The sequence below is a fragment of the Pseudomonas sp. W2I6 genome, assembly GCF_030815935.1.
Lineage (GTDB): Bacteria > Pseudomonadota > Gammaproteobacteria > Pseudomonadales > Pseudomonadaceae > Aquipseudomonas.
The window spans coordinates 5608573-5663883 of record NZ_JAUSXJ010000001.1 but is presented as its reverse complement, the minus strand read 5'-3'; the positions used below and the strand labels follow the sequence as shown (position 1 = coordinate 5663883).

At 56.1% G+C, this 55311-nt stretch carries 61 protein-coding genes, 6 tRNA genes and 3 rRNA genes (2 of these 70 cut by a window edge); 60 read left to right on the top strand and 10 right to left on the bottom strand.

Translation table 11 applies throughout. The annotated features are described in order from the left end of the window. A protein-coding gene (gene estP, locus QF039_RS26250; RefSeq protein ID WP_307521422.1) for an esterase EstP crosses the window boundary here: on the bottom strand, positions 1–1312 show its 5' portion. It extends 611 nt beyond the left edge of the window; the window shows 1312 of its 1923 coding nt (coding positions 1–1312); it begins with the start codon at positions 1310–1312; its stop codon lies beyond the left edge, outside the window. A 412-nt stretch (positions 1313–1724) separates the two neighbouring features. Here estP and QF039_RS26245 point away from each other — a divergent pair, with 412 nt between their 5' ends. From QF039_RS26245 to QF039_RS26230, 4 genes are read left to right on the top strand one after another with little or no spacing between them, the layout of a single operon-like run. Beyond that, a complete protein-coding gene (locus QF039_RS26245; protein ID WP_003210957.1) occupies positions 1725–2318 on the top strand; it encodes an aminodeoxychorismate/anthranilate synthase component II in 594 nt (197 codons plus the stop codon). Positions 2319–2327: 9 nt separating this feature from the next. Next, a complete protein-coding gene (gene trpD, locus QF039_RS26240; RefSeq protein ID WP_003210955.1) occupies positions 2328–3377 on the top strand; it encodes an anthranilate phosphoribosyltransferase in 1050 nt (349 codons plus the stop codon). Continuing rightward, positions 3374–4210 (top strand): indole-3-glycerol phosphate synthase TrpC, encoded by an 837-nt coding sequence (gene trpC / locus QF039_RS26235; RefSeq protein ID WP_102606385.1) that lies wholly within the window; start codon positions 3374–3376, stop codon positions 4208–4210. Before trpD ends, trpC begins: the two co-directional genes overlap by 4 nt. A gap of 2 nt (positions 4211–4212) precedes the next feature. After that, positions 4213–4908, top strand: a complete 696-nt coding sequence (locus QF039_RS26230; protein ID WP_307523034.1) for a lipoate--protein ligase family protein — start codon at positions 4213–4215, stop codon at positions 4906–4908. On the opposite strand, the gene crp is transcribed toward QF039_RS26230, so the two are convergent. Continuing rightward, positions 4905–5549 carry a cAMP-activated global transcriptional regulator CRP gene (crp, locus tag QF039_RS26225; RefSeq protein WP_003210949.1) on the bottom strand — a complete coding sequence of 215 codons (645 nt, stop codon included), beginning with the start codon at positions 5547–5549 and terminating at the stop codon, positions 4905–4907. The genes QF039_RS26230 and crp overlap by 4 nt on opposite strands. A gap of 250 nt (positions 5550–5799) precedes the next feature. Here crp and QF039_RS26220 point away from each other — a divergent pair, with 250 nt between their 5' ends. Then, entirely contained in the window at positions 5800–6222 is a 423-nt protein-coding gene (locus tag QF039_RS26220; RefSeq protein ID WP_003210947.1) for an OsmC family protein, read from the top strand. Between the two features lie 64 nt (positions 6223–6286). On the opposite strand, the gene coq7 is transcribed toward QF039_RS26220, so the two are convergent. The 6 genes from coq7 to hemJ form a co-directional block, all read right to left on the bottom strand. Continuing rightward, positions 6287–6934: a 2-polyprenyl-3-methyl-6-methoxy-1,4-benzoquinone monooxygenase gene (gene coq7, locus QF039_RS26215; protein ID WP_307521418.1), complete on the bottom strand. Its 648-nt coding sequence runs from the start codon at positions 6932–6934 to the stop codon at positions 6287–6289. A 178-nt stretch (positions 6935–7112) separates the two neighbouring features. After that, a complete protein-coding gene (locus tag QF039_RS26210) occupies positions 7113–7451 on the bottom strand; it encodes a histidine triad nucleotide-binding protein (RefSeq protein WP_003210943.1) in 339 nt (112 codons plus the stop codon). Between the two features lie 46 nt (positions 7452–7497). After that, entirely contained in the window at positions 7498–8286 is a 789-nt protein-coding gene (locus QF039_RS26205; protein ID WP_003210941.1) for an SDR family oxidoreductase, read from the bottom strand. Between the two features lie 62 nt (positions 8287–8348). Continuing rightward, positions 8349–9314 (bottom strand): DUF805 domain-containing protein, encoded by a 966-nt coding sequence (locus QF039_RS26200; RefSeq protein WP_003210940.1) that lies wholly within the window; start codon positions 9312–9314, stop codon positions 8349–8351. A gap of 63 nt (positions 9315–9377) precedes the next feature. Continuing rightward, positions 9378–10346, bottom strand: a complete 969-nt coding sequence (locus QF039_RS26195; protein ID WP_177046540.1) for a nitronate monooxygenase family protein — start codon at positions 10344–10346, stop codon at positions 9378–9380. A gap of 24 nt (positions 10347–10370) precedes the next feature. Next, on the bottom strand, positions 10371–10799 hold the full coding sequence (hemJ, locus tag QF039_RS26190) for a protoporphyrinogen oxidase HemJ (protein WP_003210937.1): 429 nt from the start codon (positions 10797–10799) through the stop codon (positions 10371–10373). 136 nt (positions 10800–10935) lie between these two features. Between hemJ and argC the strand changes: the two genes are divergently transcribed. After that, a complete protein-coding gene (gene argC, locus QF039_RS26185; RefSeq protein ID WP_003210935.1) occupies positions 10936–11970 on the top strand; it encodes an N-acetyl-gamma-glutamyl-phosphate reductase in 1035 nt (344 codons plus the stop codon). A 162-nt stretch (positions 11971–12132) separates the two neighbouring features. Beyond that, positions 12133–12483 (top strand): iron-sulfur cluster insertion protein ErpA, encoded by a 351-nt coding sequence (erpA, locus tag QF039_RS26180; protein ID WP_003176443.1) that lies wholly within the window; start codon positions 12133–12135, stop codon positions 12481–12483. Between the two features lie 66 nt (positions 12484–12549). Here the strand turns inward: erpA and QF039_RS26175 are convergent, their stop codons facing one another. Further along, on the bottom strand, positions 12550–13641 hold the full coding sequence (locus QF039_RS26175) for an anhydro-N-acetylmuramic acid kinase (RefSeq protein WP_003210933.1): 1092 nt from the start codon (positions 13639–13641) through the stop codon (positions 12550–12552). A 3-nt stretch (positions 13642–13644) separates the two neighbouring features. Then, positions 13645–15060: a peptidoglycan DD-metalloendopeptidase family protein gene (locus tag QF039_RS26170; protein WP_003210931.1), complete on the bottom strand. Its 1416-nt coding sequence runs from the start codon at positions 15058–15060 to the stop codon at positions 13645–13647. A gap of 211 nt (positions 15061–15271) precedes the next feature. Between QF039_RS26170 and tyrS the strand changes: the two genes are divergently transcribed. The 53 genes from tyrS to rplQ form a co-directional block, all read left to right on the top strand. After that, positions 15272–16471: a tyrosine--tRNA ligase gene (gene tyrS, locus QF039_RS26165; RefSeq protein ID WP_003210928.1), complete on the top strand. Its 1200-nt coding sequence runs from the start codon at positions 15272–15274 to the stop codon at positions 16469–16471. A 552-nt stretch (positions 16472–17023) separates the two neighbouring features. Continuing rightward, a 16S ribosomal RNA gene (locus tag QF039_RS26160) occupies positions 17024–18560 on the top strand. An 83-nt stretch (positions 18561–18643) separates the two neighbouring features. After that, positions 18644–18720, top strand: a tRNA-Ile gene (locus QF039_RS26155). 30 nt (positions 18721–18750) lie between these two features. Continuing rightward, a tRNA-Ala gene (locus QF039_RS26150) sits at positions 18751–18826 on the top strand. Positions 18827–19058: 232 nt separating this feature from the next. After that, positions 19059–21952 (top strand): 23S ribosomal RNA (locus QF039_RS26145). Positions 21953–22105: 153 nt separating this feature from the next. Next, positions 22106–22221 (top strand): 5S ribosomal RNA (rrf, locus tag QF039_RS26140). The 16S, 23S and 5S rRNA genes sit together here with 2 tRNA genes alongside, the layout of an rRNA operon. 168 nt (positions 22222–22389) lie before the next feature. Then, complete coding sequence (gene birA, locus QF039_RS26135; protein WP_177055545.1) at positions 22390–23349, top strand: bifunctional biotin--[acetyl-CoA-carboxylase] ligase/biotin operon repressor BirA; 960 nt, start codon at positions 22390–22392, stop codon at positions 23347–23349. After that, positions 23339–24088: a pantothenate kinase gene (locus QF039_RS26130; RefSeq protein ID WP_087692333.1), complete on the top strand. Its 750-nt coding sequence runs from the start codon at positions 23339–23341 to the stop codon at positions 24086–24088. Before birA ends, QF039_RS26130 begins: the two co-directional genes overlap by 11 nt. Positions 24089–24095: 7 nt before the next feature. Then, positions 24096–24542 (top strand): hypothetical protein, encoded by a 447-nt coding sequence (locus QF039_RS26125; protein WP_177068939.1) that lies wholly within the window; start codon positions 24096–24098, stop codon positions 24540–24542. A gap of 143 nt (positions 24543–24685) precedes the next feature. Further along, a tRNA-Tyr gene (locus QF039_RS26120) sits at positions 24686–24770 on the top strand. A 23-nt stretch (positions 24771–24793) separates the two neighbouring features. Further along, positions 24794–24867, top strand: a tRNA-Gly gene (locus QF039_RS26115). 26 nt (positions 24868–24893) lie between these two features. Further along, positions 24894–24969 (top strand) — tRNA-Thr (locus QF039_RS26110). A gap of 163 nt (positions 24970–25132) precedes the next feature. After that, a tRNA-Trp gene (locus QF039_RS26105) sits at positions 25133–25208 on the top strand. Between the two features lie 45 nt (positions 25209–25253). Next, positions 25254–25622, top strand: a complete 369-nt coding sequence (secE, locus tag QF039_RS26100; protein WP_003210099.1) for a preprotein translocase subunit SecE — start codon at positions 25254–25256, stop codon at positions 25620–25622. 9 nt (positions 25623–25631) lie between these two features. Then, positions 25632–26165: a transcription termination/antitermination protein NusG gene (gene nusG / locus QF039_RS26095; RefSeq protein WP_003176436.1), complete on the top strand. Its 534-nt coding sequence runs from the start codon at positions 25632–25634 to the stop codon at positions 26163–26165. Between the two features lie 117 nt (positions 26166–26282). Continuing rightward, positions 26283–26714: a 50S ribosomal protein L11 gene (rplK, locus tag QF039_RS26090; RefSeq protein WP_003210097.1), complete on the top strand. Its 432-nt coding sequence runs from the start codon at positions 26283–26285 to the stop codon at positions 26712–26714. Then, a complete protein-coding gene (gene rplA, locus QF039_RS26085; protein ID WP_003176434.1) occupies positions 26714–27409 on the top strand; it encodes a 50S ribosomal protein L1 in 696 nt (231 codons plus the stop codon). The genes rplK and rplA overlap by 1 nt, the downstream gene beginning before the upstream one ends. Before the next feature lie 198 nt (positions 27410–27607). Next, positions 27608–28108 carry a 50S ribosomal protein L10 gene (rplJ, locus tag QF039_RS26080; RefSeq protein ID WP_003210095.1) on the top strand — a complete coding sequence of 167 codons (501 nt, stop codon included), beginning with the start codon at positions 27608–27610 and terminating at the stop codon, positions 28106–28108. 78 nt (positions 28109–28186) lie between these two features. Next, positions 28187–28552 (top strand): 50S ribosomal protein L7/L12, encoded by a 366-nt coding sequence (gene rplL, locus QF039_RS26075; RefSeq protein WP_003210093.1) that lies wholly within the window; start codon positions 28187–28189, stop codon positions 28550–28552. Between the two features lie 220 nt (positions 28553–28772). Then, positions 28773–32846 carry a DNA-directed RNA polymerase subunit beta gene (rpoB, locus tag QF039_RS26070; RefSeq protein WP_008436421.1) on the top strand — a complete coding sequence of 1358 codons (4074 nt, stop codon included), beginning with the start codon at positions 28773–28775 and terminating at the stop codon, positions 32844–32846. A 64-nt stretch (positions 32847–32910) separates the two neighbouring features. After that, positions 32911–37110, top strand: coding sequence for a DNA-directed RNA polymerase subunit beta' (gene rpoC, locus QF039_RS26065; RefSeq protein WP_003210090.1), 4200 nt, complete (start codon positions 32911–32913; stop codon positions 37108–37110). A 216-nt stretch (positions 37111–37326) separates the two neighbouring features. Next, positions 37327–37698 (top strand): 30S ribosomal protein S12, encoded by a 372-nt coding sequence (rpsL, locus tag QF039_RS26060; protein ID WP_002555494.1) that lies wholly within the window; start codon positions 37327–37329, stop codon positions 37696–37698. 118 nt (positions 37699–37816) lie between these two features. Next, positions 37817–38287 carry a 30S ribosomal protein S7 gene (rpsG, locus tag QF039_RS26055; RefSeq protein WP_002555493.1) on the top strand — a complete coding sequence of 157 codons (471 nt, stop codon included), beginning with the start codon at positions 37817–37819 and terminating at the stop codon, positions 38285–38287. A gap of 30 nt (positions 38288–38317) precedes the next feature. Further along, positions 38318–40423 carry an elongation factor G gene (gene fusA / locus QF039_RS26050; protein ID WP_003210087.1) on the top strand — a complete coding sequence of 702 codons (2106 nt, stop codon included), beginning with the start codon at positions 38318–38320 and terminating at the stop codon, positions 40421–40423. Between the two features lie 30 nt (positions 40424–40453). After that, a complete protein-coding gene (gene tuf, locus QF039_RS26045; protein WP_003210085.1) occupies positions 40454–41647 on the top strand; it encodes an elongation factor Tu in 1194 nt (397 codons plus the stop codon). A gap of 141 nt (positions 41648–41788) precedes the next feature. Continuing rightward, entirely contained in the window at positions 41789–42100 is a 312-nt protein-coding gene (gene rpsJ / locus QF039_RS26040) for a 30S ribosomal protein S10 (RefSeq protein ID WP_003210084.1), read from the top strand. Between the two features lie 81 nt (positions 42101–42181). Next, positions 42182–42817, top strand: a complete 636-nt coding sequence (gene rplC, locus QF039_RS26035; protein WP_003194649.1) for a 50S ribosomal protein L3 — start codon at positions 42182–42184, stop codon at positions 42815–42817. 12 nt (positions 42818–42829) lie between these two features. Continuing rightward, a complete protein-coding gene (gene rplD, locus QF039_RS26030) occupies positions 42830–43432 on the top strand; it encodes a 50S ribosomal protein L4 (protein WP_003210082.1) in 603 nt (200 codons plus the stop codon). Further along, the gene (gene rplW / locus QF039_RS26025; RefSeq protein WP_307521407.1) at positions 43429–43728 is read left to right on the top strand and encodes a 50S ribosomal protein L23; all 300 of its coding nucleotides are present in this window, start codon (positions 43429–43431) and stop codon (positions 43726–43728) included. The genes rplD and rplW overlap by 4 nt, the downstream gene beginning before the upstream one ends. Positions 43729–43742: 14 nt before the next feature. Continuing rightward, positions 43743–44567, top strand: a complete 825-nt coding sequence (gene rplB / locus QF039_RS26020; RefSeq protein WP_003210080.1) for a 50S ribosomal protein L2 — start codon at positions 43743–43745, stop codon at positions 44565–44567. Between the two features lie 16 nt (positions 44568–44583). Then, positions 44584–44859: a 30S ribosomal protein S19 gene (gene rpsS, locus QF039_RS26015; protein WP_002555486.1), complete on the top strand. Its 276-nt coding sequence runs from the start codon at positions 44584–44586 to the stop codon at positions 44857–44859. Between the two features lie 13 nt (positions 44860–44872). Beyond that, positions 44873–45205 carry a 50S ribosomal protein L22 gene (gene rplV, locus QF039_RS26010; RefSeq protein ID WP_003210077.1) on the top strand — a complete coding sequence of 111 codons (333 nt, stop codon included), beginning with the start codon at positions 44873–44875 and terminating at the stop codon, positions 45203–45205. A 13-nt stretch (positions 45206–45218) separates the two neighbouring features. Further along, entirely contained in the window at positions 45219–45905 is a 687-nt protein-coding gene (gene rpsC, locus QF039_RS26005) for a 30S ribosomal protein S3 (protein WP_003176422.1), read from the top strand. A gap of 12 nt (positions 45906–45917) precedes the next feature. Continuing rightward, positions 45918–46331: a 50S ribosomal protein L16 gene (rplP, locus tag QF039_RS26000; protein WP_003210075.1), complete on the top strand. Its 414-nt coding sequence runs from the start codon at positions 45918–45920 to the stop codon at positions 46329–46331. Next, positions 46331–46522: a 50S ribosomal protein L29 gene (gene rpmC, locus QF039_RS25995; protein WP_002555481.1), complete on the top strand. Its 192-nt coding sequence runs from the start codon at positions 46331–46333 to the stop codon at positions 46520–46522. Before rplP ends, rpmC begins: the two co-directional genes overlap by 1 nt. Positions 46523–46524: 2 nt before the next feature. Next, positions 46525–46791 carry a 30S ribosomal protein S17 gene (rpsQ, locus tag QF039_RS25990; RefSeq protein WP_003176419.1) on the top strand — a complete coding sequence of 89 codons (267 nt, stop codon included), beginning with the start codon at positions 46525–46527 and terminating at the stop codon, positions 46789–46791. Positions 46792–46814: 23 nt separating this feature from the next. Then, on the top strand, positions 46815–47183 hold the full coding sequence (gene rplN / locus QF039_RS25985; RefSeq protein WP_002555479.1) for a 50S ribosomal protein L14: 369 nt from the start codon (positions 46815–46817) through the stop codon (positions 47181–47183). Positions 47184–47194: 11 nt separating this feature from the next. After that, a complete protein-coding gene (gene rplX, locus QF039_RS25980) occupies positions 47195–47509 on the top strand; it encodes a 50S ribosomal protein L24 (RefSeq protein WP_007896770.1) in 315 nt (104 codons plus the stop codon). Positions 47510–47529: 20 nt separating this feature from the next. Next, positions 47530–48069, top strand: coding sequence for a 50S ribosomal protein L5 (gene rplE / locus QF039_RS25975; RefSeq protein ID WP_003210069.1), 540 nt, complete (start codon positions 47530–47532; stop codon positions 48067–48069). 13 nt (positions 48070–48082) lie between these two features. Next, positions 48083–48388 carry a 30S ribosomal protein S14 gene (gene rpsN, locus QF039_RS25970; protein ID WP_003176414.1) on the top strand — a complete coding sequence of 102 codons (306 nt, stop codon included), beginning with the start codon at positions 48083–48085 and terminating at the stop codon, positions 48386–48388. A 208-nt stretch (positions 48389–48596) separates the two neighbouring features. Continuing rightward, on the top strand, positions 48597–48989 hold the full coding sequence (gene rpsH, locus QF039_RS25965; RefSeq protein WP_003186040.1) for a 30S ribosomal protein S8: 393 nt from the start codon (positions 48597–48599) through the stop codon (positions 48987–48989). 12 nt (positions 48990–49001) lie between these two features. Then, positions 49002–49535, top strand: a complete 534-nt coding sequence (gene rplF, locus QF039_RS25960; RefSeq protein WP_003176412.1) for a 50S ribosomal protein L6 — start codon at positions 49002–49004, stop codon at positions 49533–49535. Positions 49536–49545: 10 nt separating this feature from the next. Continuing rightward, positions 49546–49896: a 50S ribosomal protein L18 gene (gene rplR / locus QF039_RS25955; protein WP_003186037.1), complete on the top strand. Its 351-nt coding sequence runs from the start codon at positions 49546–49548 to the stop codon at positions 49894–49896. A 3-nt stretch (positions 49897–49899) separates the two neighbouring features. Beyond that, a complete protein-coding gene (gene rpsE, locus QF039_RS25950; RefSeq protein ID WP_003186035.1) occupies positions 49900–50400 on the top strand; it encodes a 30S ribosomal protein S5 in 501 nt (166 codons plus the stop codon). Between the two features lie 2 nt (positions 50401–50402). Then, a complete protein-coding gene (gene rpmD, locus QF039_RS25945) occupies positions 50403–50579 on the top strand; it encodes a 50S ribosomal protein L30 (protein WP_003186033.1) in 177 nt (58 codons plus the stop codon). A 4-nt stretch (positions 50580–50583) separates the two neighbouring features. After that, positions 50584–51021: a 50S ribosomal protein L15 gene (rplO, locus tag QF039_RS25940; RefSeq protein WP_003210066.1), complete on the top strand. Its 438-nt coding sequence runs from the start codon at positions 50584–50586 to the stop codon at positions 51019–51021. Further along, on the top strand, positions 51022–52350 hold the full coding sequence (gene secY / locus QF039_RS25935) for a preprotein translocase subunit SecY (RefSeq protein ID WP_003210064.1): 1329 nt from the start codon (positions 51022–51024) through the stop codon (positions 52348–52350). Between the two features lie 27 nt (positions 52351–52377). Beyond that, positions 52378–52494: a 50S ribosomal protein L36 gene (rpmJ, locus tag QF039_RS25930; protein ID WP_002555468.1), complete on the top strand. Its 117-nt coding sequence runs from the start codon at positions 52378–52380 to the stop codon at positions 52492–52494. A gap of 129 nt (positions 52495–52623) precedes the next feature. Continuing rightward, on the top strand, positions 52624–52980 hold the full coding sequence (gene rpsM, locus QF039_RS25925; RefSeq protein ID WP_003210063.1) for a 30S ribosomal protein S13: 357 nt from the start codon (positions 52624–52626) through the stop codon (positions 52978–52980). A gap of 30 nt (positions 52981–53010) precedes the next feature. Next, positions 53011–53400: a 30S ribosomal protein S11 gene (gene rpsK, locus QF039_RS25920; protein ID WP_002555466.1), complete on the top strand. Its 390-nt coding sequence runs from the start codon at positions 53011–53013 to the stop codon at positions 53398–53400. Between the two features lie 18 nt (positions 53401–53418). Next, on the top strand, positions 53419–54039 hold the full coding sequence (gene rpsD / locus QF039_RS25915) for a 30S ribosomal protein S4 (RefSeq protein WP_003210056.1): 621 nt from the start codon (positions 53419–53421) through the stop codon (positions 54037–54039). Positions 54040–54061: 22 nt separating this feature from the next. Further along, positions 54062–55063 (top strand): DNA-directed RNA polymerase subunit alpha, encoded by a 1002-nt coding sequence (locus tag QF039_RS25910; RefSeq protein ID WP_003176403.1) that lies wholly within the window; start codon positions 54062–54064, stop codon positions 55061–55063. 41 nt (positions 55064–55104) lie between these two features. Next, a protein-coding gene (gene rplQ / locus QF039_RS25905; protein WP_003210053.1) for a 50S ribosomal protein L17 crosses the window boundary here: on the top strand, positions 55105–55311 show its 5' portion. The gene runs 180 nt beyond the window's last position; the window shows 207 of its 387 coding nt (coding positions 1–207); its start codon is at positions 55105–55107; its stop codon lies beyond the right edge, outside the window.

Sequence of the window (55311 nt, the reverse complement as noted above, 5' to 3'; positions counted from 1 at the left end):
CGGTGCCCAGGTAGCTGTTGAGCTTGTAGTCCGAATCGCTGGCGCCGGCCTCAAGACTCTGGCGATAGAAGCCTGCTGCCACACCCACCCGCCACTCGTCATTGAGCCTGTAGCTGCCACCGATGTTCAGGTTATAGCCGCTGCCGTCACCGCTGGCCGAGCTGTTCTGATCATCGAAGTCCAGGTGCTGGCCGCCAGCGTCGACGATCGCCCGCCATTGGCCCACGGCCTGCCAGCTACCAGAGTCGGCTTGCCATTGGTTGCGCAATGAATCCTGATGGGCGCGCAAGGTGCCTTGGGCCATTTCCGGAAGCAGGGTGATTTCCCAGGGCGCTGCCAGCAGTGAATACGCGTAGTCGGCGATCAGTACCTGGCCGGCCTCGGTCGGGTGCACGGTGTCGTTGTAAATCAGCTTGGTCGGGTCCGGATTGGTGCCGCCGACGCCATACACCGGATTCCTGCAGGTGGTGCCGCTGAAGCAGGTCTGATTGAGGTTCTGGTCGGTGGCAAAACCAAAACGCCCGGGATCGGCAAAGGTTTCCTTGAGCAGCAACGGAATGTTCAGCGGGATGATCTGCGCATCGATTTGCGACAGGCGCTGTACCAGGGTCTGGTTGAACGCGCCGGCCAGGGCGCTGACGGCCCCTTGGAGCGGGGTGCCATTGACGGCAGGTGTCAGGCCCAGGTCCGGCAGCATCCATACCATTACATAACGGGCGCCAGCCTGTTGCAGCGCCTGGGCGCTGTCGGCCAGGCGCCCGGCTGCGGCCGAGGCCTGGTCGGGGCTGAGGACCAGGCCGTCGAGGAAGTCATTGCCGCCGCCGGAGAGAAAGTACAACGCGTTGGGGTCGGCTCGGCCCCCCGTTGATGCCAGGTATCCGGGACGTGTACGCAATACCTGCCCGGTGTCGCTGTCGGTGACGGTGGAATTACCGGTGATGGCATCGTAGATCTGTTGGGTGGTGTAGCCGCCGACGGCCCAGTTATTGCCGTCTGGCTGGCCCAGCGCGGCGCGCTCCGGCGAGGTCGAGGCATTCAGGTCGCCCGGGGCAACCCCCAGCTTGCCGCCCAATAACGTCGAGGAGATCAGCGATGTGCTTTCGCCGCTGCCGTCGAAGTATTGCGGGCCGGTGCGGTTGGTGAAGCGATAGGTTGAGCCCGGTGCGCCAGGGTCGGCAAATGTACCGGCGTCGGCCAGGCTGTCACCGAAAACGACCATCGTCGAATAAGGCGAGGGCGCGGCGAAGGCTTGCGAGCATGCCAGCGCCAAGAGGCAGCCGACGATGGGGGTGAAATAGGGCATCTTGGTCATGAGTCCGTCCATGATTTTGTTTTTTTGTCAGCACTGTGACTGTAGCGCCCTTGGAAGGGTTCTGAAAAGTTTGACGCCAATTATCAGTCGGGCAGTTTCCCCCGTATTTGCGGCTCGATATTGCACCGTTGGCGAGGCTACGTTACTGTGCCTGAACGTATGAATGAGACCCTCCCCGTGTTGATCATCAGCAAACTCTTGATGCGAGTAGTCAAGGCACACGCCCGTTGGCGTTGGCGCGCCTAACTTTTCTCTACCGGCCCCGCCGGACCTGTACCGATTTGCCTTCTTCACCCTCTGTTAAACGCCCCTTGCCGGCCAACCCCGGCAACCGGAAAGTGCGTCTGGCAGCGGGTCACTCCCTTGGAAGGCCGTCATTAGAAGTCAGTGAATTCAAGAGGTTTTAACCCACATGTTGCTGATGATTGATAACTACGACTCCTTTACCTACAACGTTGTGCAGTACCTGGGCGAACTCGGCGCCGAGGTCAAGGTGGTGCGCAACGACGAATTGACCGTGGCCCAGATCGCCGCGTTGAACCCTGAACGCATCGTCGTCTCCCCAGGCCCGTGTACGCCGACCGAAGCGGGCATCTCCCTCGAAGCCATCCAATACTTTGCCGGCAAGCTGCCGATCCTGGGCGTGTGCCTGGGCCATCAGTCCATCGGCCAGGCCTTCGGTGGCGACGTCGTCCGCGCCCGCCAGGTAATGCACGGCAAGACCAGCCCGGTATTTCACAAGGACCAGGGCGTATTCCAGGGTTTGAACCTGCCGGTAACGGTAACCCGCTACCACTCGCTGGTGGTCAAGCGTGAAACCCTGCCCGAGTGCCTTGAGCTGACGGCCTGGACCCAGCTGGAAGATGGCTCGGTCGACGAGATCATGGGCCTGCGTCACAAGACACTGAACGTCGAAGGGGTGCAATTTCACCCGGAATCGATTTTGACCGAGCAGGGCTTCGAGCTGTTCGCTAACTTTCTCAAGCAGAGCGGCGGCACGCGCTAAGGACTTTTCATGGATATCAAGACTGCCCTGAGCCGTATCGTCGGCCATCTGGACCTGAGCACCGCTGAAATGAGCGATGTGATGCGCGAGATCATGACCGGTCAATGCACCGACGCGCAGATCGGCGCGTTCATGATGGCCATGCGCATGAAGAGCGAGAGCATCGACGAAATCGTCGGCGCTGTGTCGGTCATGCGTGAGCTGGCCGACAAGGTTGAACTCAAGACCCTCGACGGCGTGGTCGACGTGGTCGGCACCGGCGGCGACGGTGCGAACATTTTCAACGTGTCGACGGCTTCTTCCTTTGTGGTGGCCGCTGCCGGCTGCACCGTGGCCAAGCACGGTAACCGCGCGGTGTCGGGTAAAAGCGGCAGCGCCGATTTGCTGGAAGCAGCAGGCATCTACCTGAACCTGACCCCGGTACAAGTGGCGCGCTGCATCGATCATGTCGGTATCGGCTTCATGTTTGCCCAGTCCCATCACGGCGCGATGAAACACGCCGCCGGCCCGCGCAAGGACTTGGGCTTGCGTACCCTGTTCAACATGCTCGGCCCGCTTACGAATCCGGCCGGTGTGAAGCATCAGGTAGTGGGCGTGTTCAGCCAGGCGCTGTGCCGGCCATTGGCTGAAGTCCTGCAGCGCCTGGGCAGCAAGCACGTGCTGGTGGTGCACTCCAAGGATGGCCTCGACGAGTTCAGCCTGGCGGCACCGACCTTCGTGGCGGAGCTGAAGAACGACCAGGTCACCGAGTATTGGGTCGAGCCAGAAGACCTCGGCATGAAAAGCCAGAGCCTGCACGGCCTGGCGGTAGAAAGCCCGGCAGCCTCCCTTGAACTGATTCGCGATGCCCTGGGACGCCGCAAGACCGAAAACGGCCAGAAAGCCGCAGAAATGATTGTGCTCAACGCCGGTGCGGCGCTGTACGCCGCGGATCACGCCTACAGTCTTAAAGAGGGTGTTGCCCTCGCTCATGATGCATTGCATACCGGGCTGGCGCGCGAAAAGCTCGAAGAACTGGGTGCGTTTACTGCGGTGTTCAAAGTGGAGAATGAAGGATGAGTGTTCCGACCGTTCTGGAAAAAATCCTGGCCCGCAAGGCAGAAGAAGTCGCCGAGCGCCGTGCCCGGGTCAGCCTGGCTGAGCTGGAAGGCCTGGCGAAAACCGCTGATGCACCGCGTGGGTTCGCCAATGCGCTGATCAAGCAGGCCAAGGAAAAACAGCCGGCCGTTATCGCTGAAATCAAGAAGGCTTCGCCGAGCAAGGGCGTGATTCGCGAGATCTTCATCCCTGAAGACATCGCCAAAAGCTACGAGAAGGGCGGCGCGACGTGCCTCTCGGTGTTGACCGATATCGACTATTTCCAGGGTTCCGACCTGTACCTGCAGCAAGCGCGTGCGGCGTGTTCGCTGCCGGTGATCCGCAAGGATTTCATGGTCGACCCGTACCAGATCGTCGAAGCCCGTGCCTTGGGCGCCGATTGCGTGCTGTTGATCGTCTCCGCACTGGATGACGTGAAAATGGCTGAACTGGCGGCCGTGGCCAAGAGCGTCGGCCTCGACGTGCTGGTGGAAGTGCACGACGGTGATGAACTGGAACGCGCGTTGAAAACCCTCGACACACCGTTGGTGGGCGTCAACAACCGCAACCTGCACACCTTCGAAGTCAGCCTGGAAAACACCCTCGACCTGTTGCCGCGCATCCCGCGCGACCGGTTGGTGATCACCGAAAGCGGCATCGTCAATCGCGCCGATGTGGAACTGATGGAAATCAGCGGCGTGTACTCGTTCCTCGTCGGCGAAACCTTCATGCGTGCCGAGAACCCGGGGGCTGAATTGCAGCGCCTGTTCTTCCCGGAGCGTGGCGTTGCCGTCAGTGGCTCGACCCTGGATTGATGATGACCCAGCCGGTGGCGATGACGGTCGAGGCAGGCCTTAAGGCCGAGCAGGATTTGCTCGCCGCGGTCTGTGCCGGCGAGCAACCGTTCGGCCTGCTGTTCTGGCAGCCCAGCGATCAAGCGTTGGTGATGCCTCGTCGTTTGAGCCGCCTTCCGGCATTCGAGACCGCCAGCCAGGTGTCGGCAGACGCCGGTTGGCCGGTGCTGCTGCGGGAAACGGGCGGTGAGCCGGTTCCGCAATCGGCAGCCACGGTCAATATCGCGTTGGTCTACGCGCCACCACGCAGTGAAGGTGACCAGGGCCGTATCGAAACCGGCTACCAGCGTCTGTGCCAGCCGATTTGCGACCTGCTGATCGAGTTGGGTGGCAACGCGTCGGTGGGCGAGATCGACGGTGCGTTTTGCGACGGTCGCTACAACGTCAACCTTGATGGTCGCAAAATGGTCGGTACCGCCCAGCGCTGGCGCCAGAGTGGCGGGCGCCCGGTGGGGTTGGTGCATGGTGCGTTGCTGCTGGATGACGATCGCGTCGAATTGATCGCCGCGGTCAATCGCTTCAATGAAGCATGCGGCCTGGAACAACGGGTGCGCGCCGAAAGCCACATCGCCCTGCACGAAGCCTTTGCGGCGCCAGATGCGATTGTCCGGCTTGATACGTTGTACCGTCAGATGCTTGCGAGTTTCCTGCCGGTTTAACGCGTACCGAAGACCACCATGGTCTTGCCTTTGACATGCACCAGGTTGCGTTCCTCCAGGTCCTTGAGCACACGGCCAACCATTTCCCTTGAGCAACCGACGATCCGCCCGATTTCCTGGCGGGTGATCTTGATCTGCATCCCGTCGGGATGGGTCATGGCGTCCGGTTGCTTGCACAACTCCAGCAGGCAGCGGGCAACCCGGCCGGTGACGTCGAAGAACGCCAGGTCGCCGACTTTGCGCGTGGTGTCTCTCAGGCGCTGTGCGATCTGGCCGCTCAGGGCGTACAGAATGTCGGGATCCTGCTGGGCCAGTTCGCGAAATTTCGTATAGCTGATCTCGGCGACTTCGCATTCGACCTTGGCCCGCACCCAGGCACTGCGTTGCTGTTCCTTGCCGGCTTGTTCGAAAAGCCCGAGTTCACCGAAGAAATCACCGGTATTGAGGTAGGCGATGATCATTTCGCGACCATCGTCATCCTCGATCAGGATGGTGACCGAGCCTTTGATAATGAAGAACAGGGATTCCGAGCGCTCGCCCGCGCAGATGATGTTGTGCTTGGCTGGATGACGCCGGCGCTGACAATGCATCAGCAGTTTGTCGAGGTTCTTGATTTTGGGTGTGGGAGTAATAGCAACCATGGTTGTATCCCGAAAAGACTGCACGGTGTTGGTGAGCTTGTTTTTTTATCCAGCGCGATCAACGGCTAAGCTACATCATCCAATGGATGGCAATGCGCCATTGATTTGGCGCCAGCTTAACAGACACATTCTGACTTCATTAGGGAATTTACCCAGCAAACCCTGCTGTTGATCGCTTTCATGGGAAACGCTGCCGGCCCAAAGTGCTGTGCTAAGCTGGCGACCCTTTTTTAGCAGTGGAGTCTGGGCGATGAAGGCACGCATCCAATGGGCGGGCGAAGCCATGTTCCTCGGTGAGTCGGGCAGTGGCCACGTGGTGGTCATGGACGGCCCGCCGGAAGCCGGTGGCCGCAACCTGGGCGTACGCCCGATGGAAATGCTCCTGCTCGGTGTAGGCGGTTGCAGCAATTTCGATGTGGTGAGCATCCTGAAGAAGTCCCGCCAGGCGGTGGAAAGCTGCGAAGCATTCCTGGAAGCCGAGCGTGCCACCGAAGACCCGAAGGTGTTTACCAGGATCCACATGCACTTTGTCGTCAAGGGCCGGGCGTTGAAAGAAGCCCAGGTCAAGCGGGCCATCGAGTTGTCGGCGGAGAAGTACTGCTCGGCCTCGATCATGCTGGGCGCTGCGGGCGTTGCCATCACTCATGATTACGAGATCATTGAGTTGGGCTGATTCTTCAATCGGCAGGCAAAAAGAAAGGGCGCTTGATAGCGCCCTTTTTTGTTTTCTGCTGAAACTAGATGCGGTACGTGCTTTTGGTCATGACCTTGGCCAGCACGCTCATGCCAAATTTCACCGGTGCCGGGAACCGGAAGCCGCCCGCGTCCAGCGCGCTTTCGGCGTGATGTTCTTCATCAATGCGCATCTGCTCAAGAATCGCCCGGGACTTTTCGTCTTCAGCCGGCAGTTGCTCGAGGTGTTCATTGAGGTGTTTGCACACCTGATGCTCGGTGGCGGCCACAAAACCCAGGCTGACTTTGTCGCTGATCAGCCCGGCCACCGCACCAATGCCAAACGATAAGCCGTAGAACAGCGGGTTCAGCACGCTCGGATGGCTGTTCAACTGGCGAATGCGTTGTTCGCACCAGGCCAGGTGATCGATTTCTTCTTCGGCGGCATGTTCCATCGCAGCGCGCACTTGCGGCAGCTTGGCGGTCAGGGCCTGGCCCTGGTACAGCGCCTGGGCACAGACCTCACCGGTATGGTTGATACGCATCAGGCCGGCGACGTGGCGGGTGTCGGTCTCGCTCATCTGCGCTTCGGGCCGCACGATGGCGGGCGACGGGCGGTGCGGTTGGCCGCTGAATGGCAGCAGCGTGCGCATGGCCGTATCGGCTTGCAGCAACAGACGATCAATCGGCGAGTAGTGACGTTGGGTAGTCATGCTGACCTCCGGGAAGAATCTCGGCGGCCAGTTTACCGCAAGAGAGGGGGAAGCGTTTGCGCTGGGTCAAATTGCTTGTGTGGCGAGGGAGCTTGCTCGCGCTGGAGTACGCAGCGCTCTCGTTTTTGGGGCTGCTACGCAGCCCAGCGGGAGCAAGCTCCCTCGCCACAGGTAGTGCTCAGCCCGGCGGCCAGTTCATCTGGCGTTGACCCAGAACATGCATGTGGATGTGATAAACGGTCTGTCCGCCATCTTCGTTGCAGTTCATCACCACACGGAAGCCCTTCTCACAGCCTTGCTCAACCGCCAGGCGCTGGGCGGTGAACAGGATATGCCCGGCTAGCGCCTTGTCTTCCTCGGTGAGGTCGTTGAGGGTGCGGATCGGCTTTTTCGGAATCACCAGGAAATGCACGGGTGCCATTGGCGCGATGTCGTGGAAGGCCAGGACCTGGTCATCCTCGTAGATGATCTTCGCGGGTATTTCTCTGTTGATGATCTTGGTGAACAGAGTATCCACAGCTGTTTCTCCATTATGAAAGTGCAGGGTGAGTGTACTCAGGCGATCAGCGCGGGCAATAGGCCTTGTTGATCGCGCCGGCAATCTTGCGGGTCAGCCAGCGCGGGCTCAGGCGCGGGCTGAACGCCAGCCAGCGATTACGCCGGCCGGGAATGATGATGGCTTTGTTCCTGGCCAGCGCACGCACGGTGTAGAGCGCGACTTCTTCCGGGCTCATCAACTGTTGGCTGCGATCCAGCTTCGCGGTGTCCATTTGGGCGGTGCCGAAGAATGCGGTGCGGGTCGGGCCGGGGCAAAGAACGGAAACCTTGATGCCGCAGGTCTTCAGTTCCTCGCGCAAGCCTTCGGAAAAGTGCAGCACGTAGGCCTTGCTGGCGTAGTAAGTGCTCATCCACGGGCCGGGTTGGAACGCGGCAACCGACGCGACGTTGAGAATCTGCCCGCCGCCGTGCAGGGCCATGGCGTTGCCGAGGGCATGGCACATGCGGGTCAGGGCGAGGATGTTGACCTCCATCAGGTCCTGCTCGGTCATCCAGTCCTGCGCCAGGAACGGGCCGCTGGTACCGATGCCGGCGCAGTTGACCAGCAGGTCGATCTGCCGCTCGCCTTCTTCCAGTTCCAGCAGGAACCCGGAGAGCCGCAGGGGCTCGCCCAGGTCACAGGCGCGGAACAGCACCTCGACGCCGAAGCGCTGAGTCAATTCGATTGCAATGCTTTCCAACTGATCACGCTGGCGGGCCACCAGAATCAAGCTGCGGCCGCGACGGGCCAGTGCTTCGGCCAAGGCCAGGCCGATGCCGCTGGAGGCACCGGTGATCAGAGCGTAACGGGTCATGCGTTTCTCCATCGCAACGCTACCGGGCCTGTGACAGAGGCGTCACAGGCGTCGGGCGTTTTTCACTGTTGCGTAGAGTCTACAGGTTCGGCTGTGTCGTCAGCACTTTGCACATCGACTTCATCGACGGTGGTGGCCTGGTCGCTGTCGTCATCGGAGTTGATGGAGCTGCTTTCGTAGCTGCCACCTACATCGCTTTCCAGTTGATCCAGGTAGCCGCTCATGCCCACCAACACCGCGCCGGCAAATACCAGCGGAATGAATGCGAGCCACAATGCGGAGAGGATTTTCACCGCAGTGGAGTTACGCGGTGGTGGCGCGCCGTACTGGTTTGCGCCCGTGTTACCGGGGAGGACCATCAGCAGGATCGGGAAGATGCTGCCAACGAAGGGCACCAGGTGCAGGAACCACAGCCAGCCGGACCAGCCCAGGTCATGCAGGCGCTGCACGGTGATCTGTACGCTGACCCACACAGCGGCCACGAGTATGGCAATCCCCACCAGGAAGCCAATGACCATGGCAATCGTCGGAGAGACCGCAGCGATACCAAGTCCGACGGTGAAGAACACGCTGGAGACGAGGAGGATCACCACGCTCAGCACCAGCGTCCACGCCAGGAAGCGCAGGCGTCCGATCCGGCCGTTGACGGTGAATACCTTAAGGGTGGAAAACTCCGGCAGGTTCTCGCCAACCGCGGCTCGGGGCGGGGCGTAAGGCGATGCGGCGGGACGGGTGTAGTCAGTCGCGCTGCCGGAGTCCGTTTCATGGGTTTCGGCAAGGCTGAAGGCGACCGGCTGCTCTTCTTCTATCCGCGCATCCACCCCGGCGTTTTTCAGCGCTTGCAGATAGGTCTCGGCATCGGCGCGGGAAAGGTCGCGTTTCAGCGCGACCGGGCGGCCGGTGAAAAGCTTTTCGATCGCGTCGACATCACTTTTGAACAACTCGGCGAGGTTCAGCTTGGCGGTGGTGCTTTCGACACCCGGGAGCAATGCGCCATCAAACACAATCTTGAAACGGTTGTCGCTCATGCGGGCATCCTTGTCACTTGAATAGGGGAGGCCTGCCTTGATCAGCAGGCTTTGGATCGCGGATCAGCGTGGCCAGCGTTCAGGCAATTGTGCCGCATGCTCGAGCGCCTTGCGGTATTCGGCATCCAGGCGGGCCACGAGTTCATCGACGCTGGGCAAATCATCAATCTCTCCGACGCCCTGGCCGGCGGACCACACGGTCTTCCAGGCTTTGGCTTCGTCGTTGAGTGGCTTGAGCTTGGAGCCAAAATTGACTTCACCCTTGCCTTGCAGCGCGGCGAGGTCGAAACCGGCGTTTTCCAGGCTCTGGCGCATGAAGCTTGCGGGAACACCGGAGACGGCTGGAGTGTGCACGATGTCGGCGGCGCGCGATGTGAGCAGCATCTCTTTATAGGCATCCGGGGCATGGCTTTCGGTGGTGCCGATAAAACGCGTGCCGAAATAGGCCAGGTCGGCGCCGAGCAGTTGCGCGGCGAGGATTTCGTGGCCGTGGTTCAGGCAACCGGCGAGCAGCAGGGTTTTGTCGAAGAACTGACGGATTTCTGCGATCAGCGAGAACGGGCTCCAGGTGCCGGCATGGCCACCGGCGCCCGCCGCAACGGCGATCAGGCCATCGACGCCGGCTTCAGCGGCTTTTTCGGCGTGGCGCCGGGTGGTGACATCGTGGAATACCAGGCCGCCGTAGCTATGCACCGCGTCTACCAATTCTTTCACCGCGCCCAGGCTGGTGATGACGATCGGCACCTTGTGCTCGACGCAGATCGCCAGGTCAGCTTCCACCCGCGGGTTACTGTTGTGCACTATCAGGTTGACCGCATAAGGCGCCGGGTTCTCCAGCAGCGCCAGGCCCGCTTCGATTTCTTCCAGCCACGCCTTGAAGCCGCTGCTTTCCCGCTGGTTGAGGGCAGGGAAGCTGCCGACGATCCCGTTGCGGCAGCAGGCCAACACCAGTTGCGGGTTGGAGATCAGAAACATCGGCGCAGCCACGACGGGCAGGCGCAGATTTTGTTCGAGCGAAGCGGGCAGCGACATTGGAAGTACCCCGAGTAATAGAGATTAGAACGGTTTGACCACGACCAAAATTACGATAGCCAGCAATATCAGAACTGGCACTTCATTGAACCAGCGATAAAAGACATGGCTGCGGGTGTTTTCGCCACGGGCGAAACGTTTTACCTGCGCGCCGCACATATGGTGGTAGCCGATGAGCAGTACTACCAGGGTCAACTTGGCGTGGATCCACCCGCCGGATTGAAAGATGGCCGGGTTGAGGTAGATCAGCCATCCGCCGAACACCAGGCTGGCGATCATCGCCGGGCCCATGATGCCGCGGTACAGCTTGCGCTCCATCACGCTGAAGCGTTCCTTGCTGATGGTGTCCTCGCTTTGGGCGTGGTAGACGAACAGGCGCGGAAGGTAGAACAGCGCGGCAAACCAGCAGACGATGCTGACGATATGAAAGGCTTTGACCCATAGATAAAGCATTTTTAGTTATTCCCAGGTTCACGGTAGCTGAAGATAGTAGTGGCTCTTGCGTCTACACGTCATGTTGAAGGTTGTCGCAGGACGATACGAACCCTATTATCGACGGCTTTCCAGTGGGTTCGTTGAGGGCAGGTTTATGGTCAAGGTCGGTATCGTCGGCGGCACGGGTTACACCGGTGTCGAATTGCTGCGTCTGTTGGCTCAGCATCCGCAAGCTGAGGTGGTGGTGATCACTTCCCGATCCGAGGCCGGCCTGGCCGTGGCCGATATGTACCCGAACCTGCGAGGCCACTATGACGGCCTGGCGTTCAGCGTTCCGGATATCAAGACCCTGGGCGCGTGTGATGTGGTGTTCTTTGCCACGCCTCACGGTGTGGCCCATGCCCTGGCGGGCGAGTTGCTGGCCGCCGGTACCAAGGTGATCGACTTGTCGGCAGACTTCCGCCTGCAGGACGCCGATGAGTGGGCCAAGTGGTACGGCCAGCCTCACGGTGCACCGCAGTTGCTGGAAGAGGCGGTGTACGGCCTGCCGGAAGTCAATCGTGAGCAGATCAAGCAAGCACGCCTGATCGCTGTGCCGGGTTGCTATCCGACGGCTACGCAGTTGGGTTTCCTGCCATTGCTGGAAGCCGGGCTGGCGGATGCATCGCGGCTGATTGCTGACTGCAAGTCGGGCGTCAGTGGTGCTGGTCGTGGGGCCGCTGTAGGTTCGCTTTACTCCGAGACGTCGGAAAGCATGAAAGCCTATGCAGTCAAAGGCCATCGTCACTTGCCGGAAATTCGCCAGGGGCTGCGTCGTGCTGCGGGCAAGGATGTCGGCCTGACGTTTGTTCCGCACCTGACACCGATGATCCGCGGGATCCACTCCACACTGTATGCGACAGTCGTTGATCGCTCGGTAGACCTGCAGGCGCTGTTTGAAAAGCGCTACGCCAATGAGCCGTTCGTCGATGTGATGCCGGCGGGCAGCCACCCGGAGACCCGCAGCGTGCGCGGTGCCAACGTTTGCCGTATCGCAGTGCATCGTCCACAGGATGGTGACCTGGTGGTGGTATTGTCGGTCATCGACAACCTGGTCAAGGGCGCTTCGGGCCAGGCTGTGCAGAACATGAACATCCTGTTTGGCCTGGATGAGAAGCTGGGCCTGTCCCACGCGGGCATGCTGCCGTAAATTTTCTGCTGTTGCGCAAAGGCCCGTTGATCGGGCCTTTCGTGTTTTTAATGGCCGCTGCGCAGATTGATATACCGTAACAATAGTTGACCGCTTTTCTAGGAGAAGCGGATAATGCCCGCCATCACGCATATGGCGGCGCTACGCCGGGAGATTATCAGCATGAGCGTTGAATCCTTCACCCCCACGGCTTTGCAATTCACCCACGGTGCTGCGCACAAGGTGAAGAGCCTGGTCGATGAAGAGGGTAATGATCGCTTGAAGCTGCGCGTATTTGTTACGGGCGGCGGTTGTTCAGGGTTTCAGTACGGTTTTACCTTCGATGAAGACGTGGCCGATGACGACACCATCGTTGAGCGCGAGGGCGTCAGCCTGGTTGTCGATCCGATGAGCTTCCAGTACCTGGCAGGAGCCGAGGTGGACTATCAGGAAGGTCTGGAAGGTTCGCGCTTCGTGATCAAGAACCCGAATGCCACCACCACTTGTGGTTGCGGGTCTTCGTTCTCGATCTGATCGACAGCGGATATAAAAACGCCGCTTGGCCTTGATAGGGCCAAGCGGCGTTTTGCTGTGTGGGATTCAGGCGGGGTAGATCGCGCCGAGTACACGAAGGCCGCGGGCGCCGGTGACGCTGGGGCGGTTGGCGGCGATGCCTTCCAGGCAGCAATGGGCCAGCCAGGCGAACGCCATGGCTTCGACCCAGTCAGGGTCTACGCCGCAGGTGGCGGTGCTGCTGACCTGGGTCGCCGGCAGCAGGGCGCTCAGGCGGCTCATCAAGGTTGCGTTGTGGGCGCCGCCGCCGCAGACCAGCAGGGTTTCGGTCTGTGGTTGGGCGGTTTGCAGGGATTCGACGATGGTCAGGGCAGTCAGCTCGAGCAATGTGGCTTGCACGTCCTGGGCTGCGAATGGCGGCAATCGTCCCAGGTGATGCTCAAGCCATCCCAGGTTGAAGACTTCGCGACCGGTGCTTTTTGGCCCTTTGGTCACAAAGAACGGATCGCTGAGCAATGCCTTGAGTAGCTGGGGTTCAACCTTCCCGCTGGCAGCCCACTGGCCATCGCGGTCGAAGTTCTCGCCGCGTTGCTGGTGAATCCAGGCATCCAGCAGGACATTCCCCGGGCCGCAGTCGAAGCCCGCGACCGGTTTGCCGGTCTCGATCAGGCTGAGGTTGCTGAAGCCGCCCACATTCAGTACGGCGCGGTTGCCCGTACGCTCGCCAAACAGTGCCTCATGAAATGCAGGCACCAGCGGGGCGCCTTGGCCTCCGGCGGCGACATCGCGGCTACGGAAATCACTGACGACGGTGATTTCCGTCAATTCGGTGAGCAGCGCCGGGTTGCCGATCTGCACGGTAAAACCCCGTGCAGGTTCGTGACGAATGGTTTGGCCGTGGCTGCCAATCGCTCGAATGTCCTGGGGCTTGAGGTTCTGCTGATCGAGTAGGGCGTGAATACCTTGGGCGGCAAGCGTCACCCAGTTCTGCTGCGCGAGCGCCGAACGGGCAATCTCGTCCGGGCCGCTGGCGCACAGGCCAAGCAGCTCGGAACGCAGGGATTCAGGCATGGGGATGTAGTGGGTGGCGATCAGCTTGATCGCCGGGCCTTGCTCGATCAGCGCAATGTCCAGGCCATCAAGGCTGGTCCCGGACATCACACCTATATAGAGCGACATGGCTTAGCGCTTCGCCGAAGCCAGGAGAGTAGAGCGCTCCTGGTCCATGCGGGCCATCAATGGCTGGCTCTGCTGCAGGAAGCGGGCGCGCTCGGCCTTGGCGATCGGGTCGGCCATTGGCAGCTTCTGGCCCAGTGGGTCGACGTGCACGCCGTTGACCTGGAACTCGTAGTGCAAGTGCGGGCCGGTGGACAGCCCCGTAGTGCCGATGTAACCGATCACCTGGCCCTGCTTGACGTTGCCGCCGGTCTGGATGCCCTTGGCGAAACCTTGCATATGGCCATACAGCGTACGGTAGGTGGCCCCGTGCTGGATGATCACGGTGTTGCCGTAGCCGCCACGGCGACCGGCCAGCAAGACCTTGCCGTCACCGGCAGCCTTGATCGGCGTGCCACGCGGGGCGGCGTAGTCGACGCCTTTGTGAGCGCGAATTTTGTTCAGAATTGGATGCTTGCGACCCATCGAGAAACGCGAGCTAATACGGGCGAAGTCAACCGGGGTACGGATGAACGCCTTGCGCATGCTGTTGCCGTCGGCGGTGTAGTAGCTGCTGTTGCCTTGTTTGTTGGTGTAGCGCACGGCGGTGTAGGTCTTGCCACGGTTGGTAAACCGCGCAGAAAGGATGTTACCGGTGCCGACGACCTTGCCGTTGGCGACCTTCTGTTCGTAGATCACGTCGAATTCGTCACCCTGGCGAATGTCCTGGGCGAAGTCGATGTCGTAGCCAAACACGCTGGCCATGTCCATGGTCATGCTGTGGGACAGGCCGGCGCGGGCGGCGGACTGCGACAGCGAGCTGTTGATCACGCCGTGTACATAGGCGGAGCGCATGACCGGCTTGGTGGTGATGCGGTTGAACGCAAAGCCCTTGGCGCCTTTGGTCAGGGTGATGCTTTCCAGGTCGCTGACGTTGCTGTGCAGGTTGGTCAACTGGCCGTCGGGCGCCAGTTCGAATTCAAGCTTCTGGCCATGCTTGAGTTGGGTGAATTGCTTGGCCTGCTTGTCGCTTGCCAGTACATCGTTGACCGTCGCGGCGGGGAGGCCGACCTTTTCGAACAGGGTCGAAAGGGTGTCGCCCTTGGCAACAATGACTTCCCGGTGCAGCGGGTTCTTGGGTGCCTCTACTACCGCAGGTTCGGCCTGCGCGGTTTCCTTGGTGTCTTCGGCGCTGCTTTCGATCTGGGCAAACGGCGATTCGGCTGCGCCATTTGTGGCTTGAAGTGCGTCGGAAGCGTCTTGATCTTGTGTCAGTTGCTCAACCGGACTTTCAAGGTCAAGGCTTAGGGTCGTTCGTTTGGCTTCTACGTCGCTGGAAGGAAATACCAGGAGTGCCAGGCTCAGAAGGGCGGCGATCCCACTTGCGGCGAGCAGGTGGGTCTTCGGGTAAAGCGGCGGCGCTTTAGACGGTTCTGTGGTCATAAGTAATTTTGACTTTGAAAAGATGAATTGGAAAAGATGAATGACATGATGAAGATGAAATAACTGTATAAAATATAACCAAATCATCTGTGGTGCAAGCTTGCGAACGCTGGGCTTGCTGAACGGTGTCCGTGCGCAGGGCAAAACTTGTAATTAGTCCCTGATCTTGTATGGTTGGTTCCCTTTTGAATCTGAGCCTTGCGGGTCTGTTATGAAGTCGGTTGAAGAGCAGCTAGCGCTGATCAAACGTGGTGCGGAAGAACTGTTGGTCGAAGCTGAGCTGATCGAAAAGCTCAAGCGTGGCCAGCCCCTGCGTATTAAGGCCGGCTTTGATCCGACGGCGCCGGATCTGCACCTTGGGCATACGGTGCTTATTAATAAGCTGCGCCAGTTCCAGGAACTGGGGCATCAGGTAATCTTCCTTATAGGTGACTTCACCGGGATGATCGGCGATCCGAGCGGCAAGAGCGCTACGCGTCCGCCGCTGACCCGTGAGCAGGTTCTCGATAACGCCGAGACCTACAAGACCCAGGTCTTCAAGATTCTTGATCCGGCCAAGACCGAGGTGGCCTTCAACTCCACCTGGATGGATCAGATGGGGCCGGCGGATTTCATTCGTCTTACGTCCCAGTACACCGTTGCTCGCATGCTCGAGCGCGATGACTTCGATAAGCGCTACTCCACTAATCAGCCGATCGCTATCCATGAGTTCCTGTACCCATTGGTTCAAGGGTATGACTCGGTGGCGTTGCGTGCCGATGTCGAGCTGGGCGGTACTGATCAGAAGTTCAACCTGCTGATGGGGCGTGAGCTGCAGCGTGCGTATGGGCAAGAGGCTCAGTGCATTCTGACGATGCCGTTGCTGGAAGGGCTGGATGGCGTCAAGAAGATGTCCAAGTCCTTGGGTAACTACGTTGGTATCCAGGAAGCGCCGGGTGTGATGTACGGCAAGTTGGTTTCGATTCCGGATGCGCTGATGTGGCGTTACTTCGAACTGTTGAGTTTCCGCTCGATGGATGAGATCAATGCATTGCGTGCTGAAGTGGAAGCTGGGGCTAACCCGCGGGATGTGAAGATCAAGCTGGCTGAAGAGATTGTTGCGCGCTTCCATGGTGAAGAGGCTGCGGCCAGTGCTCACCGTGCTGCGGGTAACCGTATGAAGGATGGCGAGCTGCCGGATGATCTGCCTGAGATTGAATTGACTGCTGGCGAGGCAATGCCGATCGCTGCCGTCCTTAATAAGGCGGGCCTGGTGAAGAACTCGGCGGTGGCGCGCGACCTTCTGGGGTCTGGCGGTGTACGTATAGATGGTGAGGTTGTCGATCGCACCTTTATATACGAACTGGGCGCGACCCACGTTTGCCAGGCCGGCAAGAAGGCATTTGCGCGTATTACGCTTAAATCCGAATAAACCTGAAATTAACTGTTGACGGCGTTTTATATCTGTCTATAATTCGCCCCACTTCCGGCGCAGTCGAAACGGAAAACTCCTTGGTAAACAAAGAGTTATGTAGGTTTCGGCGGCGAGCTGCTTCAGATCATCGAAGCCCAGAAGGAGTTAGTAAGGCAGTGTTGTTTGGCCCTGTTAACGGTTCGATCTTCTCGGTCGAAAGCGGAGAAAAAGAGGTGTTGACAGCAGCGTGTAACGCTGTAGAATTCGCCTCCCGCTAACGAGAGATCGGAAGCGCAAGTGGTTGAAGTTACAAAGGAAACTTTGAAAACTTCTGAAAATAATCACTTGACAGCAAATGAGGCTGCTGTAGAATGCGCGCCTCGGTTGAGACGAAAGATCTTAACCAACCGCTCTTTAACAACTGAATCAAGCAATTCGTGTGGGTGCTTGTGGAGTCAGACTGATAGTCAACAAGATTATCAGCATCACAAGTTACTCCGCGAGAAATCAAAGATGTAACCAACGATTGCTGAGCCAAGTTTAGGGTTTCTTAAAAACCCAAAGATGTTTGAACTGAAGAGTTTGATCATGGCTCAGATTGAACGCTGGCGGCAGGCCTAACACATGCAAGTCGAGCGGTAGAGAGAAGCTTGCTTCTCTTGAGAGCGGCGGACGGGTGAGTAATGCCTAGGAATCTGCCTGGTAGTGGGGAATAACGTCCGGAAACGGACGCTAATACCGCATACGTCCTACGGGAGAAAGCAGGGGACCTTCGGGCCTTGCGCTATCAGATGAGCCTAGGTCGGATTAGCTAGTTGGTGGGGTAATGGCTCACCAAGGCGACGATCCGTAACTGGTCTGAGAGGATGATCAGTCACACTGGAACTGAGACACGGTCCAGACTCCTACGGGAGGCAGCAGTGGGGAATATTGGACAATGGGCGAAAGCCTGATCCAGCCATGCCGCGTGTGTGAAGAAGGTCTTCGGATTGTAAAGCACTTTAAGTTGGGAGGAAGGGCAGTAAATTAATACTTTGCTGTTTTGACGTTACCGACAGAATAAGCACCGGCTAACTCTGTGCCAGCAGCCGCGGTAATACAGAGGGTGCAAGCGTTAATCGGAATTACTGGGCGTAAAGCGCGCGTAGGTGGTTCGTTAAGTTGGATGTGAAATCCCCGGGCTCAACCTGGGAACTGCATTCAAAACTGACGAGCTAGAGTATGGTAGAGGGTGGTGGAATTTCCTGTGTAGCGGTGAAATGCGTAGATATAGGAAGGAACACCAGTGGCGAAGGCGACCACCTGGACTGATACTGACACTGAGGTGCGAAAGCGTGGGGAGCAAACAGGATTAGATACCCTGGTAGTCCACGCCGTAAACGATGTCAACTAGCCGTTGGGAGCCTTGAGCTCTTAGTGGCGCAGCTAACGCATTAAGTTGACCGCCTGGGGAGTACGGCCGCAAGGTTAAAACTCAAATGAATTGACGGGGGCCCGCACAAGCGGTGGAGCATGTGGTTTAATTCGAAGCAACGCGAAGAACCTTACCAGGCCTTGACATCCAATGAACTTTCTAGAGATAGATTGGTGCCTTCGGGAACATTGAGACAGGTGCTGCATGGCTGTCGTCAGCTCGTGTCGTGAGATGTTGGGTTAAGTCCCGTAACGAGCGCAACCCTTGTCCTTAGTTACCAGCACGTAATGGTGGGCACTCTAAGGAGACTGCCGGTGACAAACCGGAGGAAGGTGGGGATGACGTCAAGTCATCATGGCCCTTACGGCCTGGGCTACACACGTGCTACAATGGTCGGTACAGAGGGTTGCCAAGCCGCGAGGTGGAGCTAATCCCAGAAAACCGATCGTAGTCCGGATCGCAGTCTGCAACTCGACTGCGTGAAGTCGGAATCGCTAGTAATCGCGAATCAGAATGTCGCGGTGAATACGTTCCCGGGCCTTGTACACACCGCCCGTCACACCATGGGAGTGGGTTGCACCAGAAGTAGCTAGTCTAACCTTCGGGAGGACGGTTACCACGGTGTGATTCATGACTGGGGTGAAGTCGTAACAAGGTAGCCGTAGGGGAACCTGCGGCTGGATCACCTCCTTAATCGACGACATCAGCTGCTCCATAAGTTCCCACACGAATTGCTTGATTCATTGAAGAAGACGATAAAGAAGCAGCCCGAAATTGGGTCTGTAGCTCAGTTGGTTAGAGCGCACCCCTGATAAGGGTGAGGTCGGCAGTTCGAATCTGCCCAGACCCACCAATTTTGTGTGGGAAACGCCTGTAGAAATACGGGGCCATAGCTCAGCTGGGAGAGCGCCTGCCTTGCACGCAGGAGGTCAACGGTTCGATCCCGTTTGGCTCCACCACTACTGCTTCTGTCTTGAAAGCTTAGAAATGAGCATTCCATCACTGTGATGGTGAATGTTGATTTCTAGTCTTTGATTAGATCGTTCTTTAAAAATTTGGGTATGTGATAGAAAGATAGACTGAACGTTACTTTCACTGGTAACGGATCAGGCTAAGGTAAAATTTGTAAGTAATTGCGAATTTTCGGCGAATGTCGTCTTCACAGTATAACCAGATTGCTTGGGGTTATATGGTCAAGTGAAGAAGCGCATACGGTGGATGCCTTGGCAGTCAGAGGCGATGAAAGACGTGGTAGCCTGCGAAAAGCTTCGGGGAGTCGGCAAACAGACTTTGATCCGGAGATGTCTGAATGGGGGAACCCAACCATCATAAGATGGTTACCTTACACTGAATACATAGGTGTATGGAGCGAACCAGGGGAACTGAAACATCTAAGTACCCTGAGGAAAAGAAATCAACCGAGATTCCCTTAGTAGTGGCGAGCGAACGGGGACTAGCCCTTAAGTGGCTTTGAGATTAGCGGAACGCTCTGGAAAGTGCGGCCATAGTGGGTGATAGCCCTGTACGCGAAAATCTCTTAGTCATGAAATCGAGTAGGACGGAGCACGAGAAACTTTGTCTGAATATGGGGGGACCATCCTCCAAGGCTAAATACTACTGACTGACCGATAGTGAACTAGTACCGTGAGGGAAAGGCGAAAAGAACCCCGGAGAGGGGAGTGAAATAGATCCTGAAACCGTATGCGTACAAGCAGTGGGAGCAGACTTTGTTCTGTGACTGCGTACCTTTTGTATAATGGGTCAGCGACTTATTTTCAGTGGCGAGCTTAACCGAATAGGGGAGGCGTAGCGAAAGCGAGTCTTAATAGGGCGTCTAGTCGCTGGGAATAGACCCGAAACCGGGCGATCTATCCATGGGCAGGTTGAAGGTTGGGTAACACTAACTGGAGGACCGAACCGACTACCGTTGAAAAGTTAGCGGATGACCTGTGGATCGGAGTGAAAGGCTAATCAAGCTCGGAGATAGCTGGTTCTCCTCGAAAGCTATTTAGGTAGCGCCTCATGTATCACTGTAGGGGGTAGAGCACTGTTTCGGCTAGGGGGTCATCCCGACTTACCAAACCGATGCAAACTCCGAATACCTACAAGTGCCGAGCATGGGAGACACACGGCGGGTGCTAACGTCCGTCGTGAAAAGGGAAACAACCCAGACCGTCAGCTAAGGTCCCAAAGTTATGGTTAAGTGGGAAACGATGTGGGAAGGCTTAGACAGCTAGGAGGTTGGCTTAGAAGCAGCCACCCTTTAAAGAAAGCGTAATAGCTCACTAGTCGAGTCGGCCTGCGCGGAAGATGTAACGGGGCTCAAACCATACACCGAAGCTACGGGTATCATCTTCGGATGATGCGGTAGAGGAGCGTTCTGTAAGCCTGTGAAGGTGAGTTGAGAAGCTTGCTGGAGGTATCAGAAGTGCGAATGCTGACATGAGTAACGATAATGGGTGTGAAAAACACCCACGCCGAAAGACCAAGGTTTCCTGCGCAACGTTAATCGACGCAGGGTTAGTCGGTCCCTAAGGCGAGGCTGAAAAGCGTAGTCGATGGAAAACAGGTTAATATTCCTGTACTTCTGGTTATTGCGATGGAGGGACGGAGAAGGCTAGGCCAGCTTGGCGTTGGTTGTCCAAGTTTAAGGTGGTAGGCTGGAATCTTAGGTAAATCCGGGATTCTAAGGCCGAGAGCTGATGACGAGTTATCTTTTAGATGACGAAGTGGTTGATGCCATGCTTCCAAGAAAAGCTTCTAAGCTTCAGGTAACCAGGAACCGTACCCCAAACCGACACAGGTGGTTGGGTAGAGAATACCAAGGCGCTTGAGAGAACTCGGGTGAAGGAACTAGGCAAAATGGCACCGTAACTTCGGGAGAAGGTGCGCCGGTGAGGGTGAAGGACTTGCTCCGTAAGCTCATGCCGGTCGAAGATACCAGGCCGCTGCGACTGTTTATTAAAAACACAGCACTCTGCAAACACGAAAGTGGACGTATAGGGTGTGACGCCTGCCCGGTGCCGGAAGGTTAATTGATGGGGTTAGCTAACGCGAAGCTCTTGATCGAAGCCCCGGTAAACGGCGGCCGTAACTATAACGGTCCTAAGGTAGCGAAATTCCTTGTCGGGTAAGTTCCGACCTGCACGAATGGCGTAACGATGGCGGCGCTGTCTCCACCCGAGACTCAGTGAAATTGAAATCGCTGTGAAGATGCAGTGTATCCGCGGCTAGACGGAAAGACCCCGTGAACCTTTACTATAGCTTTGCACTGGACTTTGAATTTGCTTGTGTAGGATAGGTGGGAGGCTTTGAAGCGTGGACGCCAGTTCGCGTGGAGCCAACCTTGAAATACCACCCTGGCAACTTTGAGGTTCTAACTCAGGTCCGTTATCCGGATCGAGGACAGTGTATGGTGGGTAGTTTGACTGGGGCGGTCTCCTCCTAAAGAGTAACGGAGGAGTACGAAGGTGCGCTCAGACCGGTCGGAAATCGGTCGTAGAGTATAAAGGCAAAAGCGCGCTTGACTGCGAGACAGACACGTCGAGCAGGTACGAAAGTAGGTCTTAGTGATCCGGTGGTTCTGTATGGAAGGGCCATCGCTCAACGGATAAAAGGTACTCCGGGGATAACAGGCTGATACCGCCCAAGAGTTCATATCGACGGCGGTGTTTGGCACCTCGATGTCGGCTCATCACATCCTGGGGCTGAAGCCGGTCCCAAGGGTATGGCTGTTCGCCATTTAAAGTGGTACGCGAGCTGGGTTTAGAACGTCGTGAGACAGTTCGGTCCCTATCTGCCGTGGACGTTTGAGATTTGAGAGGGGCTGCTCCTAGTACGAGAGGACCGGAGTGGACGAACCTCTGGTGTTCCGGTTGTCACGCCAGTGGCATTGCCGGGTAGCTATGTTCGGAATAGATAACCGCTGAAAGCATCTAAGCGGGAAACTAGCCTCAAGATGAGATCTCACTGGAACCTTGAGTTCCCTGAAGGGCCGTCGAAGACTACGACGTTGATAGGTTGGGTGTGTAAGCGCTGTGAGGCGTTGAGCTAACCAATACTAATTGCCCGTGAGGCTTGACCATATAACACCCAAGCAATTTGCGTCGAAGAGACCAGATTGCGGTGTGTGAAGACGAAACGAACCGAAAGTTCGAGATCTTGCAAAACACCGAAAGCTATCACATACCCAATTTGCTGAAGCGAGGCCAACTGGCCACGACTCAGTACCCGAATTTCTTGACGACCATAGAGCATTGGAACCACCTGATCCCATCCCGAACTCAGCAGTGAAACGATGCATCGCCGATGGTAGTGTGGGGTTTCCCCATGTGAGAGTAGGTCATCGTCAAGATTAAATTCCAGAACCCCTGATTGCTTATGCAGTCAGGGGTTTTGTTTTGCGCGGTCGGAAAATTTGGGCGGTCGAATTTCAAGCATCTTCAATGCTAACGTCCTGCCTTTCTATGCAATGGCCTAATGCATGGCTATCATGCGTGCCTCATTGTGAGGCGAGACCTGCATGCTGACGTTGTTGAAACTTCTAAAAGATGGTCGATTCCACTCCGGGGAGGCGCTCGGTGCTGCCTTGGGTGTCAGTCGCAGTGCTGTATGGAAGCAGCTTCAGCATCTCGAGGCGGAATTGGGTCTACCTATCCATAAAGTGCGCGGCAGGGGGTATCAGTTGGCTGCGCCCCTGATACTGTTAAGTGCCGATGAAATAGCTCGGCATGTACCTGTTCCTGCATGGCCTGTTCATATCTCTGACTCCATTGACTCTACCAATGCCGAGGCATTGCGGCTGATTGAATCGGGTCGCACTGCGCCATTTCTTGTGCTTTCAGAACAGCAAACTGCAGGCAGGGGAAGGCGCGGACGAAAGTGGGTCAGTCCTTTCGCTCAAAACGTCTACTACAGCCTTGTGATGCGGATCGAAGGCGGCATGCGTCAGTTGGAAGGGCTAAGCCTGGTGGTCGGACTTGCAGTTATGCAGGCGCTGCGCGACGCGGGTGTTCGTGGTGCAGGGTTGAAGTGGCCAAATGACGTTTTGGTCGGGCAGAAAAAGATCGCCGGAATTCTCCTGGAACTGGTCGGGGATCCCGCTGACGTCTGTCACGTCGTTATTGGTATCGGCATCAACGTGAACATGCAGAAGGCGGATGAGGTCGATCAGCAATGGAGCTCCGTACAGTTGGAGAGCGGCAGTGCTGTTGATCGCAACTACCTGGTAGCGCGTCTTGGAGTGCAGCTGCAGGCTTATCTTGAGCGTCACCAGGCATCTGGCTTTTCGGCAATCCAGGGTGAGTGGGAGCAAAGCCATTTATGGCAGGGCCGGCCTGTATCGCTCATCGCGGGCGTGAACCGGATTGACGGCGTGGTGCTGGGGGTCGATGGGCAAGGTGCATTGCGGTTGAGCGTGGATGGTGTTGAGAAAGTATATAGCGGTGGTGAGCTAAGCCTGAGGTTGCGTGATGATTCTTGAGCTCGACTGTGGGAATAGCTTTATCAAATGGCGGGTACTTGAGTCGGATAAGGCTCGTATCTTTGCCGAAGGTGTCGTTGGGTCGGATGCCTCGCTGATCGACAGCCTGTTCGCGCTCACGGGGCTTGCGTTAAAAGACTGCCGGCTGGTGAGTGTTCGCGCTTCGGATGAGACGAGTCAACTGGTCGCTACCCTGGTCGAGGCATTTGGCGTCAAGGTGCTGTGTGCTGCTTCGGCGCGGCAGATGGGTGGGGTGCGGAACGGGTACGAAGATTTCGAGCGCCTGGGACTGGATCGTTGGCTCGCGATGCTGGGTGGGTTTCAGCTGGCGTCGGGCGCGTGCCTGGTGCTCGATTTTGGCACCGCCGCAACAGCAGACTTCATTTCCGCAGACGGTGAGCATCTCGGCGGTTTCATTTGTCCGGGGATGCCGCTGATGCGTAATCAGCTTCGAACACATACCCGCAAAATACGCTATGACGATATCGCCGCTGAACGGGCTCTTGAGGCGCTGTCTCCAGGGCGCACAACTGTGGAGGCTGTAGAGCGCGGCTGTACGCTGATGCTGAGGGGCTTTGTGTTGACCCAGCTGGAGTTGGCTCGAAGCTATTGGGGGAGCGATTTTACCGTCTTCCTTACCGGTGGGGACGCTGAGCTCGTGGCTGACGCTGTGCCTCACGGTAGGCTTGTCCCTGATCTGGTTTTTGTTGGCTTGGCGATGGCGTGCCCTTTGTCCTGAGGTTTTTATGCGTTGGCTGTTTCTGCTTTTGCTGGTCCTCAATGTCTTCTATTACATCTGGCATCAGCAGGAGGCCCCTCTGCGCGCTAAAGATGTCACGCCTTTGGCTCTCTATCGTGGTTCTCAGCAAGATATCCGCCTGTTGAGCGAATCGGCTGATGCGATGGTTCGGCGAGACAGGGCAAAAGCGCCTGATGCGCAGGCGACGTGCTTGTATATCGGCGGTTTGCCTGATCAGAAAGAGGCTCAATCCGTTGAGCAGCGCCTAACGAGCCTGGATATCAAGGTCAGGCTGCAGTCTCTGAACCTGCCTGATGCGTCGGGATATTGGCTGCGAGTGGCCCCTGAAAGCAGGCGTCTGGCCGATGATCTGCCCTTTGAAAACCTTGTTAATGAATTCAATGAGTTAAAACATAAAATAATGCCGTGCGAAGGCATTGCAACCTTCGAATAGTTTGCATAGAATGGCGCCCGCTTCGCAGTGAAGACCTTCTAGGTCGACAGGGTGAAGCGAAGGTCAACGCAGCTAACCTCATATTTTTTAATGAGAAAATGCTTGACAGAAGGCTGGCATGATGTAGAATGCCGGCTCGCTTAGGAGGGGTTCCCGAGCGGCCAAAGGGATCAGACTGTAAATCTGACGTCTACGACTTCGAAGGTTCGAATCCTTCCCCCTCCACCATTTTAGCGTGAGCTGCAAGCTCCGCGGGTATAGTTTAGTGGTAGAACCTCAGCCTTCCAAGCTGATGATGCGGGTTCGATTCCCGCTACCCGCTCCAAGTTTGCAGGTTGTGCAAGTTGTTTCGCTCTTGTAGCTCAGTTGGTAGAGCACACCCTTGGTAAGGGTGAGGTCAGCGGTTCAAATCCGCTCAAGAGCTCCATATAACAAGGCAGATATGAAAATATCTGCCTTTGTTTTAACAGCTACCTCCGGTTGAATATGCCCTCTCTCGCTGTTTTGTTTGGGTGGGTTTCAGGTCTGCAGGGGTTTGTTGTTGTAAAGTCTTTTTCAGATCGGCATAATTGTCGGCCTGATTTTGTTTTAGGTCAGTAGCTCAATTGGCAGAGCGACGGTCTCCAAAACCGTAGGTTGGGGGTTCGATTCCCTCCTGACCTGCCAGATTCACTTGGTGTGTCTGGCTTTCTTTTCACAGGATCTTCATAGATGACTCCTAAGGCTGAAGCTCAAGGCTCTCGCTTCGATCTGCTCAAGTGGCTTGTAGTAGTCGCTGTTGTGGTTGTAGGCGTTGTTGGCAACCAGTACTACTCTGGGTCGCCAATCCTGTACCGTGTCCTCGCATTGCTCGCCCTTGCTGCTGTTGCTGCCTTTGTTGGCCTGCAGACTGCAAAAGGCAAGTCGTTTGCGGTCCTGGTGAAGGAAGCTCGTACCGAGATCCGTAAAGTCGTTTGGCCGACTCGCCAAGAAACCACGCAGACCACGTTGATCGTGGTAGCTGTTGTTCTGGTTATGGCGTTGCTGTTGTGGGGGCTTGATTCCCTGCTCGGCTGGCTTGTTTCCTTGATTGTTGGCTAAGGGTGTCCCGTGGCTAAGCGTTGGTACGTTGTGCATGCTTACTCGGGTTACGAGAAGCATGTCATGCGCTCTTTGCTAGAGCGCGTAAAGCTGGCAGGCATGGAAGATGGCTTCGGCGAAATTCTGGTTCCCACTGAAGAAGTGGTTGAAATGCGTAATGGCCAGAAACGCAAAAGCGAACGTAAGTTCTTCCCTGGCTACGTGCTGGTTCAAATGGACATGAATGAGGGTACTTGGCACTTGGTCAAGGACACTCCTCGCGTCATGGGTTTCATCGGCGGTACCGCTGATAAGCCTGCTCCGATCACTGACAAAGAAGCAGAAGCAATTCTGCGTCGCGTTGCTGATGGTAGCGACAAGCCCAAGCCGAAGACGTTGTTCGAGCCGGGTGAGGTTGTTCGTGTCACAGATGGTCCGTTCGCTGATTTTAACGGCACCGTCGAAGAAGTTAACTACGAAAAGAGCCGGATCCAAGTGGCAGTGCTCATTTTCGGTCGCTCTACTCCGGTAGAGCTAGAGTTCAGCCAGGTCGAAAAAGTCTAGCTGAGCAAGCATCCCAACCCCGCAGCCTTAGGCTGTGGGGTTTTGTCGTCACTGGGATAAACGCGCAAGTAACCGGGGAGCCTTTCGAGGCGTTCGAACCCGTAATTGGAGTGCCTCATGGCCAAGAAGATTACCGCTTACATCAAGCTGCAAGTGAAGGCCGCTCAGGCCAACCCAAGCCCACCTGTTGGTCCAGCTCTGGGTCAGCACGGCGTGAACATCATGGAATTCTGCAAGGCCTTCAACGCCCGTACTCAGGGTATTGAGCCAGGTCTGCCGACTCCAGTGATCATCACTGTATACAGCGACCGTAGCTTCACCTTCGAAACCAAGTCGACCCCGGCTTCGGTTCTGTTGAAGAAAGCTGCTGGTCTGACTAGCGGTTCCGCTCGTCCTAACACCGTTAAGGTTGGCACCGTGACCCGTGCTCAGCTGGAAGAAATCGCGAAAACCAAAAACGCGGATCTGACTGCAGCTGATATGGATGCAGCCGTGCGTACCATCGCCGGTTCTGCTCGTAGCATGGGCCTTAACGTGGAGGGTGTGTAATGGCTAAGCTGACCAAGCGCCAAAAGGCTATCGCCGGCAAAATCGAAGCGGGCAAGTCCTACAATTTTGTAGACGCTGCTGCTCTGCTGACCGAGCTGTCGACTGTCAAGTTCAGCGAGTCTGTTGACGTTGCTGTAAACCTGGGCGTTGACCCACGTAAATCCGACCAGGTCGTTCGTAGCGCTACTGTGCTGCCACACGGTACTGGCAAGACCGTACGTGTAGCTGTCTTCACCCAAGGCCCAGCAGCTGAAGCTGCTCTGGCCGCCGGCGCCGATCGCGTTGGCATGGACGACCTGGCTGCCGAAATGAAAGGCGGCGACCTGAACTATGACGTCGTAATTGCTTCCCCGGATGCAATGCGCGTTGTAGGTCAGCTGGGTCAGATCCTCGGTCCACGTGGCCTGATGCCTAACCCTAAAGTCGGCACCGTGACTCCAGACGTAGCTACCGCGGTTAAAAACGCCAAAGCTGGTCAGGTTCGTTATCGCACCGACAAAAACGGCATCATTCACACCTCCGTTGGCAAAGTCGGCTTTGATGCCGTCAAGCTGAAGGAAAACGTTGAAGCCCTGATCGCTGATCTGAAGCGTATCAAGCCAGCTTCCTCGAAAGGTATCTACGTCAAGCGCGTTACCCTGAGCACCACTATGGGCCCAGGTCTGGTCATCGACCAAGGCTCGCTGGACGTATAAGACACAAATTGGCGCAAGTAATTGCGCCAATTGAAAGATTGGGGTCCCTGCCTGGCGGGGGCTATCCAAGACCGTAGGCGACGCAAGTCTTAAACCACAAGCCTACGCAGATGGTGCTCCCGGTTCCTTACCGAATCAGACACCAAAACGACATCCGGCCCAGGCCAGATGAAACGGTAACAAGCAGGAGTTAAACCCGTGGCAATTAATCTCGAAGACAAGAAGGCCATCGTCGCTGAAGTCAACGAGGCTGCCAAAGCTGCTCTGTCCGCTGTCGTGGCTGATGCCCGTGGTGTGACAGTAAGCGCTATGACCGGACTCCGTAAAGAGGCTCGTGAAGCTGGCGTATACGTACGTGTTGTACGTAACACCCTGCTCAAGCGCGCTGTTGCTGACACTGAATACAGTGTCCTCAACGACGTGTTCACTGGCCCGACCCTGATTGCGTTCTCCAAGGAACATCCTGGCGCTGCTGCCCGTTTGTTCAAGGAATTCGCCAAGGGTCAGGATAAGTTCGAGATCAAGGCAGCTGCGTTCGAGGGCAAGTTCCTCGCAGCTAACCAAATCGACGTACTGGCAACACTGCCGACCCGTAACGAAGCTATTTCTCAGCTGATGAGCGTGATTCAAGGCGCTACCAGCAAGTTGGCTCGTACTCTGGCCGCAGTTCGCGAGCAAAAAGAAGCTGCCGCAGCCTAAGGCTGAGCATCTCCTCTCGCGTATTTTTGTTTATTTCGATGGCCGCGTAGGCCGTCCCCCAATTCAGGAATTACAGCAATGTCTATCTCCCAAGACGATATCCTCAACGCCGTAGCTGAAATGTCGGTTCTGCAGGTTGTTGAGCTGATCAAAGCTTTCGAAGAAAAATTCGGTGTTTCCGCTGCCGCTGCTTCGGCTGGCCCAGCTGTTGCCGCTGTTGCTGCTGAAGAGCAAACCGAATTCAACGTCATGCTGCTGGAAGCTGGCGAGAAGAAAGTAAACGTGATCAAGGCAGTACGTGAACTGACCGGTCTGGGCCTGAAAGAAGCCAAGGCAGTAGTTGACGGCGCCCCTGCCCAGGTTCTGGAAGCAGTGTCGAAAGACGCAGCTGACAAAGCTAAAGCAGTGCTGGAAGAAGCAGGCGCTAAAGTCGAGCTGAAGTAAGCATCGACCTTGCGTCTCCAGCCCAAGCGTTAAGCTGAAGGCTGATGGCTGGTGGCTCTTGCCACCGGCCTTTTTCCGTTATTGGCAATCGACTCGGTCGTCGCCTATAACGCGCTGTAACCACCCGATGCGGTGGCGCAAACCATGGGGTTTGCAAGATTTTCTGGCTGCTCCCGTCGGGAGGGGCCAAACAAGCAGGTGACCAAGCTGGGGAACGCTGATGGCTTACTCATATACTGAGAAAAAACGTATCCGCAAGGACTTTAGCAAGTTGCCGGACGTCATGGATGTCCCGTACCTTCTGGCTATCCAGCTGGATTCGTATCGTGAATTCTTGCAGGCGGGAGCGACCAAAGATCAGTTCCGCGACGTGGGCCTGCATGCGGCCTTCAAATCCGTTTTCCCGATCATCAGCTACTCCGGCAATGCTGCGCTGGAGTACGTCGGTTATCGCCTGGGCGAACCGGCATTTGATGTCAAAGAATGCGTGTTGCGCGGTGTTACGTACGCCGTACCTTTGCGGGTAAAAGTCCGTCTGATCATCTTCGACAAAGAGTCGTCGAACAAAGCGATCAAGGACATCAAAGAGCAAGAAGTCTACATGGGTGAAATCCCCCTGATGACTGAGAACGGTACCTTCGTTATCAACGGTACCGAGCGCGTTATCGTTTCCCAGCTGCACCGTTCCCCGGGCGTGTTCTTTGACCACGACCGCGGCAAGACGCACAGCTCCGGCAAGCTCCTGTACTCCGCGCGGATCATTCCGTACCGCGGTTCGTGGTTGGACTTCGAGTTCGACCCGAAAGACTGCGTGTTCGTGCGTATCGACCGTCGTCGCAAGCTGCCGGCCTCGGTACTGCTGCGCGCGCTCGGCTATACCACTGAGCAAGTGCTGGACGCTTTCTACACCACTAACGTATTCCACCTGAGCGGCGAAACCCTCAGCCTGGAACTGGTGCCTCAGCGCCTGCGTGGTGAGATTGCCGTTCTGGACATCCAGGACGACAAAGGCAAGGTCATCGTTGAAGCCGGCCGCCGTATTACCGCGCGCCACATCAACCAGATCGAAAAAGCCGGTATCAAGACGCTGGAAGTGCCTCTGGACTACGTCCTGGGTCGCACCACCGCCAAGGTCATCGTGCACCCGGCCACCGGCGAAATCCTGGCTGAATGCAACACCGAGCTGAACACCGAGATCCTGGCGAAAATCGCCAAGTCCCAGGTTGTTCGCATCGAGACCCTGTACACCAATGACATCGACTGCGGCCCGTTCGTCTCCGACACCCTGAAGATCGACTCCACCAGCAACCAATTGGAAGCGCTGGTCGAGATCTATCGCATGATGCGTCCTGGCGAGCCACCAACCAAAGACGCTGCCGAGACCCTGTTCAACAACCTGTTCTTCAGCCCTGAGCGCTATGACCTGTCTGCGGTCGGCCGGATGAAGTTCAACCGTCGTATCGGTCGTACCGAGATCGAAGGTTCGGGCGTGCTGTGCAAGGAAGACATCGTCGCGGTACTGAAGACCCTGGTCGACATCCGTAACGGCAAAGGCATCGTCGATGACATCGACCACCTGGGTAACCGTCGTGTTCGCTGCGTAGGCGAAATGGCCGAGAACCAGTTCCGCGTTGGCCTGGTACGTGTTGAGCGTGCGGTCAAAGAGCGTCTGTCGATGGCCGAAAGCGAAGGCCTGATGCCGCAAGACCTGATCAACGCCAAGCCAGTGGCTGCGGCGGTGAAAGAGTTCTTCGGTTCCAGCCAGCTCTCGCAGTTCATGGACCAGAACAACCCGCTCTCCGAGATCACCCACAAGCGCCGTGTTTCCGCACTGGGCCCGGGCGGTCTGACTCGTGAGCGTGCAGGCTTTGAAGTCCGTGACGTACACCCGACTCACTACGGTCGTGTATGCCCGATTGAAACGCCGGAAGGTCCGAACATCGGCCTGATCAACTCCCTGGCTGCCTATGCGCGCACCAACCAGTACGGCTTCCTCGAGAGCCCGTACCGCGTGGTGAAAGACGCACTGGTCACCGACGAGATCGTGTTCCTGTCCGCCATCGAAGAAGCTGATCACGTGATCGCTCAGGCTTCGGCCACGATGAACGACAAGAAAATGCTGATCGACGAGCTGGTAGCTGTTCGTCACTTGAACGAGTTCACCGTCAAGGCGCCGGAAGACGTCACCTTGATGGACGTATCGCCGAAGCAGGTAGTTTCGGTTGCAGCGTCGCTGATCCCGTTCCTGGAACACGATGACGCCAACCGTGCGTTGATGGGTTCCAACATGCAGCGTCAAGCTGTACCGACCCTGCGCGCTGACAAGCCGCTGGTAGGTACCGGCATGGAGCGTAACGTAGCCCGTGACTCCGGCGTTTGCGTCGTGGCTCGTCGTGGCGGCGTGATCGACTCCGTTGATGCCAGCCGTATCGTGGTTCGTGTTGCCGATGACGAAGTTGAAACTGGCGAAGCCGGTGTCGACATCTACAACCTGACCAAATACACCCGCTCCAACCAGAACACCTGCATCAACCAGCGTCCGCTGGTCAGCAAGGGTGATCGGGTTCAGCGCAGCGACATCATGGCAGACGGTCCGTCCACCGATATGGGTGAGCTGGCACTGGGTCAGAACATGCGCATCGCGTTCATGGCCTGGAACGGTTACAACTTCGAAGACTCCATCTGCCTGTCCGAGCGTGTGGTTCAGGAAGATCGCTTCACCACGATCCACATTCAGGAACTGACCTGTGTGGCGCGTGACACCAAGCTTGGGCCAGAGGAAATCACTGCAGACATCCCGAACGTGGGTGAAGCTGCACTGAACAAGCTGGACGAAGCCGGTATCGTTTACGTAGGTGCTGAAGTTGGCGCAGGCGACATTCTGGTAGGTAAGGTCACTCCGAAAGGCGAGACCCAACTGACTCCGGAAGAGAAGCTGTTGCGTGCCATCTTCGGTGAAAAAGCCAGCGACGTTAAAGACACTTCCCTGCGTGTACCTACCGGTACCAAGGGCACTGTCATCGACGTACAGGTCTTCACCCGTGACGGCGTTGAGCGTGATGCTCGTGCGCTGTCCATCGAGAAGACCCAACTCGACGAGATCCGCAAGGATCTGAACGAAGAGTTCCGTATCGTTGAAGGCGCGACCTTCGAACGTCTGCGTTCCGCCCTGGTAGGCCACAAGGCTGAAGGCGGCGCAGGTCTGAAGAAAGGTCAGGACATCACCGACGAAGTACTCGACGGTCTTGAGCACGGGCAGTGGTTCAAACTGCGCATGGCTGAAGATGCTCTGAACGAGCAGCTCGAGAAGGCCCAGGCCTACATCGTCGATCGTCGCCGTCTGCTGGACGACAAGTTCGAAGACAAGAAGCGCAAACTGCAGCAGGGCGATGACCTGGCTCCAGGCGTGCTGAAAATCGTCAAGGTTTACCTGGCAATCCGTCGCCGCATCCAGCCGGGCGACAAGATGGCCGGTCGTCACGGTAACAAAGGTGTGGTCTCCGTGATCATGCCGGTTGAAGACATGCCGCACGATGCCAATGGCACCCCGGTAGACGTCGTCCTCAACCCGTTGGGCGTACCTTCGCGTATGAACGTTGGTCAGATCCTTGAAACCCACCTGGGCCTCGCGGCCAAAGGTCTGGGCGAGAAGATCAACCGTATGATCGAAGAGCAGCGCAAGGTCGCAGACCTGCGTAAGTTCCTGCACGAGATCTACAACGAGATCGGCGGTCGCAACGAAGAACTGGACACCTTCTCCGACCAGGAAATCCTGGATCTGGCGAAGAACCTGCGCGGCGGCGTTCCAATGGCTACCCCGGTGTTCGACGGTGCCAAGGAAAGCGAAATCAAGGCCATGCTGAAACTGGCAGACCTGCCAGAAAGCGGCCAGATGCAGCTGTTCGACGGCCGTACCGGCAACAAGTTTGAGCGCCCGGTTACTGTTGGCTACATGTACATGCTGAAGCTGAACCACTTGGTAGACGACAAGATGCACGCTCGTTCTACCGGTTCGTACAGCCTGGTTACCCAGCAGCCGCTGGGTGGTAAGGCTCAGTTCGGTGGTCAGCGTTTCGGGGAGATGGAGGTCTGGGCACTGGAAGCATACGGTGCTGCTTACACTCTGCAAGAAATGCTCACAGTGAAGTCGGACGATGTGAACGGTCGGACCAAGATGTACAAAAACATCGTGGACGGCGATCACCGTATGGAGCCGGGCATGCCCGAGTCTTTCAACGTGTTGATCAAAGAAATTCGTTCCCTCGGCATCGATATCGATCTGGAAACCGAATAACACGTGACGCGAATCGAGAGCGGGGCTGTTTAGCCCGCTCTCTGCTCCGCCAGGAGGAAAGGCCTTGAAAGACCTACTGAATTTGCTGAAAAACCAGGGTCAAGTCGAAGAGTTCGACGCCATCCGTATTGGGTTGGCATCGCCTGAGATGATCCGTTCGTGGTCGTTCGGTGAAGTTAAAAAGCCGGAAACCATCAACTACCGTACGTTCAAACCAGAGCGTGACGGCCTGTTCTGCGCCAAGATCTTTGGCCCGGTAAAGGATTACGAGTGCCTGTGCGGTAAGTACAAGCGCTTGAAGCACCGTGGTGTGATCTGCGAGAAGTGCGGCGTTGAAGTTGCACTGGCCAAGGTTCGTCGTGAGCGCATGGCGCACATCGAGCTGGCTTCGCCGGTTGCCCACATCTGGTTCCTGAAATCACTGCCGTCCCGTATCGGCTTGCTGATGGACATGACCCTGCGTGATATCGAACGCGTTCTCTACTTCGAGAGCTATGTCGTTATCGATCCAGGCATGACCACCCTTGAAAAGGGTCAGCTGCTGAACGACGAGCAGTACTTCGAAGCGCTGGAAGAATTCGGCGACGATTTCGATGCCCGCATGGGTGCCGAAGCTGTCCGCGAACTGCTGCACGCTATCGACCTGGAACACGAGATTGGCCGTCTGCGTGAAGAAATTCCGCAAACCAACTCCGAAACCAAGATCAAGAAACTGTCCAAGCGTCTGAAGTTGATGGAAGCCTTCCAGGGTTCCGGCAACTTGCCAGAGTGGATGGTGCTGACCGTTCTGCCGGTTCTGCCGCCAGACCTGCGTCCGCTGGTACCGTTGGATGGTGGTCGCTTCGCGACTTCCGACCTCAACGACCTGTACCGTCGCGTGATCAACCGTAACAACCGCTTGAAGCGTCTGCTCGACCTGTCCGCTCCGGACATCATCGTGCGCAACGAAAAGCGTATGTTGCAGGAAGCTGTCGATGCCCTGCTCGACAACGGTCGTCGTGGCCGCGCTATCACCGGTTCGAACAAGCGTCCTCTGAAATCCCTGGCTGACATGATCAAGGGTAAGCAGGGTCGTTTCCGTCAGAACTTGCTCGGTAAGCGTGTTGACTACTCCGGTCGTTCGGTAATTACCGTAGGCCCGACCCTGCGTCTGCACCAGTGCGGTCTGCCGAAGAAGATGGCTCTCGAGCTGTTCAAGCCGTTCATTTTCGGCAAGCTGGAAATGCGTGGTCTCGCGACCACCATCAAAGCTGCCAAGAAAATGGTCGAGCGCGAGCTGCCAGAGGTTTGGGACGTTCTCGCTGAAGTGATCCGTGAACACCCGGTTCTCCTCAACCGTGCACCGACCCTTCACCGTCTGGGTATCCAGGCGTTTGAACCAGTACTGATCGAAGGTAAGGCTATCCAGCTGCACCCGCTGGTCTGTGCTGCGTACAACGCCGACTTCGACGGCGACCAAATGGCCGTGCACGTACCGCTGACGCTGGAAGCCCAGCTGGAAGCGCGTGCGTTGATGATGTCGACCAACAACATTCTGTCGCCAGCCAACGGTGAGCCAATCATCGTTCCGTCGCAGGACGTTGTATTGGGTCTGTACTACATGACTCGTGAAGCGATCAACGCCAAGGGCGAAGGTCGTGTGTTCGCGGATCTGCAGGAAGTTGACCGTGTGTTCCGTGCCGGCGAAGCCGCACTGCACGCCAAGGTTAAAGTCCGCATCCACGAAACCATCAACGATCGTGACGGTGGCAGCGTCAAGAACACCCGTATCGTCGACACCACTGTCGGCCGTGCGCTGTTGTTCCAGGTTGTTCCACCTGGCCTGTCGTACGACGTGGTCAACCAGCCAATGAAGAAAAAGGCGATCTCCAAGCTGATCAACCAGTGCTACCGCGTGGTTGGTTTGAAAGAGACCGTTATCTTCGCTGACCAGTTGATGTACACCGGTTTTGCTTATTCGACCATTTCCGGCGTTTCCATCGGTGTTAACGACTTCGTTATCCCGGACGAGAAAGCCGCCATCATCGGTGCTGCCACAGATGAAGTGAAAGAGATCGAAAGCCAGTACGCCTCCGGCCTGGTAACCCAGGGCGAGAAGTACAACAAAGTGATCGACCTTTGGTCCAAGGCCAACGACGAAGTGTCGAAGGCGATGATGTCGAACCTCTCGAAAGAGCGTGTTATCGACCGTCATGGCGTGGAAGTCGATCAAGAGTCGTTCAACTCGATGTACATGATGGCCGACTCGGGCGCACGGGGTTCTGCTGCGCAGATCCGTCAGCTCGCCGGTATGCGTGGCCTGATGGCCAAGCCGGACGGTTCCATCATCGAAACGCCGATTACTGCGAACTTCCGTGAAGGTTTGAGCGTACTTCAGTACTTCATCTCGACTCACGGTGCTCGTAAAGGTCTGGCGGATACCGCGTTGAAAACCGCTAACTCCGGTTACCTGACTCGTCGTCTGGTAGACGTTGCGCAAGACTTGGTTGTGACTGAAGTTGACTGCGGCACCGAACACGGTCTGCTGATGACTCCGCACATCGAAGGCGGCGACGTTGTAGAACCGTTGGGTGAGCGCGTACTGGGTCGAGTAATCGCCCGTGACGTATTCAAGCCAGGTACCGAGGAAGTCATCGTTCCTGCCGGCACCCTGGTAGACGAGAAGTGGGTCGAGTTCATCGAACTCAACAGCATCGACGAAGTGATTGTTCGCTCGCCGATCAGCTGCGAAACCCGCTACGGCATTTGCGCCAAGTGCTACGGCCGTGACTTGGCTCGTGGTCACCAGGTGAACATCGGTGAAGCGGTCGGCGTTATCGCTGCCCAGTCCATCGGTGAGCCGGGTACCCAGCTGACCATGCGTACGTTCCACATCGGTGGTGCGGCAAGCCGGACCTCCGCAGCCGACAGCGTTCAGGTGAAGAATGGCGGTACCGTCCGTCTGCACAACCTGAAGCACGTTGAGCGAGTGGATGGCCACCTGGTTGCTGTGTCCCGTTCCGGTGAGCTGGCAATCGCTGATGACTACGGTCGTGAGCGCGAGCGTTACAAGCTGCCGTACGGTGCTGTGATTTCGGTTAAAGAAGGTGACAAGGTCGACGCTGGCGCAATCGTGGCCAAGTGGGATCCACACACTCACCCAATCGTTACCGAAATGAAAGGTACCGTGACCTACGTGGGCATGGAAGAAGGCATCACGATCAAGCGTCAGACTGACGAATTGACCGGTATGACCAACATTGAAGTACTCGACGCCAAAGACCGTCCAGCTGCAGGCAAAGATATCCGTCCTGCCGTGAAGATGGTTGATGACAACGGCAAGGATCTGTTGCTGCCAGGCACTGACGTTATCGCTCAGTACTTCCTGCCAGCCAACGCCCTGGTCGGTGTTGCGGATGGTGCGAAGATCGCGATCGGTGATGTTATCGCTCGTATCCCGCAAGAAACTTCGAAGACCCGTGACATCACCGGTGGTCTGCCGCGTGTTGCCGACTTGTTCGAAGCTCGTCGTCCGAAAGAAGCGTCGATTCTGGCTGAAGTCAGCGGCACCATCGCGTTCGGTAAAGAGACCAAGGGCAAGCGCCGCCTGGTTATCACCCCGAACGACGGTAGCGATCCGTACGAAGAGCTGATTCCGAAGTGGCGTCACCTGAACGTCTTCGAAGGCGAACAGGTAAACCGCGGCGAAGTTATCTCCGACGGCCCGAGCGATCCACACGACATCCTGCGTCTGCTGGGTGTGAGTGCGCTGGCCAAGTACATCGTTAACGAGATCCAGGACGTTTACCGTCTGCAAGGCGTGAAGATCAACGATAAGCACATCGAGACCATCCTGCGTCAGATGCTGCGTAAAGTTGAAATCGCTGAATCCGGCGATTCGAGTTTCATCAAGGGCGACCAGATGGAACTGACTCACGTACTGGTAGAGAACGAGCGCCTGGCGAACGACGAGAAATTCGTTTCCAAGTTCACTCGTGTGTTGCTGGGTATCACCAAGGCGTCGTTGTCCACTGAGTCGTTCATCTCGGCGGCCTCCTTCCAGGAGACCACCCGCGTACTGACCGAAGCAGCGGTAACCGGCAAGCGCGATTACCTGCGCGGCCTGAAAGAAAACGTGGTTGTGGGTCGTCTGATCCCGGCCGGTACCGGTTTGGCCTACCACAGCGAGCGTAAGCGTCGCCGTGAACTCGACAAGCCGTTGCGCGTAAGCGCCAGTGAAGTGGAAGCTGCACTGACCGAAGCGCTGAACTCAAGCGGTAACTGAGTTCTGCGGTAAATAAGACCGGGCCCTGGCAGCCCCGTTCGTCGGATCGAGACAGATTTGTCCCGGTTCGATGGAAGGGGAGGTCGGGGCCTTGCCTTGACTGGGGACAAGATCCTCTTTAGACTCTTGTACCCCTAAATTTGGCGGGAATTCGTTCCTGCCATTTTGCTTTTCTTGCAAGACAATAGCGTCGCAAGACAACAGTGGAGCTAGTAGATGGCAACTATCAACCAGCTGGTACGTCAGCCGCGTAAGCGTATCGTCGAGAAATCCGACGTGCCTGCGCTGCAGAACTGCCCGCAACGTCGTGGCGTATGCACTCGCGTGTATACCACTACGCCGAAAAAACCTAACTCGGCACTGCGTAAAGTATGCCGTGTGCGCCTGACCAACGGTTTCGAGGTTTCCTCGTACATCGGCGGTGAAGGTCACAACCTGCAAGAGCACAGCGTGGTACTGATCCGCGGCGGTCGTGTAAAAGACTTGCCAGGTGTTCGTTACCACACCGTACGCGGCTCCTTGGATACTTCCGGCGTTAAAGGTCGTAACCAGGGTCGTTCGAAGTACGGTACCAAGAAGCCTAAGTAGTAGCGGCTTTTTGTAAAACTGAATCATCTTATTTTCTGAGTCGATAAGAGTAAGGTCGGAGGCGTCCCGAAAGGGCACCGATTCCGAGCGAACCTGAAGACCGTTTGAGGGCTTATCCATGCCAAGAAGACGCGTAGCAGCCAAGCGCGAAGTGCTTGACGATCCAAAATACGGAAGCCAAATCCTGGCCAAGTTCATGAACCACGTAATGGAAAGCGGCAAGAAAGCCGTTGCCGAGCGTATCGTTTATGGCGCGCTGGAAAAGGTTAAAGAACGCAAGAACAGCGACCCCCTGGAAATCTTCGAGAAAGCTCTCGACGCCATCGCTCCGCTGGTCGAAGTGAAGTCGCGCCGTGTAGGCGGTGCTACTTACCAGGTTCCGGTTGAAGTTCGCCCGTCCCGTCGTAACGCTTTGGCAATGCGCTGGTTGGTAGACTTCGCCCGTAAGCGCGGCGAGAAGTCTATGGCCCTGCGTTTGGCTGGCGAACTGTTGGACGCTGCTGAAGGTAAAGGTGCTGCTGTTAAGAAGCGTGAAGACGTGCACCGTATGGCTGAAGCCAACAAAGCTTTCTCGCACTACCGCTTCTAATTCTAGCTTCACTAATTTTGCGAGGGCTTTATGGCTCGTACTACTCCGATTAGCCGCTACCGTAACATCGGTATCGTTGCTCACGTGGATGCTGGTAAAACCACCACCACCGAGCGCGTACTGTTTTACACCGGCAAAAGTCACAAAATGGGCGAGGTGCATGACGGCGCCGCGACCACAGACTGGATGGTTCAGGAGCAGGAGCGTGGTATTACCATTACTTCTGCTGCTATTACCGCCTTCTGGAAAGGTTCCGAGAAGCAGTACAAGGACGAGCACCGCTTCAACGTAATCGATACCCCGGGCCACGTAGACTTCACCATTGAAGTTGAGCGTTCCCTGCGTGTACTCGACGGCGCTGTCGTTGTGTTCTGCGGTACTTCGGGTGTTGAGCCTCAGTCGGAAACCGTATGGCGTCAGGCCAACAAGTACGGCGTTCCACGTCTTGTTTACGTAAACAAGATGGACCGTGCCGGTGCCAACTTCCTGCGCGTGATCGGTCAGATCAAACAGCGTCTGGGCCACACTCCGGTGCCAATCCAGTTGGCTATCGGTTCCGAAGACAACTTCCAGGGTCAGATCGATCTGATCAACATGGAAGCTGTTTACTGGAATGACGCTGACAAAGGCATGGTTCCTGTTCGTAAGCCTATCCCTGCAGAACTGCAGGAGCTGGCTGACGAGTGGCGTAACAACATGGTTGAGGCTGCTGCCGAAGCCAGCGAAGAGCTGATGAACAAGTACCTCGAAGGTGAAGAACTCACCAACGTGGAAATCAAGGCCGCTCTGCGTCAGCGTACTATCGCTGGTGAGATCGTTCTGGCTGTTTGCGGTTCTTCCTTCAAGAACAAGGGTGTTCCCCTGGTTCTCGACGCCGTTATCGACTACCTGCCTGCTCCAACCGACATTCCTGCTATCAAGGGTACCAACCCTGATAACGAGGAAGAAGAGATGGAGCGTCACGCCGATGACAGCGAGCCGTTCTCGGCTCTGGCGTTCAAGATCGCTACTGACCCATTCGTGGGTACTTTGACCTTCGTCCGCGTTTACTCGGGCGTGTTGGCCTCCGGCGACGGCGTGATCAACTCGGTTAAAGGCAAGAAAGAGCGTGTGGGTCGTATGGTGCAAATGCACGCAAACGCCCGTGAAGAGATCAAGGAAGTACGCGCTGGTGACATCGCGGCCCTGATCGGCATGAAGGACGTCACCACTGGTGAGACCTTGTGCGACGCTGCCAAGCCAATCATCCTGGTTCGCATGGACTTCCCGGAGCCGGTTATTTCGGTTGCCGTTGAGCCTAAGACCAAGGATGACCAGGAAAAAATGGGTATCGCTCTGGGCAAGCTTGCTCAGGAAGATCCATCTTTCCGCGTCAAGACTGATGAAGAGACTGGTCAAACGATCATCTCCGGCATGGGCGAGCTTCACCTGGACATCCTGGTTGACCGGATGCGCCGTGAGTTCAACGTCGAAGCCAACATCGGTAAGCCTCAGGTTTCCTATCGTGAGCGCATCACGAAGAACTGCGAAATCGAAGGCAAATTCGTTCGTCAGTCCGGCGGTCGTGGCCAGTTCGGCCATTGCTGGATCCGTTTTGCTCCTGCTGATGAAGGTCAGGAAGGTCTGCAATTCGTGAACGAAGTAGTGGGCGGTGTTGTTCCTAAGGAATACATCCCGGCTATCCAGAAGGGTATCGAAGAGCAGATGAAGAACGGTGTTGTTGCCGGCTATCCGCTCATCGGCCTGAAGGCGACCGTTTTTGACGGTTCTTACCACGACGTCGACTCCAACGAGATGGCGTTTAAGGTGGCTGCTTCCATGGCTACCAAGCAACTGGCCCAGAAGGGCGGTGGTGAGTTGCTTGAGCCAATCATGGCAGTAGAAGTCGTTACGCCTGAAGACTACATGGGTGACGTGATGGGCGACCTTAACCGTCGTCGCGGCATGATCTTGGGTATGGAAGATACGGTTTCCGGCAAAGTGATTCGTGCCGAGGTTCCGTTGGGCGAGATGTTCGGTTATGCGACCGACGTTCGTTCCATGTCTCAGGGTCGCGCAAGCTACTCTATGGAATTCAAAAAATACAACACAGCTCCGGCGCACATCGCTGAAACTGTATCCAAAAAACAAGGCTGATTCAGTCCTTTAGGCAAGGAGTTAATTGTCGTGGCTAAAGAAAAATTTGATCGTTCCCTACCGCACGTAAACGTTGGCACTATCGGCCACGTTGACCACGGTAAAACCACTCTGACCGCTGCTCTGACTCGCGTCTGCTCCGAAGTTTTCGGTTCGGCTCGTGTTGACTTCGACAAGATCGACAGCGCACCAGAAGAAAAAGCTCGTGGTATCACCATCAACACCGCGCACGTTGAATACAACTCGCTGATCCGTCACTACGCTCACGTTGACTGCCCAGGTCACGCTGACTATGTGAAGAACATGATCACCGGTGCTGCCCAGATGGACGGCGCGATCCTGGTTTGCTCGGCCGCTGATGGTCCGATGCCACAAACCCGTGAGCACATCCTGCTGTCCCGTCAGGTAGGCGTTCCGTACATCGTGGTTTTCCTGAACAAGGCTGACCTGGTAGACGACGCTGAGCTGCTGGAACTGGTTGAGATGGAAGTGCGCGATCTGCTGAGCACTTACGACTTCCCAGGCGACGACACTCCGATCATCATCGGTTCTGCTCGTATGGCTCTGGACGGTCTTGACGACAACGAAATGGGCACCACTGCCGTTCGTAAACTGGTTGAGACTCTGGACAGCTACATCCCAGATCCAGTTCGTGTTATCGACAAGCCGTTCCTGATGCCAATCGAAGACGTATTCTCGATCTCCGGTCGTGGTACTGTTGTGACTGGTCGTATTGAGCGCGGTATCGTTAAGGTTCAAGATCCACTGGAAATCGTTGGTCTGCGTGACACTACCGTCACCACCTGCACCGGTGTTGAAATGTTCCGTAAACTGCTCGACGAAGGTCGTGCAGGCGAGAACTGCGGCGTTCTGCTGCGTGGTACCAAGCGTGACGACGTTGAGCGTGGCCAGGTTCTGGTCAAGCCAGGTTCGGTTAAGCCGCACACTACCTTCGAAGCTGAAGTGTACGTGTTGAGCAAAGAAGAAGGCGGTCGTCACACTCCGTTCTTCAAAGGCTACCGTCCACAGTTCTACTTCCGGACCACTGACGTGACCGGTAACTGCGAACTGCCGGAAGGCGTTGAAATGGTAATGCCAGGCGACAACATCAAAATGGTTGTCACCCTGATCAAAACCATCGCAATGGAAGATGGTCTGCGTTTCGCTATCCGTGAAGGCGGTCGTACCGTCGGCGCTGGCGTCGTAGCCAAAATCATCGCTTAATAAGTGATGACTTGAAAAAGCCCCCGCTCAGCGGGGGCTTTTTTATTGAGTTGACACCCATATGGGGCGTCTATAGAATTGCGCCTCCTTTTAACGGGCGTGTTGCGCTCGCTGGGAATAGCAGCCGGAGTCTGAAATCCAATGGCAAATCAGCAAATTCGTATCAGGTTGAAGGCTTTTGACCACAAACTGATCGACCAATCCACCCAGGAAATCGTGGAAACCGCGAAACGTACTGGTGCTCAAGTGCGTGGTCCAATTCCACTGCCTACCCGTAAAGAGCGGTTCACCGTTCTGGTCTCCCCGCACGTCAACAAAGACGCGCGTGACCAGTACGAGATCCGTACTCATAAGCGCGTGCTGGACATCGTCCTGCCAACGGATAAAACCGTTGATGCACTTATGAAGCTTGATCTGGCGGCCGGTGTGGAAGTACAGATCAGCCTCGGCTAAGACTTGGGTCTTAGTCGTGTAACGCTCTGAAATGGGCGGCCATAGCGGGTGAAAGCCCCGTACACTCATGAGGTTTACAACATGACTATTGGTGTAGTCGGTCGTAAATGCGGTATGACCCGTATTTTCACCGAAGAAGGTGTCTCCATTCCGGTCACGGTCATTGAGATCGAACCGAATCGCGTCACCCAGTTTAAAACTGAAGAAACCGATGGCTATCGTGCAGTGCAAGTCACTGTCGGCGAGCGTCGTGCTTCGCGTGTGACTGCTGCTCAAGCAGGTCACTTCGCTAAAGCAAACGTTGCAGCTGGTCGTACTGTCATGGAGTTCCGTCTTGAAGACGGCGACTACCAGGCTGGCGATCTGATCAACGCTGAAATCTTCGCCGCTGGTCAACTGGTTGATGTAACCGGTCAGTCCAAGGGTAAAGGCTTCCAGGGTACGATCAAGCGTTGGAATTTCCGTGGCCAAGACAACACTCACGGTAACTCCGTTTCCCACCGCGTCCCGGGCTCTATTGGCCAGTGCCAGACTCCTGGTCGTGTATTCAAGGGCAAAAAAATGTCCGGTCATATGGGCGCTGAGCGCGTGACCGTGCAGTCCCTCGAAGTAGTGCGCGTCGACGCTGAACGCAATCTGTTGTTGGTCAAGGGTGCTGTTCCTGGCGCTACTGGCGGCAACCTGGTTGTACGTCCAGCGGCCAAGGCTCGCGGTTAAGGGGAAGCTGACATGCAATTAAACGTAAATGACGCTCAAGCGATCGAAGTTTCCGAACTGACATTTGGCGGCGAATTCAACGAGACGCTGGTTCACCAAGCAGTCGTGGCCTACATGGCCGGCGGCCGTCAAGGTAGCAAGCAGCAAAAGACCCGTTCCGACGTTCGTGGTGGCGGTAAGCGCCCATGGCGTCAGAAAGGTACTGGCCGCGCTCGTGCCGGTACTATCCGTAGCCCAATCTGGCGTGGCGGCGGTACCACTTTCGCAGCACGTCCACAGGATCACACCCAGAAGCTCAACAAGAAGATGTATCGCGCAGCACTGCGCTCCATCCTTGCTGAACTCGTGCGTACTGATCGTCTGGTCGTGGTTCAGGACTTCGCTGTTGAAGCGCCGAAAACCAAAGATCTGCTGAACAAGCTGAACGGCATGGGCCTGACTGACGTCCTGATCGTGTCTGAAGCTGTTGATCAGAACCTGTACCTGGCTGCTCGCAACCTGCCACACGTTGATGTACGTGACGTGCAAGGTTCCGATCCAGTTAGTCTGATCGCATACGACAAGGTGTTGATCACCGTGTCGGCCGTGAAGAAATTCGAGGAGCTGCTGGGATGAACCAGGAACGCGTATTTAAAGTTCTGCTTGGCCCGCACGTTTCCGAAAAGGCTACGGTTCTGGCTGACGAGAAAGGCCAGTTCGTTTTCAAGGTTGCAACTGACGCAACCAAGCTGGAAATCAAGAAGGCCGTCGAAAGCCTGTTCAGCGTGAAAGTAGAGCGTGTTACTACCCTGAATGTTCTGGGTAAGAGCAAGCGCACTGCTCGCGGTCTGGGCAAGCGTAATGACTGGAAGAAGGCAGTTATCTCCCTTCAGCCAGGCCAAGATCTCGATTTCAGCAGCAGTGCTGAGTAAGGAAGGGGTGCATCATGGCAATCGTTAAATGCAAACCGACTTCCCCTGGCCGCCGTTTTGTGGTCAAGGTGGTCAACCAGGAGCTGCATAAAGGCGCTCCTCACGCACCGCTGCTCGAGAAGAAATCGAAGACTGGTGGTCGTAACAACAATGGTCGTATTACCACTCGTCACATCGGTGGTGGCCATAAGCAGCATTATCGTCTGGTCGACTTCCGTCGCAACGACAAAGATGGCATCGCTGCCACTGTCGAGCGTATCGAATACGATCCAAACCGTACTGCTCACATCGCTCTGCTGCTGTACGCAGATGGCGAGCGTCGCTACATCATCGCCCCTAAAGGCGTGAGTGCTGGTGACCAGCTGATCGCAGGTGCTTTGGCACCGATCAAGCCGGGCAACGCTCTGCAACTGCGCAACATTCCAGTTGGTAGCACCGTACACGGCATCGAATTGAAGCCGGGTAAAGGCGCGCAAATCGCTCGTTCCGCTGGTGCTTCGGCTCAGCTGATCGCTCGTGAAGGTGTCTACGTGACCCTGCGTCTGCGCTCTGGTGAAATGCGTAAAGTATTGGCTGAATGCCGTGCGACCCTGGGCGAAGTCTCGAACTCCGAGCACAGCCTGCGTTCGCTGGGTAAAGCTGGTGCCAAACGCTGGCGTGGCGTTCGCCCAACCGTTCGTGGTGTTGCCATGAACCCGGTTGACCACCCACACGGTGGTGGTGAAGGTCGTACCTCTGGTGGTCGTCATCCGGTATCGCCATGGGGCTTCCCGACTAAGGGCGCGAAGACTCGTGGTAATAAGCGTACCGACAAAATGATCGTCCGTCGTCGCAAGTAAATAGAGGGATACGACAGTGCCACGTTCTCTGAAAAAAGGTCCTTTTATTGATCTTCACCTACTGAAGAAGATCGAAGTGGCGGCGGAAAAGAACGATCGCAAACCGGTGAAAACCTGGTCGCGTCGTTCGATGATCCTGCCACAAATGGTCGGTCTGACCATTGCAGTGCATAACGGTCGTCAACATGTTCCAGTTCTCGTGAACGAAGACATGGTCGGCCACAAACTAGGCGAGTTTGCCGGTACCCGCACATATCGTGGGCACGTGGCAGACAAGAAAGCCAAGCGTTAAGGGGTAAGGAACGATGGAAGTAGCCGCTAAGTTGTCGGGCGCTCGAATCTCCGCCCAGAAAGCCCGCTTGGTCGCCGACCAGATCCGCGGGAAGAAGGTGGGCGAAGCGCTCAACCTGTTGGCTTTCAGCAGTAAGAAAGCCGCCGAGATCATCAAGAAAGTGCTGGAGTCGGCCGTAGCCAACGCCGAGCACAACGAAGGCGCAGACGTTGATGACCTGAAGGTCAGCACCGTTTTCGTCAACGAAGGGCGTTCGCTGAAGCGCATCATGCCTCGTGCCAAAGGCCGAGCTGATCGCATCGTCAAGCGGTCTTGCCATATCACTGTCAAGGTTGCTGACAAGTAACGGAGTCGAAGAGATGGGTCAGAAAGTACATCCCATTGGCATTCGCCTGGGAATCGTCAAGGAGCACACCTCCGTCTGGTACGCAGACGGTCGGACTTATGCGGACTACTTGTTCGCTGATCTGAAGGTGCGTGAGTATCTCCAAGACAAACTAAAAAGCGCGTCCGTGAGCCGTATCGATATCCATCGTCCTGCTCAAACTGCACGTATCACCATCCACACCGCTCGTCCAGGTATCGTTATCGGGAAGAAAGGTGAAGATGTTGAGAAACTGCGTCAGGACCTGACCAAGCAAATGGGTGTGCCTGTGCACATCAATATCGAAGAGATCCGCAAGCCGGAGCTCGACGGTATGCTGGTTGCGCAGAGCGTAGCTCAGCAGCTGGAGCGTCGCGTAATGTTCCGTCGCGCTATGAAGCGCGCAGTACAGAACGCCATGCGCATTGGTGCCAAAGGCATCAAAATCCAAGTGAGCGGTCGTCTCGGCGGTGCTGAAATCGCACGTACTGAATGGTATCGCGAAGGTCGTGTGCCACTGCACACCCTGCGTGCCGACATCGACTATGCCAACTACGAAGCTCACACCACCTACGGTGTGATCGGTGTAAAGGTTTGGATCTTCAAAGGCGAAGTAATTGGTGGTCGCCAAGAAGAACTGAAACCACAAGCACCAGCGCCTCGTAAAAAAGCTGCTAAGTAAGGGGTACGCCAAATGTTGCAACCAAAGCGTACGAAGTTCCGCAAGCAGATGACAGGCCACAACCGTGGTCTGGCTCAGCGCGGTAGCAAAGTCAGCTTCGGCGAATATGCGCTGAAGTCTGTAGCTCGTGGTCGTCTCACCGCTCGTCAGATCGAGTCAGCGCGTCGTGCACTGACCCGTCACGTTAAACGTGGCGGCAAGATCTGGATCCGTGTATTCCCGGACAAGCCTATCTCCAAAAAGCCCCTCGAAGTTCGGATGGGTAAAGGTAAGGGTAACGTGGAATATTGGGTTGCCCAGATTCAGCCAGGCAAAGTCCTGTATGAAATCGAGGGTGTTACTGAAGAGCTGGCGCGTGAGGCTTTCGCCCTGGCTGCTGCAAAGCTGCCGCTCGCCACCTCCTTTGTTAAACGGACGGTGATGTGATGAAAGCGAATGAACTTCGTGAAAAATCCGCACAGCAGCTGAACGAGCAACTGCTCGGCCTGCTGCGCGACCAGTTCAATCTGCGTATGCAGAAAGCAACTGGCCAGTTGGGGCAGTCTCATCTGCTCTCGCAAGTTAAGCGTGACATTGCTCGCGTGAAGACTGTGCTCAACCAGCAGGCAGGTAAGTGATCATGGCTGAAGCCGAAAAGACTGTCCGTACGCTGACTGGCCGTGTTGTCAGCGACAAGATGGACAAAACCATCACCGTTTTGATCGAGCGTCGCGTTAAGCACCCGATCTACGGTAAATACGTTAAGCGTTCGACTAAGCTGCACGCGCACGACGAAACCAACCAGTGCCACATCGGCGACAAAGTCACTATTCGTGAAACTCGTCCGTTGGCCAAGACCAAGTCTTGGGCCCTGGTTGATGTTCTCGAACGCGCTGTGGAAGTCTAAGGACTAGGGGTCGGAGAAATTATATGATTCAGACTCAATCCATGCTCGATGTGGCCGATAACAGCGGCGCACGCCGCGTTATGTGCATCAAGGTGCTGGGTGGCTCCCATCGTCGTTACGCTGGTATCGGTGACATCATCAAAGTTACCGTGAAGGAAGCAATTCCTCGCGGTAAAGTGAAAAAAGGCCAAGTGATGACTGCTGTTGTAGTCCGCACTCGTCACGGCGTACGCCGTGCAGATGGCTCCATTATCCGCTTTGATGGCAACGCTGCTGTTCTTCTGAACAACAAGCAAGAGCCGATCGGCACCCGTATCTTTGGGCCAGTGACCCGTGAACTTCGTACTGAGAAGTTCATGAAGATCGTCTCGCTCGCCCCAGAAGTGCTGTAAGGAGATCCGACATGCAAAAGATTCGTCGTGACGACGAGATCATCGTGATCGCCGGCAAAGACAAAGGTAAGCGCGGTAAGGTGCTGAAGGTTCTTGCTGATGACCGTCTGGTCGTTGGTGGTCTGAACCTGGTCAAGCGTCATACCAAGCCTAACCCGATGTCGGGCGTACAAGGCGGTATCGTCGAGAAAGAAGCGCCACTGCACGCTTCTAACGTCGCCATCTTCAACGGCGAAACCAACAAGGCTGACCGCGTTGGTTTCAAAGTAGAAGACGGTAAGAAAATTCGTGTCTTCAAGTCGACCCAAAAAGCGGTTGATGCTTGAACACTGCTAGGTAGAAGACCATGGCACGACTAAAAGAGATTTACCGGAAGGAAATCGCACCGAAACTTAAGGAAGAACTTAAGCTTTCGAACGTGATGGAAGTTCCGCGCGTTACCAAAATCACCCTGAACATGGGTCTGGGCGAAGCGATCGGCGACAAAAAAGTCATCGAGCACGCTGTTGCTGACCTGGAAAAGATCACCGGCCAAAAAGTCGTTGTGACCTACGCTCGCAAATCCATCGCTGGCTTTAAAGTCCGTGAAGGATGGCCGATCGGCGTCAAAGTGACTCTGCGCCGTGAGCGTATGTACGAATTCCTGGATCGTCTGCTGTCGATCTCCCTGCCTCGGGTCCGCGACTTCCGCGGCCTGAATGCCAAGTCCTTCGATGGTCGTGGTAACTACAGCATGGGCGTTAAAGAGCAGATCATCTTCCCGGAAATCGACTACGACAAGATCGATGCTCTCCGCGGTCTGGACATCACCCTGACCACCACTGCCAAGAACGATGATGAAGGCCGCGCTCTGCTGCGTGCGTTCAAATTCCCGTTCCGCAACTGATTGGAGTAGGACCATGGCCAAGATGAGCATGAAAAACCGCGAGCTGAAGCGTCAGCTCACGGTTGCCAAGTACGCCAAGAAGCGTGCAGCACTGAAAGCAATCATCGTTGATCTGAACGCAAGTCCAGAAGCGCGTTGGGAAGCTACAGTTGCTCTGCAGAAGCAGCCACGTGACGCAAGCGCTTCGCGCATGCGTAACCGCTGCCGCCTGACCGGTCGTCCACACGGCGTTTACCGCAAGTTCGGCCTCGGCCGTAACAAACTGCGTGAAGCGGCAATGCGTGGTGACGTACCAGGTCTGGTTAAAGCCAGCTGGTAAGTACGTTCGAAGTCTCGGTGGCCAGGATCGCAAGATACTGACCGCCGGTGGCCTAGAATCTGGAACAAGCCCCTTTTGGGGCTTGTTTCATTTCCGGAGTGTGTCTAAAATACGCGGCTCGCCTGAGCCCGTGTGTTTTGTGCTCGGAGATTCTCGGCGACACGTAATGGCCGCAAGGCTAATTTTTTTGTATTAGGAGCGTCTAGCCATGAGTATGCAGGACCCGTTAGCGGACATGCTAACTCGTATCCGTAATGCCCAGATGGCTGAAAAGTCCGTCGTAAGCATGCCATCTTCCACGTTGAAGGTTGCTGTTGCCAAAGTCCTGAAAGACGAAGGCTACATTGCGGGTTATCAGATCAGCAGCGAAATCAAACCACTGCTGTCCATCGAGCTGAAGTACTTCGAAGGCCGTCCGGTCATCGAAGAAGTGAAGCGCGTTAGCCGTCCAGGCCTGCGTCAGTACAAGTCCGTTGATGATCTGCCAAAAGTTCGTGGCGGTCTCGGTGTGTCTATCGTCTCCACCAACAAAGGTGTGATGACGGATCGTGCTGCGCGCGCTGCCGGTGTCGGCGGCGAAGTTCTTTGCACTGTGTTCTAAGGGGGGATAAGCATGTCACGCGTCGCTAAGAACCCCGTTAAGCTGCCAGCCGGTGTCGAAGTAAAATTCGCAGGCCAACAGCTTTCGGTGAAGGGTGCCAAGGGCACTCTGGAACTGAACATCCATTCGTCCGTTGAGATCGTTGAAGAAGCTGGTGAGCTGCGTTTCGCTGCTCGCAATGGCGATCAACAAACTCGCGCAATGGCCGGTACCACTCGTGCGTTGGTAAACAACATGGTCCAAGGCGTAAGCCAAGGCTTCGAGCGCAAGCTCCAGCTGGTCGGTGTTGGTTACAAAGCGCAAGCAAAAGGCACGGTTCTGAACCTGGCCCTTGGCTTCTCGCACCCAGTGGATTACGAACTGCCGGAAGGCATCACCGCTGAGACCCCTAGCCAAACCGATATCCTGATCAAGGGTATTGATAAGCAGCTGGTAGGTCAGGTGGCCGCTGAGATCCGCGACTTCCGTCCACCAGAGCCGTACAAAGGCAAAGGTGTGCGCTACGCGGACGAAGTCGTCCGTCGTAAAGAAGCCAAGAAGAAGTAGGGCATAGCAAATGACCGACAAAAAAGTTACTCGACTGCGTCGCGCTCGCAAAGCACGCCTGAAAATGCACGAACTCGAAGTCGTGCGTCTCTGCGTGTTCCGCTCGTCGCAGCACATCTACGCCCAGGTCATCTCGGCCGACGGCAACAAAGTCCTGGCAAGCGCCTCGACTTTGGATAAAGAACTGCGTGATGGTGCCACTGGCAACATCGACGCGGCCACTAAGGTTGGCCAGCTGGTCGCTACGCGTGCTAAGGCCGCCGGCGTCTCGCAAGTGGCTTTCGACCGCTCTGGCTTCAAGTACCACGGCCGCGTGAAAGCGCTGGCTGATGCTGCTCGTGAAGCTGGGCTGGAGTTCTAAGTTATGTCAAATAACGACCAAAAGCGCGACGAAGGCTACATTGAGAAGCTGGTTCAAGTTAACCGCGTAGCCAAAACCGTTAAAGGCGGCCGTATCTTCACTTTCACCGCGTTGACCGTGGTAGGTGATGGTAAAGGGCGCGTTGGCTTCGGCCGTGGCAAGTCACGTGAAGTGCCTGCTGCGATCCAGAAGGCAATGGAAGCTGCTCGTCGCAACATGATCCAAGTTGATCTGAACGGCACCACTCTGCAGTACGCAATGAAGTCCGCTCACGGCGCTTCGAAGGTGTACATGCAGCCTGCCTCTGAAGGTACCGGTATCATCGCTGGCGGCGCTATGCGTGCTGTCCTCGAAGTTGCTGGCGTTCAGAACGTTCTGGCCAAGTGCTACGGCTCGACTAACCCGGTAAACGTGGTTCACGCCACTTTCAAGGGTTTGAAAGCAATGCAGTCTCCTGAATCCATTGCCGCCAAGCGTGGCAAAAGCGTCAAGGAGATCTTCTGATCATGGCTACCGTTAAAGTAACGCTGATCAAAAGCATGACCGGCCGCATCCCTAACCACAAATTGTGCGTTAAGGGTTTGGGTCTGCGTCGCATCGGTCACACTGTAGAAGTACTTGATACTCCCGAGAATCGCGGGATGATCAACAAGGCTTACTACATGCTGCGTGTCGAGGGTTAATTCGATGAAACTCAATGATCTGAGTCCAGCGCCGGGTTCCCGTCGCGAAAAGCATCGTCCGGGCCGTGGTATCGGTAGTGGTTTGGGCAAGACCGGTGGCCGTGGCCACAAAGGTCAGTCCTCCCGCTCCGGTGGCACCATCGCTCCAGGCTTTGAAGGCGGTCAACAGCCGCTGCATCGTCGCCTGCCGAAGTTCGGTTTCGTTTCCCTGAAAGCCATGGACCGCGCAGAAGTGCGTCTGTCCGAGCTGGCCAAAGTGGAAGGCGACATCGTTACCGTGCAGACCCTGAAAGATGCCAACGTGATCAACGTCAACGTACAGCGTGTGAAAATCATGCTGTCCGGTGAAGTGACTCGCGCTGTCACTATCGGCAAGGGAATCGGCGCCACCAAAGGTGCGCGTTCGGCTATCGAAGCAGCTGGCGGCAAGTTCGAGGAATAAATGGCTAAGCAAGGTGCTCTCTCAGCGCTCGGCAAAGGCGGTATGTCTGAACTTTGGGCTCGTCTGCGTTTTCTGTTCCTGGCGATTATCGTCTACCGAATAGGCGCACACATCCCGGTTCCAGGTATCAACCCGGACCGACTCGCAGACCTGTTTCGACAGAATGAGGGGACCATTCTTAGCTTGTTCAACATGTTTTCCGGCGGCGCGCTGGAACGGATGAGCATCTTTGCACTGGGGATCATGCCGTACATCTCGGCATCGATCATCATGCAACTGATGACCGCCGTCAGTCCGCAGTTGGAGCAGTTGAAGAAGGAAGGTGAAGCTGGCCGTCGCAAGATAAGCCAGTACACCCGCTACGGCACTGTCATCCTCGCCCTGGTCCAGGCTATCGGCATGTCCGTTGGCCTGGCCGGGCAGGGTGTTGCGTTCACTGGTGACTTTGGCTTCCATTTCGTCGCGGTATCCACATTTGTGGCTGGTGCGATGTTCATGATGTGGCTGGGTGAGCAGATTACTGAGCGTGGTGTTGGTAACGGTATCTCGATGTTGATTTTCGCAGGTATCGTTGCCGGTCTTCCGAGAGCGATTGGGCAGTCTTTCGAGTCTGCACGTCAGGGTGATATCAATATCTTCGCCCTGGTTGCCATCGGTTTGTTGGCAGTAGCGATTATCGGTTTTGTGGTGTTCATTGAGCGTGGCCAGCGTCGTATTGCTGTTCACTACGCCAAGCGTCAGCAGGGCCGCAAGGTCTTTGCCGCGCAGACCAGCCACCTGCCGCTGAAAGTGAACATGGCCGGGGTTATTCCTGCCATTTTCGCGAGCAGCATTTTGCTGTTTCCGGCTTCGTTGGGTGCCTGGTTCGGTCAGTCTGAAGGTATGGGCTGGTTGCAGGACATCTCGCAGTCGATCGCTCCTGGTCAGCCGTTGAATATTCTGCTGTTTAGTGCAGGGATTATTTTCTTCTGCTTCTTCTATACGGCGTTGATGTTCAATCCGAAAGACGTAGCGGAAAACCTGAAGAAGTCCGGTGCCTTTATTCCGGGTATTCGTCCAGGTGAGCAGTCTGCGCGCTACATTGATGGCGTTCTGACTCGCTTGACCATGTTCGGTGCTCTATATATGACGGCCGTCTGCCTGTTGCCCCAGTTCCTGGTGGTTGCAGCAAACGTTCCGTTCTACCTTGGCGGGACCTCGTTGCTGATCGTCGTCGTGGTTGTGATGGACTTCATGTCCCAAGTACAATCGCACCTCGTTTCGCACCAGTACGAATCCCTGATGAAGAAAGCCAACCTGAAGGGTTACGGCAGCGGCATGTTGCGCTGAGTACCCATAAGGTTCGAGGAGTTGGTGATGAAAGTTCGTGCATCGGTGAAAAAGCTGTGCCGTAACTGCAAGATTATTCGCCGCGAAGGTGTTGTTCGAGTAATTTGCAGCGCGGAACCGCGTCACAAACAGCGCCAAGGCTGAGTGTGATCCGCTTGAAGCCCGGCAGCTAGTGCGCTGCCGGGTTGATTATTTGTTATTACAGCGATATTATCTCGCGCCCTATTTCTTGGCTTCCGGGGCGTAGGTAGCTGTCAATTGGAGTCCCACTGAATGGCCCGTATTGCAGGCGTTAACATTCCAGATAACAAGCACACTGTTATCTCGCTGACCTACATCTATGGTGTTGGTCGCACTACTGCGCAGAAAATTTGCGCAGATACTGGGGTAAACCCAGCCGCAAAGATCAAGGATCTGAGCGACGAGCAGATTGAGCTGTTGCGTGGCGAAGTGGCGAAGTTCACCACTGAAGGTGACCTGCGTCGCGAAATCAACATGAAAATCAAGCGTTTGATGGACCTCGGTTGCTACCGTGGTCTGCGTCATCGTCGTGGTCTTCCAGTACGCGGTCAGCGTACCAAGACTAACGCGCGTACCCGTAAAGGTCCGCGTAAGCCGATCCGCAAGTAATCGCCCACGCGAATCGACAGGAAATTAATCATGGCAAAACCTGCTGCTCGTCCTCGTAAAAAAGTTAAAAAGACAGTGGTTGATGGCATCGCCCACATCCATGCATCTTTTAACAACACAATCGTGACCATCACCGACCGTCAAGGTAACGCGCTTTCTTGGGCTACCTCCGGTGGTTCGGGTTTCCGCGGTTCCCGCAAGTCCACCCCGTTTGCTGCTCAAGTAGCTGCTGAACGTGCTGGTCAAGCTGCGCTGGAATATGGCCTGAAAAACCTCGACGTCAACGTCAAAGGTCCAGGTCCAGGTCGTGAGTCTGCTGTCCGTGCATTGAACGGCTGTGGCTATAAGATCGCCAGCATCACCGACGTGACGCCAATCCCGCACAACGGGTGCCGTCCGCCGAAGAAGCGCCGCGTGTAATCCAGGAGATTGTAAAGAATGGCTCGTTACATTGGTCCAAAATGCAAACTCGCTCGTCGTGAAGGCACCGATCTCTTTCTGAAGAGCGGCGTGCGCGCGATCGAATCGAAGTGCAACATTGAAGCAGCACCTGGTATCCACGGCCAACGCCGCGGTCGCCAGTCCGACTACGGCACCCAACTGCGTGAAAAGCAGAAGGTCCGTCGTATCTACGGCGTTCTCGAGCGTCAGTTCAGCGGCTACTACAAAGAAGCTGCTGGCAAGAAAGGTGCAACCGGTGAAAACCTGCTGCAACTGCTCGAATGCCGTCTGGACAACGTTGTATACCGTATGGGCTTTGGTTCGACTCGTGCCGAATCCCGTCAGCTGGTATCGCACAAATCCGTCAGCGTAAACGGCCAAACCGTTAACGTCCCGTCGTACCAGGTTCGTGCTGGTGACGTGGTCGCGATTCGCGAGAAAGCAAAAAATCAACTTCGCATTGTCCAAGCTCTCGATCTGTGTGCCCAACGTGGCCGCGTAGAATGGGTAGAAGTAGACACTGAGAAGAAGTCGGGCGTTTTCAAGAACGTTCCTGCTCGCAGTGATCTGTCCGCCGACATCAACGAAAGCCTGATTGTCGAGCTCTACTCCAAGTAAGGGCTAGAAAATAGGTGCATCCATGCAGATTTCGGTAAATGAGTTCCTGACACCCCGTCACATTGATGTGCAGGTTGTCAGTCCAACCCGCGCCAAGATCACTCTCGAGCCTCTCGAGCGTGGTTTTGGCCACACCCTGGGCAACGCGCTGCGCCGCATCCTGTTGTCCTCAATGCCCGGCTGTGCAGTAGTCGAGGCCGAGATTGACGGTGTGCTCCACGAGTACAGCGCCATCGAAGGTGTACAGGAAGACGTAATTGAAATCCTGTTGAACCTTAAAGGTCTGGCTATCAAGCTGCACGGCCGTGACGAAGTTACGCTGACCTTGTCGAAGAAGGGTTCGGGGGTGGTTACCGCTGCCGATATTCAGCTGGATCATGATGTCGAGATCGTTAATCCCGATCACGTAATCGCTAACCTGGCGTCTAACGGCGCCCTGAACATGAAGCTCACCGTAGCTCGTGGTCGTGGTTATGAACCGGCCGACTCGCGTCAGAGCGATGAAGACGAAAGCCGCAGCATTGGTCGCTTGCAGCTCGACTCTTCGTTCAGCCCGGTTCGCCGTATCGCATACGTGGTGGAAAACGCCCGTGTCGAACAGCGTACTAACCTGGACAAGCTGGTTATTGATCTGGAAACCAACGGTACTCTGGATCCTGAAGAGGCTATCCGCCGCGCTGCAACCATTCTGCAACAGCAGTTGGCTGCGTTCGTCGACCTCAAGGGTGACAGCGAACCAGTGGTAATCGAGCAGGAAGACGAGATCGATCCGATCCTGCTTCGCCCGGTTGACGATCTGGAACTGACTGTACGTTCGGCTAACTGCCTTAAGGCGGAAAACATTTACTACATCGGTGATCTGATTCAGCGCACCGAAGTAGAACTGTTGAAGACTCCGAACCTGGGCAAGAAATCCTTGACTGAAATCAAGGACGTTCTGGCCTCCCGCGGTCTGTCCCTCGGCATGCGCCTCGACAACTGGCCGCCTGCAAGTCTTAAGAAGGACGACAAGGCGACTGCCTGATCGTCGTAATCACCGAACGTGAGTTTGGTAAGGAATGAACCATGCGTCATCGTAAAAGTGGTCGTCACCTGAGCCGTACCAGCTCGCACCGTAAGGCTATGTTCCAGAACATGGCGGTGTCGCTGTTCGAGCACGAGCTGATCAAAACTACACTGCCGAAAGCTAAAGAACTGCGTCGCGTTGCTGAGCCGCTGATTACTTTGGCCAAGACAGACAGCCTGGCTAACCGCCGTCTGGCTTTCGACCGT

Excerpts from the sequence above, each read along its gene's own strand:
- rpsD (WP_003210056.1), top strand. The coding sequence starts at position 53,419 with ATGGCTCGTTACATTGGTCCAAAATGCAAACTCGCTCGTCGTGAAGGC.
- rplB (WP_003210080.1), top strand. The coding sequence starts at position 43,743 with ATGGCAATCGTTAAATGCAAACCGACTTCCCCTGGCCGCCGTTTTGTG.
- rplX (WP_007896770.1), top strand. The coding sequence starts at position 47,195 with ATGCAAAAGATTCGTCGTGACGACGAGATCATCGTGATCGCCGGCAAA.
- QF039_RS26125 (WP_177068939.1), top strand. The coding sequence starts at position 24,096 with ATGCGTTGGCTGTTTCTGCTTTTGCTGGTCCTCAATGTCTTCTATTAC.
- tyrS (WP_003210928.1), top strand. The coding sequence starts at position 15,272 with ATGAAGTCGGTTGAAGAGCAGCTAGCGCTGATCAAACGTGGTGCGGAA.
- rplO (WP_003210066.1), top strand. The coding sequence starts at position 50,584 with ATGAAACTCAATGATCTGAGTCCAGCGCCGGGTTCCCGTCGCGAAAAG.
- rpsK (WP_002555466.1), top strand. The coding sequence starts at position 53,011 with ATGGCAAAACCTGCTGCTCGTCCTCGTAAAAAAGTTAAAAAGACAGTG.
- rpsC (WP_003176422.1), top strand. The coding sequence starts at position 45,219 with ATGGGTCAGAAAGTACATCCCATTGGCATTCGCCTGGGAATCGTCAAG.
- rpmC (WP_002555481.1), top strand. The coding sequence starts at position 46,331 with ATGAAAGCGAATGAACTTCGTGAAAAATCCGCACAGCAGCTGAACGAG.
- rplW (WP_307521407.1), top strand. The coding sequence starts at position 43,429 with ATGAACCAGGAACGCGTATTTAAAGTTCTGCTTGGCCCGCACGTTTCC.
- QF039_RS26175 (WP_003210933.1), bottom strand. The coding sequence starts at position 13,641 with ATGTCGCTCTATATAGGTGTGATGTCCGGGACCAGCCTTGATGGCCTG.
- rpoB (WP_008436421.1), top strand. The coding sequence starts at position 28,773 with ATGGCTTACTCATATACTGAGAAAAAACGTATCCGCAAGGACTTTAGC.
- coq7 (WP_307521418.1), bottom strand. The coding sequence starts at position 6,934 with ATGACTACCCAACGTCACTACTCGCCGATTGATCGTCTGTTGCTGCAA.
- rplV (WP_003210077.1), top strand. The coding sequence starts at position 44,873 with ATGGAAGTAGCCGCTAAGTTGTCGGGCGCTCGAATCTCCGCCCAGAAA.
- rpsE (WP_003186035.1), top strand. The coding sequence starts at position 49,900 with ATGTCAAATAACGACCAAAAGCGCGACGAAGGCTACATTGAGAAGCTG.
- hemJ (WP_003210937.1), bottom strand. The coding sequence starts at position 10,799 with ATGCTTTATCTATGGGTCAAAGCCTTTCATATCGTCAGCATCGTCTGC.
- QF039_RS26205 (WP_003210941.1), bottom strand. The coding sequence starts at position 8,286 with ATGACCCGTTACGCTCTGATCACCGGTGCCTCCAGCGGCATCGGCCTG.
- rplP (WP_003210075.1), top strand. The coding sequence starts at position 45,918 with ATGTTGCAACCAAAGCGTACGAAGTTCCGCAAGCAGATGACAGGCCAC.
- rplK (WP_003210097.1), top strand. The coding sequence starts at position 26,283 with ATGGCCAAGAAGATTACCGCTTACATCAAGCTGCAAGTGAAGGCCGCT.
- rplE (WP_003210069.1), top strand. The coding sequence starts at position 47,530 with ATGGCACGACTAAAAGAGATTTACCGGAAGGAAATCGCACCGAAACTT.
- rpsN (WP_003176414.1), top strand. The coding sequence starts at position 48,083 with ATGGCCAAGATGAGCATGAAAAACCGCGAGCTGAAGCGTCAGCTCACG.
- rplN (WP_002555479.1), top strand. The coding sequence starts at position 46,815 with ATGATTCAGACTCAATCCATGCTCGATGTGGCCGATAACAGCGGCGCA.
- trpC (WP_102606385.1), top strand. The coding sequence starts at position 3,374 with ATGAGTGTTCCGACCGTTCTGGAAAAAATCCTGGCCCGCAAGGCAGAA.
- rplD (WP_003210082.1), top strand. The coding sequence starts at position 42,830 with ATGCAATTAAACGTAAATGACGCTCAAGCGATCGAAGTTTCCGAACTG.
- rplC (WP_003194649.1), top strand. The coding sequence starts at position 42,182 with ATGACTATTGGTGTAGTCGGTCGTAAATGCGGTATGACCCGTATTTTC.
- rplF (WP_003176412.1), top strand. The coding sequence starts at position 49,002 with ATGTCACGCGTCGCTAAGAACCCCGTTAAGCTGCCAGCCGGTGTCGAA.
- rpmJ (WP_002555468.1), top strand. The coding sequence starts at position 52,378 with ATGAAAGTTCGTGCATCGGTGAAAAAGCTGTGCCGTAACTGCAAGATT.
- rpmD (WP_003186033.1), top strand. The coding sequence starts at position 50,403 with ATGGCTACCGTTAAAGTAACGCTGATCAAAAGCATGACCGGCCGCATC.
- QF039_RS26220 (WP_003210947.1), top strand. The coding sequence starts at position 5,800 with ATGAAGGCACGCATCCAATGGGCGGGCGAAGCCATGTTCCTCGGTGAG.
- rplL (WP_003210093.1), top strand. The coding sequence starts at position 28,187 with ATGTCTATCTCCCAAGACGATATCCTCAACGCCGTAGCTGAAATGTCG.
- rpsL (WP_002555494.1), top strand. The coding sequence starts at position 37,327 with ATGGCAACTATCAACCAGCTGGTACGTCAGCCGCGTAAGCGTATCGTC.
- QF039_RS26170 (WP_003210931.1), bottom strand. The coding sequence starts at position 15,060 with ATGACCACAGAACCGTCTAAAGCGCCGCCGCTTTACCCGAAGACCCAC.
- rpsQ (WP_003176419.1), top strand. The coding sequence starts at position 46,525 with ATGGCTGAAGCCGAAAAGACTGTCCGTACGCTGACTGGCCGTGTTGTC.
- QF039_RS26195 (WP_177046540.1), bottom strand. The coding sequence starts at position 10,346 with ATGTCGCTGCCCGCTTCGCTCGAACAAAATCTGCGCCTGCCCGTCGTG.
- QF039_RS26230 (WP_307523034.1), top strand. The coding sequence starts at position 4,213 with ATGACCCAGCCGGTGGCGATGACGGTCGAGGCAGGCCTTAAGGCCGAG.
- QF039_RS26245 (WP_003210957.1), top strand. The coding sequence starts at position 1,725 with ATGTTGCTGATGATTGATAACTACGACTCCTTTACCTACAACGTTGTG.
- fusA (WP_003210087.1), top strand. The coding sequence starts at position 38,318 with ATGGCTCGTACTACTCCGATTAGCCGCTACCGTAACATCGGTATCGTT.
- secY (WP_003210064.1), top strand. The coding sequence starts at position 51,022 with ATGGCTAAGCAAGGTGCTCTCTCAGCGCTCGGCAAAGGCGGTATGTCT.
- argC (WP_003210935.1), top strand. The coding sequence starts at position 10,936 with ATGGTCAAGGTCGGTATCGTCGGCGGCACGGGTTACACCGGTGTCGAA.
- birA (WP_177055545.1), top strand. The coding sequence starts at position 22,390 with ATGCTGACGTTGTTGAAACTTCTAAAAGATGGTCGATTCCACTCCGGG.
- crp (WP_003210949.1), bottom strand. The coding sequence starts at position 5,549 with ATGGTTGCTATTACTCCCACACCCAAAATCAAGAACCTCGACAAACTG.
- QF039_RS25910 (WP_003176403.1), top strand. The coding sequence starts at position 54,062 with ATGCAGATTTCGGTAAATGAGTTCCTGACACCCCGTCACATTGATGTG.
- rplA (WP_003176434.1), top strand. The coding sequence starts at position 26,714 with ATGGCTAAGCTGACCAAGCGCCAAAAGGCTATCGCCGGCAAAATCGAA.
- rplR (WP_003186037.1), top strand. The coding sequence starts at position 49,546 with ATGACCGACAAAAAAGTTACTCGACTGCGTCGCGCTCGCAAAGCACGC.
- secE (WP_003210099.1), top strand. The coding sequence starts at position 25,254 with ATGACTCCTAAGGCTGAAGCTCAAGGCTCTCGCTTCGATCTGCTCAAG.
- trpD (WP_003210955.1), top strand. The coding sequence starts at position 2,328 with ATGGATATCAAGACTGCCCTGAGCCGTATCGTCGGCCATCTGGACCTG.
- rpsM (WP_003210063.1), top strand. The coding sequence starts at position 52,624 with ATGGCCCGTATTGCAGGCGTTAACATTCCAGATAACAAGCACACTGTT.
- erpA (WP_003176443.1), top strand. The coding sequence starts at position 12,133 with ATGAGCGTTGAATCCTTCACCCCCACGGCTTTGCAATTCACCCACGGT.
- QF039_RS26130 (WP_087692333.1), top strand. The coding sequence starts at position 23,339 with ATGATTCTTGAGCTCGACTGTGGGAATAGCTTTATCAAATGGCGGGTA.
- rpsH (WP_003186040.1), top strand. The coding sequence starts at position 48,597 with ATGAGTATGCAGGACCCGTTAGCGGACATGCTAACTCGTATCCGTAAT.
- QF039_RS26200 (WP_003210940.1), bottom strand. The coding sequence starts at position 9,314 with ATGAGCGACAACCGTTTCAAGATTGTGTTTGATGGCGCATTGCTCCCG.
- rpsJ (WP_003210084.1), top strand. The coding sequence starts at position 41,789 with ATGGCAAATCAGCAAATTCGTATCAGGTTGAAGGCTTTTGACCACAAA.
- rpsG (WP_002555493.1), top strand. The coding sequence starts at position 37,817 with ATGCCAAGAAGACGCGTAGCAGCCAAGCGCGAAGTGCTTGACGATCCA.